This window comes from Hymenobacter sp. (genome assembly GCF_035709525.1).
Classification (GTDB): Bacteria; Bacteroidota; Bacteroidia; order Cytophagales; family Hymenobacteraceae; genus Hymenobacter.
Map to the genome: position 1 here is coordinate 1 of NZ_DASTEP010000058.1, position 46,084 is coordinate 46,084.

General features: G+C 62.0%; 40 protein-coding genes, 1 tRNA gene and 1 other RNA gene. 23 read left to right on the top strand and 19 right to left on the bottom strand.

Annotation, left to right across the window (positions count from 1 at the left end; all coding sequences use genetic code 11):
• The 4 genes from VFO93_RS05190 to VFO93_RS05205 all read left to right on the top strand — a co-directional run.
• A partial coding sequence (locus VFO93_RS05190; RefSeq protein WP_325133272.1) for a TerC family protein occupies positions 1-1,003 on the top strand: 1,003 nt, incomplete at its 5' end.
• A 132-nt stretch (positions 1,004-1,135) separates the two neighbouring features.
• Positions 1,136-2,089: an L-histidine N(alpha)-methyltransferase gene (egtD, locus tag VFO93_RS05195; protein WP_325133273.1), complete on the top strand. Its 954-nt coding sequence runs from the start codon at positions 1,136-1,138 to the stop codon at positions 2,087-2,089.
• Between the two features lie 164 nt (positions 2,090-2,253).
• Positions 2,254-3,660 carry an MATE family efflux transporter gene (locus tag VFO93_RS05200; protein ID WP_325133274.1) on the top strand — a complete coding sequence of 469 codons (1,407 nt, stop codon included), beginning with the start codon at positions 2,254-2,256 and terminating at the stop codon, positions 3,658-3,660.
• Positions 3,661-3,930: 270 nt separating this feature from the next.
• A complete protein-coding gene (locus VFO93_RS05205; RefSeq protein ID WP_325133275.1) occupies positions 3,931-4,497 on the top strand; it encodes a DUF922 domain-containing protein in 567 nt (188 codons plus the stop codon).
• A gap of 48 nt (positions 4,498-4,545) precedes the next feature.
• On the opposite strand, the gene VFO93_RS05210 is transcribed toward VFO93_RS05205, so the two are convergent.
• From VFO93_RS05210 to VFO93_RS05220, 3 genes are all read right to left on the bottom strand, one after another.
• Positions 4,546-5,151 (bottom strand): hypothetical protein, encoded by a 606-nt coding sequence (locus VFO93_RS05210; protein ID WP_325133276.1) that lies wholly within the window; start codon positions 5,149-5,151, stop codon positions 4,546-4,548.
• A gap of 114 nt (positions 5,152-5,265) precedes the next feature.
• On the bottom strand, positions 5,266-6,903 hold the full coding sequence (locus VFO93_RS05215; protein WP_325133277.1) for a glycosyltransferase family 39 protein: 1,638 nt from the start codon (positions 6,901-6,903) through the stop codon (positions 5,266-5,268).
• A gap of 4 nt (positions 6,904-6,907) precedes the next feature.
• A complete protein-coding gene (locus tag VFO93_RS05220) occupies positions 6,908-7,840 on the bottom strand; it encodes an isoaspartyl peptidase/L-asparaginase (RefSeq protein ID WP_325133278.1) in 933 nt (310 codons plus the stop codon).
• A gap of 377 nt (positions 7,841-8,217) precedes the next feature.
• On the opposite strand from VFO93_RS05220, the gene VFO93_RS05225 reads away from it, so the two are divergent.
• On the top strand, positions 8,218-8,643 hold the full coding sequence (locus VFO93_RS05225; RefSeq protein WP_325133279.1) for a DUF3127 domain-containing protein: 426 nt from the start codon (positions 8,218-8,220) through the stop codon (positions 8,641-8,643).
• A gap of 195 nt (positions 8,644-8,838) precedes the next feature.
• On the top strand, positions 8,839-9,465 hold the full coding sequence (locus tag VFO93_RS05230; protein WP_325133280.1) for an ATP-binding protein: 627 nt from the start codon (positions 8,839-8,841) through the stop codon (positions 9,463-9,465).
• 340 nt (positions 9,466-9,805) lie between these two features.
• Here VFO93_RS05230 and VFO93_RS05235 read toward each other — a convergent pair whose 3' ends face one another.
• On the bottom strand, positions 9,806-11,377 hold the full coding sequence (locus tag VFO93_RS05235; protein WP_325133281.1) for an alpha/beta hydrolase-fold protein: 1,572 nt from the start codon (positions 11,375-11,377) through the stop codon (positions 9,806-9,808).
• Positions 11,378-11,499: 122 nt separating this feature from the next.
• On the opposite strand from VFO93_RS05235, the gene VFO93_RS05240 reads away from it, so the two are divergent.
• From VFO93_RS05240 to VFO93_RS05265, 6 genes are all read left to right on the top strand, one after another.
• On the top strand, positions 11,500-12,207 hold the full coding sequence (locus VFO93_RS05240) for an esterase family protein (RefSeq protein WP_325133282.1): 708 nt from the start codon (positions 11,500-11,502) through the stop codon (positions 12,205-12,207).
• Positions 12,208-12,282: 75 nt separating this feature from the next.
• Complete coding sequence (locus tag VFO93_RS05245; RefSeq protein ID WP_325133283.1) at positions 12,283-13,479, top strand: hypothetical protein; 1,197 nt, start codon at positions 12,283-12,285, stop codon at positions 13,477-13,479.
• A 124-nt stretch (positions 13,480-13,603) separates the two neighbouring features.
• Positions 13,604-14,707 (top strand): carboxylate-amine ligase, encoded by a 1,104-nt coding sequence (locus VFO93_RS05250; RefSeq protein WP_325133284.1) that lies wholly within the window; start codon positions 13,604-13,606, stop codon positions 14,705-14,707.
• Positions 14,708-14,807: 100 nt separating this feature from the next.
• Positions 14,808-15,632: a type 1 glutamine amidotransferase gene (locus VFO93_RS05255; RefSeq protein ID WP_325133285.1), complete on the top strand. Its 825-nt coding sequence runs from the start codon at positions 14,808-14,810 to the stop codon at positions 15,630-15,632.
• A gap of 199 nt (positions 15,633-15,831) precedes the next feature.
• Positions 15,832-17,022, top strand: a complete 1,191-nt coding sequence (locus VFO93_RS05260) for a hypothetical protein (RefSeq protein ID WP_325133286.1) — start codon at positions 15,832-15,834, stop codon at positions 17,020-17,022.
• Between the two features lie 84 nt (positions 17,023-17,106).
• Positions 17,107-17,598, top strand: coding sequence for a YkvA family protein (locus VFO93_RS05265; protein ID WP_325133287.1), 492 nt, complete (start codon positions 17,107-17,109; stop codon positions 17,596-17,598).
• Positions 17,599-17,687: 89 nt separating this feature from the next.
• Here the strand turns inward: VFO93_RS05265 and VFO93_RS05270 are convergent, their stop codons facing one another.
• From VFO93_RS05270 to VFO93_RS05305, 8 genes are all read right to left on the bottom strand, one after another.
• Entirely contained in the window at positions 17,688-18,725 is a 1,038-nt protein-coding gene (locus VFO93_RS05270) for a Gfo/Idh/MocA family oxidoreductase (RefSeq protein ID WP_325133288.1), read from the bottom strand.
• A complete protein-coding gene (locus VFO93_RS05275; protein ID WP_325133289.1) occupies positions 18,725-19,867 on the bottom strand; it encodes a DegT/DnrJ/EryC1/StrS family aminotransferase in 1,143 nt (380 codons plus the stop codon). The genes VFO93_RS05270 and VFO93_RS05275 overlap by 1 nt, the downstream gene beginning before the upstream one ends.
• Positions 19,868-19,920: 53 nt before the next feature.
• Positions 19,921-20,814, bottom strand: a complete 894-nt coding sequence (locus VFO93_RS05280) for a glycosyltransferase (RefSeq protein WP_325133290.1) — start codon at positions 20,812-20,814, stop codon at positions 19,921-19,923.
• Positions 20,815-20,882: 68 nt separating this feature from the next.
• Positions 20,883-21,560, bottom strand: a complete 678-nt coding sequence (locus VFO93_RS05285; RefSeq protein WP_325133291.1) for a cell division ATP-binding protein FtsE — start codon at positions 21,558-21,560, stop codon at positions 20,883-20,885.
• Positions 21,561-21,642: 82 nt separating this feature from the next.
• Positions 21,643-21,846, bottom strand: coding sequence for a fructose-6-phosphate aldolase (locus tag VFO93_RS05290; RefSeq protein WP_325133293.1), 204 nt, complete (start codon positions 21,844-21,846; stop codon positions 21,643-21,645).
• A 92-nt stretch (positions 21,847-21,938) separates the two neighbouring features.
• Positions 21,939-22,595, bottom strand: coding sequence for a fructose-6-phosphate aldolase (gene fsa / locus VFO93_RS05295; protein WP_325133294.1), 657 nt, complete (start codon positions 22,593-22,595; stop codon positions 21,939-21,941).
• Between the two features lie 180 nt (positions 22,596-22,775).
• An RNA gene (gene ffs, locus VFO93_RS05300) (signal recognition particle sRNA small type) lies at positions 22,776-22,872 on the bottom strand.
• 165 nt (positions 22,873-23,037) lie between these two features.
• The gene (locus tag VFO93_RS05305; RefSeq protein ID WP_325133295.1) at positions 23,038-23,895 is read right to left on the bottom strand and encodes a T9SS type A sorting domain-containing protein; all 858 of its coding nucleotides are present in this window, start codon (positions 23,893-23,895) and stop codon (positions 23,038-23,040) included.
• 153 nt (positions 23,896-24,048) lie between these two features.
• Here VFO93_RS05305 and guaA point away from each other — a divergent pair, with 153 nt between their 5' ends.
• Positions 24,049-25,602 (top strand): glutamine-hydrolyzing GMP synthase, encoded by a 1,554-nt coding sequence (gene guaA, locus VFO93_RS05310; RefSeq protein WP_325133296.1) that lies wholly within the window; start codon positions 24,049-24,051, stop codon positions 25,600-25,602.
• A gap of 195 nt (positions 25,603-25,797) precedes the next feature.
• Positions 25,798-26,532 (top strand): type 1 glutamine amidotransferase, encoded by a 735-nt coding sequence (locus VFO93_RS05315; protein ID WP_325133297.1) that lies wholly within the window; start codon positions 25,798-25,800, stop codon positions 26,530-26,532.
• Positions 26,533-26,825: 293 nt separating this feature from the next.
• Here VFO93_RS05315 and dgt read toward each other — a convergent pair whose 3' ends face one another.
• The gene (gene dgt / locus VFO93_RS05320; protein ID WP_325133298.1) at positions 26,826-28,211 is read right to left on the bottom strand and encodes a dGTP triphosphohydrolase; all 1,386 of its coding nucleotides are present in this window, start codon (positions 28,209-28,211) and stop codon (positions 26,826-26,828) included.
• A 200-nt stretch (positions 28,212-28,411) separates the two neighbouring features.
• On the opposite strand from dgt, the gene VFO93_RS05325 reads away from it, so the two are divergent.
• Positions 28,412-28,630, top strand: coding sequence for a hypothetical protein (locus VFO93_RS05325; protein ID WP_325133299.1), 219 nt, complete (start codon positions 28,412-28,414; stop codon positions 28,628-28,630).
• A 6-nt stretch (positions 28,631-28,636) separates the two neighbouring features.
• Positions 28,637-29,962: a glycosyltransferase family 39 protein gene (locus VFO93_RS05330; RefSeq protein ID WP_325133312.1), complete on the top strand. Its 1,326-nt coding sequence runs from the start codon at positions 28,637-28,639 to the stop codon at positions 29,960-29,962.
• Positions 29,963-29,972: 10 nt separating this feature from the next.
• On the opposite strand, the gene VFO93_RS05335 is transcribed toward VFO93_RS05330, so the two are convergent.
• Positions 29,973-30,656, bottom strand: a complete 684-nt coding sequence (locus tag VFO93_RS05335) for a DUF1361 domain-containing protein (protein ID WP_325133300.1) — start codon at positions 30,654-30,656, stop codon at positions 29,973-29,975.
• A gap of 259 nt (positions 30,657-30,915) precedes the next feature.
• Between VFO93_RS05335 and VFO93_RS05340 the strand changes: the two genes are divergently transcribed.
• The 6 genes from VFO93_RS05340 to VFO93_RS05365 all read left to right on the top strand — a co-directional run bounded on the left by VFO93_RS05340 (position 30,916) and on the right by VFO93_RS05365 (position 39,180).
• Entirely contained in the window at positions 30,916-32,631 is a 1,716-nt protein-coding gene (locus VFO93_RS05340; RefSeq protein WP_325133301.1) for an ABC transporter substrate-binding protein, read from the top strand.
• Between the two features lie 100 nt (positions 32,632-32,731).
• The gene (hemL, locus tag VFO93_RS05345) at positions 32,732-34,027 is read left to right on the top strand and encodes a glutamate-1-semialdehyde 2,1-aminomutase (protein WP_325133302.1); all 1,296 of its coding nucleotides are present in this window, start codon (positions 32,732-32,734) and stop codon (positions 34,025-34,027) included.
• Positions 34,028-34,234: 207 nt separating this feature from the next.
• Positions 34,235-35,173, top strand: coding sequence for a hypothetical protein (locus tag VFO93_RS05350; RefSeq protein WP_325133303.1), 939 nt, complete (start codon positions 34,235-34,237; stop codon positions 35,171-35,173).
• Between the two features lie 166 nt (positions 35,174-35,339).
• Positions 35,340-35,879 carry a dCTP deaminase gene (dcd, locus tag VFO93_RS05355; RefSeq protein ID WP_325133304.1) on the top strand — a complete coding sequence of 180 codons (540 nt, stop codon included), beginning with the start codon at positions 35,340-35,342 and terminating at the stop codon, positions 35,877-35,879.
• A 181-nt stretch (positions 35,880-36,060) separates the two neighbouring features.
• Entirely contained in the window at positions 36,061-36,597 is a 537-nt protein-coding gene (locus VFO93_RS05360; RefSeq protein ID WP_325133305.1) for a hypothetical protein, read from the top strand.
• Positions 36,598-36,852: 255 nt separating this feature from the next.
• A complete protein-coding gene (locus VFO93_RS05365; protein ID WP_325133306.1) occupies positions 36,853-39,180 on the top strand; it encodes a GEVED domain-containing protein in 2,328 nt (775 codons plus the stop codon).
• 156 nt (positions 39,181-39,336) lie between these two features.
• On the opposite strand, the gene gldC is transcribed toward VFO93_RS05365, so the two are convergent.
• From gldC to VFO93_RS05380, 3 genes are all read right to left on the bottom strand, one after another.
• The gene (gene gldC / locus VFO93_RS05370; RefSeq protein WP_325133307.1) at positions 39,337-39,684 is read right to left on the bottom strand and encodes a gliding motility protein GldC; all 348 of its coding nucleotides are present in this window, start codon (positions 39,682-39,684) and stop codon (positions 39,337-39,339) included.
• A 505-nt stretch (positions 39,685-40,189) separates the two neighbouring features.
• The gene (dnaN, locus tag VFO93_RS05375) at positions 40,190-41,314 is read right to left on the bottom strand and encodes a DNA polymerase III subunit beta (RefSeq protein WP_325133308.1); all 1,125 of its coding nucleotides are present in this window, start codon (positions 41,312-41,314) and stop codon (positions 40,190-40,192) included.
• A gap of 103 nt (positions 41,315-41,417) precedes the next feature.
• The gene (locus VFO93_RS05380) at positions 41,418-42,131 is read right to left on the bottom strand and encodes a DUF92 domain-containing protein (RefSeq protein WP_325133309.1); all 714 of its coding nucleotides are present in this window, start codon (positions 42,129-42,131) and stop codon (positions 41,418-41,420) included.
• A 99-nt stretch (positions 42,132-42,230) separates the two neighbouring features.
• Between VFO93_RS05380 and VFO93_RS05385 the strand changes: the two genes are divergently transcribed.
• Complete coding sequence (locus VFO93_RS05385) at positions 42,231-44,387, top strand: hypothetical protein (protein ID WP_325133310.1); 2,157 nt, start codon at positions 42,231-42,233, stop codon at positions 44,385-44,387.
• Positions 44,388-44,600: 213 nt separating this feature from the next.
• Here VFO93_RS05385 and VFO93_RS05390 read toward each other — a convergent pair.
• Together VFO93_RS05390 and VFO93_RS05395 are read right to left on the bottom strand one after the other, a co-directional pair.
• Positions 44,601-44,688 (bottom strand) — tRNA-Ser (locus VFO93_RS05390).
• 103 nt (positions 44,689-44,791) lie between these two features.
• On the bottom strand, positions 44,792-45,874 hold the full coding sequence (locus tag VFO93_RS05395; RefSeq protein WP_325133311.1) for a type I asparaginase: 1,083 nt from the start codon (positions 45,872-45,874) through the stop codon (positions 44,792-44,794).
• Positions 45,875-46,084 lie beyond the last annotated feature (210 nt).

The following is a 46,084-nucleotide window of genomic DNA, read 5'->3' on the forward strand; positions in this document are numbered from 1 at the left end:
CATCCAAAAACCCACTCATCCATTCCTTGCGTATGCCCAGGGCCGACCCTGCCGCATGGAAACTACCCCGCTGTTCTGGATTTTATTTAACCTGTTCATCATCGGGCTCTTGCTGCTCGATTTGCTGGTTTTCAACCGCAAGGCCCACGCCGTAACGCTGCGCGAGTCGCTGCTCCAGACGGCCGGGTGGGTAACGCTGGCGCTGGGCTTCAACTACTTCGTGTACCGCAGCCTGGGCCACGAGGCCGGCCTGCAATGGCTGACCGGCTACTTGGTCGAGGAGGCGCTGAGCGTAGACAATCTGTTTGTCTTTCTACTCATCTTCAACTATTTCAAGGTTCCGGCCGAGTACCAGCATCGGGTGCTGTTCTGGGGCATCCTGGGGGCGCTGGTGTTGCGGGCCTTGTTTATCGTGGCGGGCGCGGCGCTGCTGGCCAAGTTTCACTTTTTGTTTTACATCCTGGGCGCGTTTTTGGTGTACACGGGCATCCGCATGGCCTTGAGCGGCGGCGAAGACCCCGATGTAGACCCGCAGAATAACCCTGTGGTGCGGTTTCTGCGGCGTCATTTGCCCATTACCACGCAGTTCGACAAGGGGAATTTTTTCACCTACCGCGATGGTGTGCGCTTTGCCACGCCGCTGCTGGTGGTGCTGGTGATGGTCGAAACTACCGATGTGGTGTTCGCGGCCGATTCTATCCCGGCCATCCTGGCCATCTCGCGCGATACGTTTATCGTGTACACGTCCAACGTGTTTGCCCTGCTGGGGCTGCGCTCGCTGTACTTCGCGCTGGCGCGGCTCATGGCGGCGTTTCACTTTTTGAATTATGGGCTGGCGCTGATTCTCATTTTTATCGGCGGCAAGCTGCTAGCTGAGGACTTTTTGCGCGTGCACTACCAGCTGGAAATCCCCGTGCCAGTGTCGCTGGGCGTGGTGGGCGGGCTGCTGCTGGGCTCGGTAGCGGCTTCGCTGCTGTGGCCCAAGAAGGAAAATGAAGCGTAAGTTTCCTTCCTCTCTTCAATGCTTTAGTGCTACCCAAACGCGCGCAAGCTGAAGCTTACGGTACACTTCCTAACATCTGCCCGCTTTCGAGCTTTCTTAATTCCGACGTTCCACCCTCCTGCCCTGCTCCCCTTGACCTCCCTGGCCGACCACGTAGCCCACGGCTTCGCCCAAACTCCCAAAACGCTTTCCTCCAAGTACTTCTACGACGCGGCGGGCAGCCGGCTGTTTCAGCAGATAATGGCCCTGCCCGAGTATTACCCCACCCGCACCGAGTTGGGCATTTTTCAGGCACAGGGCGCGGCCATCGTGCGGGCGCTGCAAGCGGGCACGGCCGCCGGCCAGCCGCTGGCCGTAGTAGAGCTGGGCGCGGGCGATGGCCTGAAAACCAAGATTTTGCTGCGCGAGCTACTCGCCCAGCCCACGGCGGCCTTCACCTACGTGCCGGTCGATATTTCGCCCTCGGCGCTCGATGAGCTGGTGGCCTCGCTGCACCAGGAGCTGCCCGCGCTGCCCACCGCGCCGCTGGCGGCCGAGTATTCGGAGGCTCTCGCTACCCTGGCCGCGCGGCCCGAGGCCAAGGCCGTGCTGTTCCTGGGCTCTAATATCGGCAACTTCGGGCCCGCCGACCGCGAGGCGTTTCTGCGGTCGCTGGCCGCGCCGCTCACGCCCGCCGACCGCCTGCTCGTGGGCTTCGATTTGCGCAAAGACCCGCGCCGCATCCGGGCCGCGTATGATGATGCCCAAGGAATTACGGCCGAGTTTAACCTCAATCTGCTGCGCCGCTTCAACGCCGAGCTCGACGCCGATTTTGACCCCGAACACTGGCAGCACTACCCCGACTACGACCCCAGCACCGGCGCCATGCGCTCGTGGCTGGTGAGTTGCCGCGCCCAAACCGTGTACATCGGTGCGCTCGGGCAGGCGTTCGAATTTGCCGCCTGGGAGGCCATTCACACCGAAAACTCCTTCAAATTCACGTTGCCCCAAATAGCCGAACTGGCCGATGCCGTGGGGCTGCGCGTGGTCGAGGTGTTTCAGGATGCGGCCGGCGACTTCGCCGACGTGGTGCTGGCGCGGGCGTAATTTTGTAACGGTTATTTTTTCCGTCATGCTGAGCGGAGCGCAGCGGAGTCGAAGCATCTCTTTCGCATAGTAACTTCTAACGTCTGGTTAGTAATGCGAAAGAGATGCTTCGGCTCCGCTGCGCTCCGCTCAGCATGACTCGTTTTTATTCCTTATTGACTTCTATGAAAGCGCACCTTCGGCCGACTATTCTCCTCGCCTACCCCGTCGTGCTCAGCCAGTTGGGGCACGTGCTGGTGGGCGTGTGCGACTCCGTGATGGTGGGCCAGCTGGGCAAGCTGCCACTCGATGCCGTGGGCATGGGCGTGAGCGTCACGACCCTGCTCATGGTGCTGGGGCTGGGCATCAGCATGGGCTCGGTGCCGCGCGTAGCGGCGGCCAACGGGCGCGCCGACCACGCCTTTCTGGGCCGGCTGCTGGTGGGCACGGTGTGGCTCAATACGCTGGTGGGCGTGGCGCTGCTGGGTTTCAGCCAGCTCTTGCCGCTGGTGCTGCCGCTGCTCAAGCAAGCGCCCGAGGTAGTGGCGCTGGCCGCGCCCTGGGTGCGCGTGGTAGGCTGGTCGCTGCTGCCTCTAATGGTATTTCAGGGTTTCCGCGAGTGGGCCGAGGGGCTGGGGCTGACCAAGCAGGCCATGAAGCTTTCCATCGCCGGCAATGTGGTGAACGCGCTGCTGTGCTACGCGCTCATTTTCGGGCACTTCGGCGCGCCCGCGCTGGGCCTTATGGGCGCAGCCTGGGCCACGCTGATTTCGCGCATCGGCATGGCCGCCCTGATGGCGCAGTACGTGCTGCGGGCCGACAAGCTGCGCACCCGCCGCCCCGCCGAGGCCAGCGCCTGGCTGCGCCCCGGCCTGGCCGAACTGCGCGGGCAGCTGGCGCTGGGCCTGCCCATCGGCATGCAGATGATGCTGGAAGTGGGCGCGTTCAGCGCGTCGTTTCTGATAATAGGCTGGCTGGGCGTGACGCCCCAGGCCGCCCACCAAATTGCCATCAACGTGGCTTCCGTAACCTACATGGCGGCCACCGGCATCGCAGCGGCGGCCACCATCCGGGTGGGTAGCCTGCGCGGGGCCGGCAACCTGCCCGAGGCCCGCAAGGCGGGTTTTGCGGCCTACTGGCTGACGTTCGGCTTCATGAGCGCGATGGGGCTGCTGATGCTGGCATTGCGCCACGTCATCCCGGCGTTCTACAACGACGACCCGCTGGTGCTGGCGCAGGCCGGCACGCTGCTGGCCATCGCGGCGGCCTTCCAGGTTTCGGATGGCTTGCAGGTGGTAGGCCTGGGCGCGCTGCGCGGCCTGGAGGACGTGAAAGTGCCTTCCGTGGTGGCGCTGCTGGCGTATTGGGCGCTGGCGCTGCCCATCGGCTACGGCCTGGGCTTTGGGCTGCACATGGGCGCGCCGGGCGTGTGGCTGGGTTTGCTCACGGGCTTGTCGGTAGTGGCGGTGGTGCTGCTGCTGCGCTTTCGCCGCCGCAGCCAAGCGGGCGCGCTACCGCCCGCCGCGCCTGCCGGCCCAGCCGAGCTGGCCAAGGCTGATGAGCTGCTGGTGCTGGGCCAGCCAGCCGGATAAGTAGCCCAAGCGGCGAGGTAGCCGCAGCGCGGTGGCATGTTGGTAATTGAGAATGAACAGCAAGCAAAATGAGCCGCAAAGCGGCGGCACCAAGCTTTAGGGTGCCGCCGCTTTGCGGCTCATTTTGCTATCAAACGGCTTAAACTACCAACGTGTCGCCGCGCTGCGGCTACCTCGCCGCTCAAGCTAAGCAGGCGCTCCACCAAGCCGACACTTTTTGCGTTTGGCGGGCGTTGGGGGAGCAGGCTGCTTTGGCCGCTTTCCCTACCCATGCTTCATCAACTGGTTGCCGGCGCGCTGCTCGCGCTGGCGGGTCTTTTTACCACCGCCGCCCACGCGCAGGCTAATACGGCGGGCGGCACGCTGCACTGGTCGGCCAGCCGGCCGCTGGTGCTGGCCGATTTTCAGGGGCGGCCCCGCATTGGCGAAACTCACGCGGCGCTCACTTCGGCTACCATCGTGGCCGAGGTAGCCTGCAAGGGCGGGCAGTTTACGGGCCACGTGCAGGCGGCTTTCGACCCTGCCGTGTCGTGGTGGCGCGAGCCGGCCACTGCCACGCCCCGGCTGCTGCGCCACGAGCAGCTGCACTTCGACATCACGGAGGTGTATGCCCGCCGCCTGCGCCAGAAGCTGGCCGCCGTGCGCGTGCCCTGCGCCCAGCTGGGCAGCGCCTTCGAGCGCCTCGCCCAGGGCGTGTATGCCGACTGGGAAAAGGCCGAAGCGCAGTACGACCGCGACACCAACCACGGCCTACTGCCCGCACCGCAGGCGCAGTGGGAAGCCCAGGTGCAGCAGCAGCTGGCCGACCTGGCCGCCTGGGCCGACAAGGAGGCCTAAAGCAAAGTAGCGCGGACTTTCAGTCCGCGCTACTATCTGGGCCAATTGCTACTGAATAGTCAACTGATACTCAAATACCTGCTTCAGCTTATTGTCGGTGATGATGAGCGTATACGGCCCCGGCACGGCGGGCTTCACGAAGGGCACCGCCTGGATGGCCTGGTACAAGTCGCGCCCAAAAAAGCGACCGGTGCTGGGCCGGGGCGTGGCCGTGTACACGTCGGTGCCGTCTTTGGTGCGGGCGGCGAGGGTAAGGGCGCTAGGGTCGGTATTCTGCGCGCCCCGGCGGTGGATAGTGAGCACGAGCGCCCCACCCGCCGGCAGGGCCGCCAGCCGCCGCTGATACGTGCTATCGGCCCAGCTGTGGATTTTGCGTAGTTCGTCAATCTCGGCTTGCAGCTCGATAGGTGAGCGGTAGCACACGCGGGTGTACGTGCCGGTTTTGTCGGCGTCCTCGTCGGTGTTTTTGGTTACGTTGGCTACGGCCGGGCATTCGGGGTCTTTCTGGGCAAACACGTAGCGCTTGCGCGGCGGGCCGGCTGGCGTGGGGTACTTGTCGGCGGCTTGGGCCGAGGCTTCAGCAGTAGCCAGCCCCAACACGCCCACGCCCAGCAGACCAATTTTCAACAGAAAATTAAATTGTACTTTAAGCATAACAAATAGACAAACGAGCAACTATAATTGAACGCTACAAAGAACGGCACTAGCCGCCAATTATACAGCCCAGGGCTACTCTTTTGGCCGTTTACTGCTTTCGTTCCGGCTCGCTCAGGGCTTGGCCGGCGCGGGGGCCACTAGTTGCATCGTCCCGGTTTCCCACTGCTCGTCGCGGTACACCACCGTTTTGCGGTGCTGCGCATCGGCGGGGAGGCTGTCCAGATGCGCCACGTAGTTGTAGGTGCGGCCGGCGCGCAGCTGCTGCTTATCGAGCACGTAGCGCCCAAATTTCCTGACTTGGTAGCTGCCCTTCACCACCGCTACCTGGGCTTCGCGCTGAAACCGAGCGGGCGGGTAGCGCAGGTAGTACAGGGCGTAGATGTAGGCCGGGTCCGCTCTCAGGTCGACCAGCACCTGCCCGGTGGGCGGCAACTGCGCCAGCGCCGCGAACGCCGGCTCCAGCCCAGCCCGGAAATCAACGCCGATTTCGCCGTGCCGATAGCTGCGGAAGTAGTGCCGCACGGCCGGAAAACCGCTGAGCACCACCCACAGCAGCGCCAGGTTCCAGATGAGGCGCTTGGGCGCGGTGGGCCGCAGATTGTTGATGATGGCCGCCGTGCCCCACACGGCCAGCACCAGGCAAGGCACAAAGAAATGGTTTATCCGGTTGACATTCAGCTCAAACAAGTAGAACAACGGCACGCAGGCCAGCAGCCAGGCCACCGCCAGCAGCCCCACTACCAGGGCGGGCTGCTCGGCCAGCCGGCGGCCCGCCTGCCACAGCCGCACCAGCACCAGCCCGAAGCCCAGCAGCGCCAGCCCCCACACAAAATAGCCCAGCAACGGGTACTCGGCCAGCAGGTTGTAAGACGTTTTATCGTCGAAGCCCCGCATGAGCAGGTCGGTGTTCCAGTTATAAAAGTCGCTCCAGGTGCCGTGCCGCGCCACTTCTTCGAGCCGGTTGCCGACCAGCAGCGGCGTCGAGAAAAACAGCTTATCGGTCCAGGCCAGGTTGCGGTGCAGCACGTAGTTTTCCAAGAAGAACAGCAAAAACGGCAGCGCCCCCGCCACAAACAGCCCCAGTGCCAGCAGCCACGCGCCCAGCCGCGGCACCATGCGCCGCCAGCAGCCCAGCAGCACCAGCCCCAGCAGCGTGGGCAGCACCACGATGGTAGTGCCGTAGGCGTAGAGCGCCACCGCGAAGGGCAGCAGCGCGGGCACCACCCAGCGCAGCCGCTGCGTGCCGATGGCCTGGCGCAGCAGCACGCCGCCCAGCAGCATCCAAAACACGACTAGGTTGCTTTCCAGCCCCCAGCGGCTCAGCATAAAGTGCCACGGTGCCAGGGCCAGCAGCAGCAGCCCCAGCAGCGCCGGCCGCCGCCCCAGCGGCCGCAAAAACACGAAAAACAGCGGCAGCGTGAGCAGCCCCAGCAACAGCGGCACCAGCCGCACCGATACCATGTTGAGGCCCAGCAGCTGCACCACTGGCACCGTCAGGTACGAAAGCAGCACGTTTTGCCCGCTGCCCCAGCCCGGAAAATAAGCCGGCAGGTGGTTGCCCCAGCGGTCGGCCCCGGTGGTAGCCAGCGCGTAGGCTTCGTAGGCGCTCGATGCCTCATCGGCATTGAGGCCGGGCGGCAGCGCCGGAAATTTCACCACCCGCACCACTACCCCCACTACCAGCGCAAACAGCACGGCCAGCCGGTAGCGGCGCTGCTCCCGGCTCAGGTTTTGCCACGATTTCAACATCAACCTAGCCTCCGTAAATCTCCACCAATTCTTCGCCCGCCGCGTTGCGGCTGGCCCGGTACATGCCCTCCGAGTTGAAGGGCAGCGCCAGGTTGCCGGCCGCATCCACCGCGATGAGGCCGCCCTCGCCGCCTACGGGGGCCAGCTTATCATGCACCACCACGCGGCAGGCCTCGGCCAAAGTCAGGCCTTTATATTCCATCAAACAAGCCACGTCGTAGCCCACCACGGCCCGGATGAAGTACTCGCCGTGCCCGGTGCAGCTGATGGCGCAGCGCGCATCGGCCCAGGTGCCGGCCCCGATGATAGGCGTGTCGCCGATGCGCGAGTAGCGCTTGTTGGTCATGCCGCCGGTGCTGGTGGCGGCGGCCAGGTGGCCGCGCACGTCGCGGGCCACGGCTCCTACGGTGCCTTTTTTCCAGTTGGGGTCGGCGGGGCTGGCGGCGTGGTCGAGCTGCATGCGGCCCGCCGCGATGGCCTCTTGCAGCTGGTCGTAGCGCTGCTGGGTGAAGAAGTAGTCGACCGGCTGCATGGGCAGGCCGTGCTCGCGGGCCAACTGGTCGGCCCCTGGGTAGGCTAATAATACGTGCTCGGTTTGCTCCATCACCAGGCGGGCGGCGCGGATAGGGTTTTGCACTTCGCGCACGCCGGCCACGGCCCCGGCGCGGCCGCTGGCCCCGTCCATGAGGGCGGCGTCCATTTCGTGGTGGCCGTCGTGGGTGAACACGGCCCCGCGCCCGGCATTGAAGAGCGGGCAGTCTTCGAGGGCGCGCACGGTGGCCTCCACGGCATCGAGGGCGGGCGCGCCCTGGGCCAGCAGGTCAGTACCTATTAGTAAGGAAGCGCGCAGGGCGGCGCGGTAGTCGGCTTCGAGAGCGGGCGTGAGGGTGGCGCGGGCAATGGTGCCGGCGCCGCCGTGCAAGGCGAGGGCGTACATATAAGGAGTTATCAGGAGCGGGCGCAGTAGCGCAAACTTTGTAGTTCGCGTTCGTGAGCGAGCAGCCAAACTGCCCGAACGAACGCGAACTACAAAGTTCGCGCTACTACGCTCGACCTTCGCTGCCCCTACTTTTTACTACCCAAACCTACGCTGCTCACCATTTTAGTGCCCGCCAGCCAGTTAAGCTAACTATAGAAGCAAAAGAAACGCAGCCTATTATTGTATTTATCAATAAATCAAATACATATCAAACTTTAAAATTCAGACCTTTTTACATTAAATCTTGCTCTTTCGAAACCAAAACATAGCCGTGTTCGGTTTTTATTCGTAGGTTTGACCTCCCAACCACATTTTTCTCTTAACCATACCATACGATGGCATACGACGTAACCGGCCGCCTGCACGAAATCTTTGACGAACAGCAGGTTAGCGATAAATTTCGCAAGCGCGAGTTCGTCCTGGAAGTTCAAGACGGCCAGTATCCTCAGCAAATCAAGTTTCAGCTCACGCAGGACAAAACCAGCCTCATCGACCCCTACAAAATGGGCGACGAAGTGAAGGTTACCTTCGACCTGCGCGGCCGTGGCTTCAACAAAAATGGTCAGATGCTGTACTTCACTAACCTCGAGGCTTGGCGCGTAGAGCCGGCTGCGGCGGGTGGTGCTCCGGCCGGTGGCGGTGGCTACGCGCAGCCCCAGCAGGCTGCCCGTCCGGCTCAGCAAAATCAGAACCCCAACCTGCGCGCTCAGCCTTCGGCTGCACCTATCGCCAGCGACGACGACAACGACCTGCCCTTCTAGACCGCAGATTCAAACGGATTTTTAGGATTTAACGGATACGCCCGGCTGCGCCGGGCTGACTGTCCTTGTCACCGTTATTTTTTTGGTGTGCCGCTTTCCTTTTGGGGAGCGGCACATTTGCGTTTAAGCCGATGTTGTATACGTATAAAAGGAAAGCTAATAGCTAGCAGCTATTAGCTAACAGCTTACTACCAAATGAATTTACGCGCACTTATCAGCCGGGGCGAGGGCGAGGAGCTGGAATTTAAGAAGAAGACCACCCACCCTACCCGCATTTCGCGCACGCTGGCGTCGCTGGCCAATACGCGTGGCGGGCAGGTGCTGGTGGGCGTGGACGACGACGGGCGCGTGGTAGGCGTGCGCGACGCGGAGGAAGAAATGTTTGTGCTGCGCGAAGCCGCCGCGCATTACGTAGACCCGCCGCTTACGCTGCATTTCCGCGAAATCGAAGCCGAGGACGAGCGCATCGTGCTCATCGTGGAGGTAGCCGAAAGCCCCAACAAGCCGCACCGCGCCCAGATAGCGCCCGGCGAGTGGCGCAGCTACATCCGCGTGCGCGATGAGAGCGTGCAAACCAGCTCGCTCACCGAGAAACTATTGGAGCGCCAGCAGCCCGAGGCCCGCTTTGAAAAAATCCCGCTCACCCGCGACGAGTTGCGCGTGCTGGAATACCTGCGCACCACGCCCCGCATCACGGTGGCGCAGTACACCAAACTTTTGAATATCAGCCGCCGCCGCGCCTACCGCACGCTTATCAAGCTCACGCTGCACGGCTACCTGCGCTACCACGACAAAGAGAAGGAGCCGTACTATACGCTATAAATCACTGATTAGCAACGATTTTATCGGATTGCACGGATTTTGTAGACGGCATCAGCCGTTTCCAAGCAGAGTACCCTCTAACAAAAAGACCACCTCACAGGGTGGCCTTTTTTGCGTCTACAAAATCCGTGCAATCCGATAAAATTAGTGCTAATCAGTGATTTATTCCTGTTTGCGGGCGCGGGCGGCTTTCTTCTCGTCTTTCTCCGCCTTCTTTTCTTTCATCGATTTAGTCGGCTCTTTCTTTTTTTCCTTGCGGGCGTCTTGGGCTTTTGCCATGAGTGAAAAGTGTGTGAAGTGGAACGTAAAAAAGGCTAGCAAACTAGCAAAAACAGCTTTTCTAACGCAGCGGCACGGCCGGTTGTTGTGCCGCGCCGGGGGCGCTGGCTTCGGCCGGGGGTAGCACGGGCCAGTAGCGCTCGCGCAAGATAGCGAGGTGGTGGCGCTCGTGCCCGGCCGTGATGAACACCAGCGCTCGCACGCTCGTGGCACCACCATTAGCGAGGCCCACGCGGTCGAGTTGCGCGGCGTTGAAGCTGCCGAACAGCGCCAGCGTGGCCGCCCGCACGGCGTGGTACTCGGTGAGCAAGTCGCTCATCGGACGGTCATTGGCTTCGCTGTTGGCAGCGAAATCGTTTTCATCGAAGCCGGGCAGACTCTGCGCGTCGCCGCGCGCGAAGCGCAGGGCGCGGTACGTGAAAATGCGCTCGGTGTCAATGATGTGCAGCAGCATTTCCTTGGGCGTCCACTTGCCGGGGGCGTAGCGCAGCAGGGCCTGCGCCTCGGTGAGGCGGCTGAGGTCGCGGTGCAGCTCGGCGGGCTGCTGGCGCAGCAGGGCGAGTGGGTCGGTGCCTTCGGGTATGCGGTCGAGGTAGCCCTGCGCGTAGGGCTGGTAGGTGCCGGGCGCGGGCCGGGCAAGTGTAACAGCGGCGGGCACAGCGGCAGCGATATTATACTGGTTTTTAGTCAAATACTTGAAGCCGTACCGCGCCGCGCCCTGCGGGCGGCGGCGCAGGTGGCGCGTGCCTACCAGCAGGTGCGGGCTCAGGTGGTGCCGGTGGATGTAGTCGTGCGTATCGACCCCGGCCACGCCGAAGGCCCAGCGCAGAAAATCGGGCATAATCGCGGCCCAGGTATCTTGGTGGTGGTGGCCGCCGGGCACCTCCACGTAGCGCACGGCCGCCTGGGGCAGGCCCTGGCGCTCCAGCACCGCCATTAGGTCGAGCGTATCCTCAATCGCGTCGATGATGCCGTTGTTATTACGGTCGCTGGTTTCGTCGTCGGTGCCGGTTTGCAGCCAATATTGCTGGCTGGGCTGCGGTGCTCGCGCCCGCACTAGGCTGTGCATAATGCGGTCGGCATCGGTGTAGCCATCGTTCAGCCCCCGGCCACGCCACCAAAACGAGCCGCTAAACGAGCCCGCCCGCTGAAACGCCTCGGGGTGGTGCCAGGCCAAGTCGAAGGCCGTGAGGCCACCCAACGACATGCCCGCAATTACGGCCTCGGCCGGGTTGGCAGTCGCGTGGTAATGTGCTTGCACATAGGGTAGTAGCTCGTGCAGCACAAAGCGCGTGTAGCGCCCGGCGCGGCTGCCCCGGCCCAGGTAGTCGGGCCGGGCGGCGGTGCCGTACTCCTGCAAGCGGTCGGCGGCGTGCACCGCTACCAGCACGAAGGGCCGCACGGCCCCGCGCCGGTACAGGTAGTTGAGCGTGGCGGGCAGCTGCAAGCGCTGCAAGTCCTGGCCGTCATTGAGATACAGCACGGGATAAGGCTGCGCGGCCACGGGGTTGAAGCCCGGCGGCAGCACCACATCGAGGCGCACCACGCGGCCCAGCTCGATGGAAAACAAAGATTCGTCGCGCCGCACGGCCACGGTGGCCCCGCGCGGCGACTGAAAGCGGAACACGGTCATGGGGCTGCAAAGAAACGGGTGCCGCTTTCTTTTACCGGAATATCGCAAAAGTGGTGCGTTCCGATTTTGTGCTTAGTTTGCGGCCGGTTCGGGGCGTTCACCCCACCCCCGGCCCTCTTACTTTGCACGAAGAATACCGTCGCTTCTACTCCCACAACCTGGGCCTCGACATGGAGATGCTGGTCATCGGCGACTACGGCTATCCCATCATCATTTTCCCCACCTCCAACGGCCGCTACTTCGAAGCCAAAGACTTCAAACTAGTCGAATCGGTGCGCTGGTTTATTGAGAATAAGCTCATTAAGCTCTACTGCATCGACAGCGGCGACAAGTGGAGCTGGTACGCCAAGCACCTGCACCCCGGCACTCGCCTGCACAACCACAACCTCTACGACCGCATGGTGAGCGACGAGCTGGTGCCCGCCATTCAGCGCGAGTGCCACGTCGACAAAGTGGGCGTAGCGGGCTGCTCGCTCGGTGGCTATCAGGCGCTTAACTTCGCCTTCCGCCACCCCGAGCTGGTGGGCCACCTGTTCTCGATGGGAGCGTCGTTCGACGTGCGGATGTTCCTCGGCGGCTACTACGACGAGCAGGTGTACTTCAACAACCCGCCCGACTTCATGCCCAACGCGCAGAATGATAATTTTTATAAAATGAACATCATTCTGGGCACCGCCGAGCACGACTTCTGCAAAGATTCCAACTACCAGATGTCGGGCATTCTGGCCGCCAAGGGCATTCCGCACCGCCTCGACGTGCGCCCCAACGGCACCCACGACTGGCCCGTATGGCGCGATATGTTCCCCGAATACGTCTCTTCTATCTTTTAATAAGGCTGTTTAACTACGCTGTTGCGTAAACTTGCGCGGCAACGCCTCCCAAAACTCCTAACTGCCTTCCCTTACATGAAAAAAATTGGCATTCTTTTCGGCCAGGAAAACACCTTTCCACAGGCCTTTATCGACCGCGTTAACCAGAAAGCCGTCGATGGCATCACGGCCGAGTTCGTAAATATCACCGAAGTCGAGCAGGCCGTCGCCACCGACTACGCCGTGATTATCGACCGCATTTCGCAGGATGTGCCCTTCTACCGCGCCTACCTCAAGAACGCTGCCCTCACGGGTACGGCCGTGATTAACAACCCCTTCTGGTGGAGCGCCGACGAGAAATTCTTCAACAACGCCCTGGCCGTGCAGCTCGGCGTACCGGTGCCCAAAACCCTGCTGCTACCCAGCAAGGCCCGCCCCGACGACACCAACGAGAACTCGTTCCGCAACCTGTCGATGTTCGACTGGCACAAGGCGTTCGAGAAAATCGGCTTCCCGGCCTTTATGAAGCCCCACGCCGGCGGCGGCTGGAAGAGCGTGTATAAAGTCGATAACCCCGACGAAGCATGGCGCGCCTACGACGAAACCGGCCAGCTCGTGATGCTGTACCAGGAAGCCATCGACTTCACCGATTACTTCCGCTGCTACTGCCTCGGCGGCAAAGACGTGCTCATCATGCCCTACGAGCCGCGCAACGCCCCGCACCAGCGCTACCAGACCGAGATGAAAACGCAGGGCGAAGAAGGCGAAAAGCTGCTCGCAACCATCAAGGACTACGTGCTGCGCTTGTGCCAAGGCCTTGGCTATGACTTCAATACGGTAGAATTTGCGGTGCGCGACGGTATTCCAATCGCCATCGACTTCGGCAACCCCGCTCCCGACGCCGACATCAACTCGGTAGGTGCCGAGAATTTTGAGTGGGTGGTAGAGCACGCCGCCAACCTCGCCATCGAGCGCGCCCAGGCCCAGAAAGCCGGCCAGGACAACCTCACATGGGGCACCTTCGTGCAGAAATCGGCCAGCCGCACCGCCATCTCGTCGGTCGATGGCTCGGTGGAAGTAGGCGGCTCCGTCAACGAAACCAATGACTTAGGCGCTACTGGCTTGCCGGAAGCTCCCAAGAAGCCCGCGCCCAAAAAGCCCGGCGCGCCCAAGCCCGAAGCTCCCGAAGGCGGCGTGCCCAAGCCCGCCCCCAAGGCCAAGCCCGCTCCCAAAGCCAAAGGCCCCGAGGCGGATGCGCCCGCCAAGCCTAAAAAGGCCGCGCCTAAGAAATAATCACATTTCTTAGTGATATTACCCTGCTGAAAGGGCTGCCGTCGCTACGGGTGGCAGCCCTTTTTACGGCCTTTTTGCAAACAGAACCAGCGCTTTATCGCTCACTTTTAGTCGCTTCCCCGCCATGGCCCGGCCAGTTTTTACCCTCGGAATCGAAGAAGAATTCCAAACCATCGACCCCGTTACCCGCGACTTGCGCTCGCACATGTCGAAGATTGTGGAGGACGGCCGCATCACGCTGCACGAGCAGGTAAAGGCCGAAATGCACGAGTCGGTGGTGGAAGTCGGCACCAATATTTGCCACAATATCGATGAGGCGCGCACCGAAGTGCTGCACCTGCGCCGCCAGGTAATCGAGCTGGCCGACCGCGTGGGGCTGAAAATCGCGGCGGCGGGCACGCACCCGTTTTCCCGCTGGCAAGACCAGCCCATCACGCCCGATGCCCGCTACGACAAAATCGTGGAGGAATTGCAGGAGGCCGCCCGCTCGAACCTCGTTTTTGGCATGCACGTGCACATCGGCATCGAAAACCGCGATTTGGGCGTGTATATGATGAACGCGCTGCGGTATTTCCTGCCGCACTTGTTCGCGCTCAGCACCAACTCGCCTTTTTGGGAAGGCCGCGAGACGGGCTACAAGTCGTTCAGAACCAAGGTATTCGAGCGGTTTCCGCGCACGGGTATTCCGGGCTTTTTCCACAGTGCCAGCGACTACGACGAGTTTTTGGCGCTGCTGATAAAAACTGGCTGCATCGACAATGGCAAGAAAATCTGGTGGGATATCCGCCTGCACCCCTTCTTCGATACCATCGAGTACCGCATCTGCGATATGATGATGCGCGCCGACGAAACCATCGCAGTGGCCGCCGTGATGCAGGCGCTCGTGGCCAAGATTTACAAACTCAAAGAGCAAAACCTAAATTTTCGGGTGTATCGCAGCGCCCTCATCAAGGAAAATAAGTGGCGCGCCGCCCGCTACGGCATCTGCGGCAACCTCATCGACTTTGGCTCGCAGGAAGAGAAGCCGGCCCGGCAGCTCATCCTCGAACTGCTTGACTTCGTGGATGATGTCCTCGACGACCTCGGCAGCCGCCACGAGGTAGAATACGTGCTGAAAATGCTCGAAATGGGCACCGGGGCCGACCGCCAGCTCGCGGTTTTTCACCAAACCGGCGACCTCACCAAAGTAGTCGATTATATCCTGAGCGAAACCACGCACGGGCTGTAACGGCCCAGGTTTTGGTTGGCAACGAACTAATTATTAACTTGCTATCGTTACCTAAAACCTTTTAACAATCATCTAGTTTAATAGGATTATCTTTTAGCTTATGCCTACTTTTCGAATTGCCGTCTTAGATTTGTACAACAATTTCCGTAACGAGGGGATGCGTTGTATTTACCAGCTGCTGAGCCGCGCCGAAGCCGCCAATCAGGTTACGTTTACGGTTGATACCTTTAATGTCCGGGCCGAAAACCAGGTGCCGGGCCTCGAATACGACATCTACATTTCGAGCGGCGGCCCCGGTAGCCCGCTCCCTTCGGATGAGCCCTGGGAGCCGCTTTACTTTGAGTTCATTGATTCCTTACTGACTTATAATCAGACCGCTGAGCGCAAAAAGCACTTGCTTGCCATTTGCCACTCGTTTCAGCTGCTTAGTCGGCATTTGGGCGTGGGCACGGTGGGCAAGCGCAAGTCTACGTCGTTTGGCATCCTACCCATTCACCTCACCGAGGCTGGCGAGGCCGAGCCGGTGTTTGACCGCCTGCCCGAGCCGTTTTACGCCGTCGATTCGCGTGATTATCAGCTCACTGACATCAACGAAGAGCGCATGTCCGAGCTCGGCGCAGTAGTATTATGTCTAGAAAAGGAGCGCCCGCACGTGCCCCTGGCCCGCGCCATTATGGCCATTCGCTTCACGCCGGAGGTACTGGCCACGCAGTTTCACCCCGAGGCCGATGGCGAAGGGATGCTGCGCTACATGCTCACCGATGAGCGTCGCGAACAAGTAGTTACGACCTACGGCGAGGAGAAATACCACGAAATGGTAGAGTTGCTCTCCGACCCGAATACCATCGAGTACACCGAATCGGTGATTGTGCCCAATTTTTTACAGCAGGCCATCGAGCGCATCAGCGAGTCGGTAGCTGCGTAGGGCGGCAGCATCGCTTGGCTGGCTCCTTATTCGATATCCACTTAGTAATTCGGTCATGCTGAACACAGTGAAGCATCTCGCTTGGAGCAGTAATCTTTGTGTAAGAAGATGCTGCTCTAAGCGAGATGCTTCACTGCGTTCAGCATGACGAACAGCGGTTTACGCAACATTTTTTTTCTGAGCTAACCAACGTAAAGCCATGATTCCCGCCCTTCGCCAAGCCTACAACGCGGCTTTCACGCCGGAAAAATACCAGGCCATGCTGGCCGACGTGGAGGAAAAACTGCCCGGCCAACTGGAATTTCGGTTGGCCGAAACGCCGATTTTCGTGCCGAAACAGCTGCGCGACAAACTGATACAAGCTGGCCAGGATATCATCGACGTGATTCAGCGACCCGATTTCAAGCAATTGACTAACAAGGCGATTCCGCCGCACCAGCGGGTGCCCAACGAGGACGCCCACCCGACGTTTTTGACGTTTGACTTTGCCGTGTGCCGCGATTCGCAGGGCGAGCTGGAGCCGCAGCTCATTGAGATGCAAGGCTTTCCGTCGCTCTACGCCTTCCAGACCTGGCAGCCGGGCTCCTACGAGCGGCAGTTTGAGATACCCGATTCGGTAACGCCTTATTTTGAGGTAGCTAACGATGCTGAATACCAGGCTGAACTGCGTCGCCTGCTACTGGGCGACGCTAAGCCGGAGGAAGTTATTCTGCTGGAAATTTACCCAGAAAAGCAAAAAACGCGCGTTGATTTTGCGCTTACCGAGCAATTTTGGGGCGTGAAAGCGGTGTGCCTGACCAAAATAAAGAAGCGTGGGCGCGAGCTGTTTTACGAAAAAGACGGGCGCGAAATCCGCATCAAGCGCATTTACAACCGCATTATCTTTGATGAGCTCGACCGCTACCCCGACCTGCAAACCGAGTACCATCTCACCGACGACGTGGACGTGCATTGGGTCGGGCACCCCAACTGGTTTTTCCGCATCAGCAAGTATACCTTGCCGCTGGTAAAGAGCCGGTTCTCGCCGCCGAGCTACTACCTGCACGAACTGAAAGAGTACCCCGTCGACCTCGAAAACTACGTGCTCAAGCCGCTGTTTTCGTTTGCGGGGACGGGCGTGCGGCTGCACATCACGGCCGCCGACCTTGATGCGCTGACCGACAAGCAGAACTACCTGCTGCAACGCAAGGTGACGTATGCGCCTGCCATTCAGGCACCTGATGGCATGGTGAAGTGTGAAATCCGCCTGCTCTACGTGTGGCATCCCGAAGACGCGGAGCCGCGCCTGCTCACGGGCCTGGGCCGCATGAGCCGCGGCGAGATGATAGGCGTGGCCTTCAACAAAGACAAGGATTGGGTGGGCGGCACGTCGCCAATGTTTGAGAAATAAAGCCTGATTGGCAAGATTTTGCCCAACGTCTACCGTTGGCCTTGCGTAAAGCGGGGCCAACGGTTTCTTTTTGCCCCCTTTCTTATGTCATCTCTCGCACAACGCGGCCTCGAAATTTCCAAAAACGCGCTTTTCAGCAAGTTCCTCGGGCGCGGCTCGAAGCTGCTCGCCAAACCTCTCAAAATAGCGGTTGTTCTCAACGAAGCCGCTGATAAGCTGCGCGATAAGCACAGCAAGGAAAACAAATTCACCCAGCTGTTTCACACGGCACAAACGCTGGTGCGGCTCGTGCGCAGCTATGTCAGCGGCGAGTACCGCCAAATTCACACCACCACTATCGCCTCGGGTGTGGGCGTACTGCTTTACGTGCTCTCCCCCATCGACCTAGTGCCCGATTTCATCCCGGTAGTAGGCTTTTTGGATGATTTGAGCTTGATAAGCTGGTTTGTCGGTAAGTTCAACGATGAGATTGTGCGCTTCCGCGAGTGGGAAGGCACGAGCGCGACCGCCGCGCCCATGAACCCCGCGCAGGGCGACCGCTTGCAGCCGGCCATTGCTGAGCTAGGCCATTCGTAAGTATATCAAGGTAGTAGCGCGAACCTTGTAGTTTGCGTCCGCTTGGCTGTACGCTAACGGACGCGAACTACAAAGTTCGCGCTACTGCATTATTGGCGCAGAGCGTAAATGCGCTCAATTATCTCGACCACTTTCAGGCCTTCCAGCGCATTAGTAGTGGCGAAGCTGCGATTTTGCACCGTATCTACCACGTTTTCAATTACCTGCACGTGATTGGCGGCCGAGCCTTGGTAGGGGCCGTAGTCGTTGGCGGGGTTGGTGGGCGGCAGCGTAGGCAGGGTATAATCCTGCAAATGGCAGTACTCCACTTTATCGAGGTATTGGCCGCCGATTTTGAGCGAGCCGCGCTCGGCCACTACCGTCAGCGAGCTTTCGAGGTTGCGGTCCCACACGGCGGTGCTATAGCTGAGCGTGCCGCTACCGCCGCGCACAAGGTCAAACGTAACGAGGCCGCTATCCTCAAAATCGGTGATACCGGCGTGAGTAAAATCCTGAAAGCGAGCCGAAATATTGGCAATATCGCCAAACACCCAGTATAGTAAATCCACGAAGTGGCTGAACTGCGTGAAGAGCGTGCCGCCGTCGAGGGCCTGCGTGCCCTTCCAGCTGCCGGGGCGGTAGTAGCGCGCATCGCGGTTCCAGAAGCAATTGAGCTGCACCAGAAACACCTGGCCCAGCCGGCCTTCGTCGTACACCTGCTTGAGCCAGGTGGCGGGCGGCGAATAACGGTTTTGCATCACTCCGAACACCAGCCGGCCGGTTTGCAAGGCGGTATGTACGATGAGCTCGGCGTCGGTTTTGCGGAGGGCAATGGGCTTTTCGATGACTACGTGCAGGCCGTGGCGCAAACCCGCTACTGCCTGCGGCGCGTGCAGGCCGTTGGGCGTGGCCACGGTGAGCACGTCGGCGGCGGGGCCGTGGGCGAGGTAGTCTTCTAGGGAATTGAAAAAGGGCACACCCGGAAACTCGGCGGCGAGGTCAGCCTCTAACTCGCTTCGCACATCAATGAGCGCAACTAGCTGCGCCTCAGCTTGCCGAGCCACCAGCGAGGCGTGGCGGCGGCCGATGTGCCCTACGCCACAAATAGCAAAACGGACGGGAGCAGATTTATTAATCACAGCACTCATTAAACCGCGAAAAAAGCACCCAAAAATTCAGTAACGTACTCCTGCTGCGCCACCGTGAGCCCCGGATGCACCGGCAGCGACAACACCTGCCGGCACAGTTGCTCGGCCACTGGAAACTGCCCGGCCCGGTATCCCAAGTATTCATAAGCGGGCTGCTGATGCACTGGCAATGGATAGTATATAGCGCTCGGTACGCCGTGCTGCTTCAGGTGCTGCTGCAAGGCATCGCGGCGGCCATTGCCCTCAATCCGAAGCGTGTACTGGTGAAAAACGTGCGTGCTGCGCGGGTCGCGGGCCGGGATATGCAGGCCAGGAATGCCGCTCAACGCCACGTCGTAGCGGGCGGCCACGGCCTGGCGGGCCGCCTGGGCGGCGGGCAGGTGCCGCAGCTTCACGCGCAGCAGGGCGGCTTGCAGGGTGTCAAGGCGCGAGTTGAGGCCGATACGCTGGTGGTGGTATTTCTGGCTTTGGCCGTGGTTGGCGAGTTGGTGCAGGAGTTGGGCGCGGGCCGCGTCGCGGGTGAGGAGCGCGCCGCCGTCGCCGAGGCAGCCGAGGTTTTTGCTGGGGAAGAAAGACGTGGTACCGATTTCGCCCACCGTGCCAGCGTGCATTGTACGGCCGTTGGCGAAGGTGAAGGTAGCGCCTAGCGCCTGCGCATTGTCTTCGATAATCGCCACGTCGGCAGCGTGGCAAATAGTAGTTAACTCTTCTAAATCAGCACACTGCCCGAACAAATGCACCGCCACCACCGCCCCGGTACGCGCCGTGAGCGCGGCCCGCACGGCGGCCGGGTCGATATTGAAGGTATCGGGCAGAACATCGACCAGCACCGGGCGCAGCCCCAGCAGCGCGGCGGCTTCGAGCGTGGCCACGTAGGTGAAGGCGGGCACGATGACTTCAGTACCGGCCGGCAAATTCAGGCTCATCAGCGCCAGCGTCAGCGCGTCGGTGCCATTGGCGCAGGGTACTACGTGCGCGCTGCCCAGGTGCGCACCTAGCTCAGCTGCGAACTGCTTTACTGCCGGGCCTTGAATAAAAGCGGCCTCCTGCACGGTGGCCTGCCAGGCGGCATCCAGTTCGGCTTGGTACGGGGCGTGCTCGTCGGCGAGGTCGAGCAGGGCAATGGGTTGAGAAGGAAGCAAAGCGGGAGACAAAGGAAACGGAAGCGGCCAAAGATACTGGCAGCCCCGGCTGGCTACCACTCCCGCAGCAGCCAAAGTAGCTTCAGCGCATCCAGCGCCCGCAGCGAAGGTTTGTTCCCTAACAGATTGCGCCGCAGCAGCGGCTCGGCGGCAGCGAGGACAGCTTGCGCCGCGCCCGCCAGCCCGACCCGGCGCAGGCGCTCGGCGGCTTGCACCAGGCGCGTGGCGCGGCCCAGCCCATCGATGCGCAACACCTGGGCGAGGTTGCGCACGGCCTGCTGGCTTTTGGTTAGGAAAACGGCGGCGGGCTCCAGGCCATCGTGCAGCACGGGGTTGTCGAGGTGGCGCACGGGCACGTGGGCGCGGCTTAGCTCCAGGCCAAATCTGGTGTCTTCGTGGCCGTAACCGCTCAAGCGCTCATCAAGCGGGTATTTTTGCAATAGCGTCTTGGGCAGCAGCGCATTATTAATAGTCAGCTGGCCGCCAGGGTCGCGTTGGCGCAGGGCGGCGGGGCGCATTTCGCGGCTGCGGCCGTAGTGCCAGCGCAGGCGCAAAGCGGGGTCGGCGGGCGGTATGGCCTCGTAGGTAGTGCCGCCGATTAACAGGGCAGGCGGCCCAGCGGTCTGCGCCTGGGCATAGCGGGCGAGGAATTGCTGGTCTGGCAGCAGACTGTCATTGTCGAGCAGTAGGAGCCACTCGTGTTTAGCGCTGATGGCCAGTTGGTTGCGAATAGCAGCTCGGCCTACATTCTGCGGTAGGTCTTGGTATACAACGTTGGGTAGCGCGGCCAGCGGCTGGTTTCGCAGCCGAAATTCTTCCGTCGAGCCGTCGTCCAGCAGCCGGATTTCAGCGGGGCCGGGCCAGTCGGGTAATTGCGCTAGCAGCGAATGAACCAGCGGCGCTACTTCACGATTGAAAACCGGAATCAGGATGGAAAGGCCAGCCATTTAGCGCGAGGTTTCGCGAGGTAAAAAGAGGTTTCGCCGGATGAGCAGCCTAGCTCTGCGAGGTCCGGCTATTTGCGGCCCGAATCCAGCAGCTGCCCACCTTGGCACGTGAGCACGCGGTGCGGGTAGCGCTCGATTAGCTGAAAGTTGTGCGTCGCCATAAGCACAGCCGTGCCCGCGTGGTTTATTTCCGTAAATAAATCCATGATGCCGTCGGCCACCTCGGGGTCGAGGTTGCCGGTGGGCTCGTCGGCCAGCAGTAATACCGGCTCGTTGAGCAGGGCGCGGGCGATGACGACGCGCTGCTGCTCGCCGCCCGAGAGGCGGTGCGGCATCCGGTTGCCCACGCCGCTGAGGCCCACCTGCGTCAGCACTTCCTGGATGCGCTGCTGCTTGCGGGCCTTGCCGCTCCAGCCGGTAGCGTTAAGCACAAACAGCAGGTTTTCAGCGACCGAGCGGTCGGATAGCAGCTGAAAATCCTGAAACACGATGCCCAGCTTGCGGCGTAGGTAGGGCACTTTGCCGGCGGGCAGCTTGGCCAGGTTGAAGCCCGCTACCTCGCCGGTGCCCACCAGCAGCGGCAGGTCGGCGTACAGGGTTTTAAGCAGCGACGACTTGCCCGCGCCGGTGCGGCCCACCAGGTAAGCAAACTCGCTCTTAGCCAGCGCAAACGTGACGCCCGCCAGCACGGCGCGCTCCTCCTGGGTCACGGTGGCGTCGCGTAGTTCTAGTACCGCCTCGGTCATTTTTAATGATTAATTGGTAATGACTAATGGCCAATAGTAGCGCTTCGCTAAGCATTACTCATTGACTATTAACCATTAGTCACTACAACTCCAGCTTACGCAGCTTGCCAAATTCCAGTTCGGAAATAACGGCCGCCAGGGGCACTTCCTGGCCTTCGAGGCCGTAGCGGTGCAAATCTTTGAGCGGGCGGTCGGCGCGGAAATAGGCAATCAGCACAAACTGCTCGTCGCGCAGCTGGATGTAATCCGGGATTTTGGCCTTGCCTTTTACTTTGATGATGTACACGAGTGTAGGGTAAGCTTTAGCTTGCCGTAAAAGTAACAGTACGCTTAACTAGTTAGTTAGCCAAAGGCAAGCTAAAGCTTACCCTACATTTTCTAGGCATTTACCTTTTTGTGGTCGGCCAGGAAGGTAGCCAAACCCTTGTCAGTCAGCGGGTGATTGAGCAAGCCCATAATCACGTTGAGCGGGCAGGTCACTACATCGGCCCCTAGCTCGGCGCACTGGATGAGGTGCGGCACGTGGCGCACGCTGGCAGCCAGTACTTCGGTGGCATAGCCGTAGTTGGCAAAAATCTCGATAATCTGGGCAATTAAGCCCAGGCCGTCGGCGCCGATATCATCGAGGCGGCCCACGAAGGGCGACACGTAAGTAGCGCCAGCTTTGGCAGCCAGAATGGCCTGGCCGGCCGAGAAGATGAGCGTGCAGTTAGTGCGGATACCTTTGTCGCTGAAATACTTGATGGCTTTCACGCCTTCCTTGGTCATCGGCACTTTCACCACGATGTTGGGGTGCAGGTCGGCCAGGGCCTCGCCTTCGCGGATGATGCCTTCAAGGTCAGTAGCGATTACTTCGGCCGACACGTCGCCGTCCACGATGTCGCAGATGGCCTGGTAGTGCGCCATTACGGCATCGGTGCCCCGGATGCCTTCCTTGGCCATCAGCGAGGGGTTGGTAGTCACGCCGTCGAGCACGCCGAGGTCTACGGCTTCCTGAATTTCGGCCAGGTTGGCCGTGTCGATGAAAAACTTCATTTTATTAGCTGCTGGCTGTCAGCTATTGGCTGTTAGCTTTTTGCTAACAAACCAATACATTCGCAGCTAACAGCTAACAGCCAATAGCTAACAGCCTATAAATAAAAACCGGCCCAAAGCTACGCGCCGACTGCCAAAGCGGGCAGGCAAACGCGGCTCGGGGCCGGCTCGAAAAGACAAAAAAAAGCGAGCCAAAATCGCACCGCTCAACCACCTACCCTTGCTGCCTTCCGGCCCTGGGGGAGTTCAGCAGGAGCTGGTCGTTCTGACTCGCCGGTGCAAAGATAGACCGCAGATTCGAACGGATTTGTAGGATTTAACGGATACGCCCGCTGGCGCGGGCTGACTTGTTTGGCTGTTAGGGAGTTATTTTATGAAAATATATTTTTTAGCGGAACGGGCAGGCACTAAAAAGCCGTGCTGGGCGTGCCAATGCTCCCTTTTACTCCTTTATCAGGCGGTGCACCGAGGTAGCGTCGCCCTGCGTGAGGTGTAGTAGGTACGTGCCGGCGGGCAGGTCGGCGAGCGGCAGGGTGGCGGTGCCATCGGCGGCGGGGGCCAGGCGGGTGGTGGCGCGCACGGCGCGGCCCAGCGCGTCGGTGAGGCGGTAGCTGGCGGGCTGCAAGCCGGGTAGTTGCACGCGGCAGGCGGCCGTGGTGGGGTTAGGGTACACGTCGGCCAGCAGAGTGGCGGCGGCGCGGGCGCTGGTAGTGGTGCCGAAGGTGAGGCGCAGGTTCACGAGCACGTCGCTGACCGACAACGTAGGCGTGCTGGTGTTGCTGATGGCCGTGCCCGTGGTATTGCGCCGGCTGACATTAGTGCCTACGAAATCGTAGTTCCAGAGAGTAGAGCCGGTGTTGCCGCCGCTGCGCAGCACCAGCAGCGAAAGGTTGTTGGTGTTATTATAAGCGAAGGGGGTGGCCAGCTGCACCTCCTGAAAGCCGCTGGTGCCGGTGTTGGTAAACGAGCCCGCCCACACGCGCTGGTAGCCAGTAGTATCGAGCGCGCCGGCCGTGAACACAGAGGCGGTCGTGTGCTTGAGGTACAGCACCGTGCGGGTGAGCGGGTCTTGGAAAGCGCCGCTGTTTTTCTGGAAAGCGAGCCGGGTGATGGTACCCGCTTGGTTGAGCTGGCTTTGCTTGTAAATGGCCTCATACACGGCGTTGGCCTGCGTGCTGTTGAACGGGCTCAGGGCCGAGCCGCTCGTCCCGACGTTCACGGTTACGACCTGAGCCTGGGCGGCCGAAGTACCTAACGCGAAAGTCAGTACGCTGCTGGCAAGGAGTAAGGTTTTTTTCATGGGAAGGAAAGGAAAAAGTGAGGAATTGGTGAAGAAATGCGTACCTAAAAGTAGCCACTTCTCAATAAAAATGAACAGCCGGGCTTTTTATCCTCCCAATCTGAGCGGGCCACCCATTTGAGGGCGTTGGCGCGGGCGCTACCTTTGTGCCCCATGCAGCAGATTCTGATTTTAGACTTCGGTTCGCAATACACGCAGCTCATTGCCCGGCGCATTCGCGAGCTGCACGTTTTTTGCGAGATTCACCCCTACACCCACGCCCCCCAGCTAGCCGCGCGCATTGCCGCCGGCGACGACAGCTTGCGGGGCGTTATTCTTTCGGGCTCGCCCTGCTCGGTGCGCGATGCCGACTCGCCCAACCCCGACCTTAGCGGCATTCTGGGTAAAGTGCCCGTGCTGGGTATTTGCTACGGCGCGCAGCTGCTGGCCCAGCAGGGCGGCGGCGAGGTGCTGCCGGCCACCATCCGCGAGTATGGCCGGGCGCGGCTGACATCGCTGGAAGAGGCCTCGCCCCTCCTCACCGGCCTGCACCTAGATACGCAGGTCTGGATGTCGCACGGCGACACCATCAAGACCTTACCGTCTGAGTATAACATCATTGCCAGCACGCCCGAGGTGGCGGTGGCAGCCTACCAGCTGCCCGGCCAGGACACCTACGGCATCCAGTTTCACCCCGAGGTCACACACTCGACCGAGGGCAAGCAGCTGCTGGCCAACTTCGTGGTCAACATCTGCGGCTGCGACCAAAGCTGGACGCCCGAGCACTTCGTAGACTCGATGGTGACGGCCCTGCAAAACACCGTCGGCCCCGACGACCAGGTGATTCTGGGCCTCTCGGGCGGCGTGGATAGCAGCGTGGCGGCGCTGCTGCTGCACCGCGCCATCGGGCCGCGCCTGCACGGCATTTTTGTCGATAACGGCCTGCTGCGACAAAATGAATTCGCTTCGGTATTAAAGGCTTACGAAGGCTTAGGCCTGAACGTGACTGGCGTGGATGCCTCTTCGGAATTCTACGCCGCCCTAGCCGGCCTCACCGACCCCGAGCAGAAGCGCAAGGCCATCGGCCGCACCTTCATCGAGGTGTTTGACCGCGAGGCGCAGAAGGTGGAAGGCGCGCGCTGGCTGGCCCAGGGCACCATCTACCCCGACGTTATCGAGTCGGTATCGGTGCACGGCGGCCCGGCCGTGACCATCAAGAGCCACCACAACGTGGGCGGCCTGCCCGAGAAGATGAACCTCAAAATCGTGGAGCCCCTACGGATGCTCTTCAAGGATGAGGTGCGCGAGGTGGGTGCCACGCTGGGCCTGCCCGGCGAGATTCTCAACCGCCACCCCTTCCCCGGCCCCGGCCTGGGCATCCGCATCCTCGGCGACATCACGCCCGAGAAAGTGGACTTGCTCCAGCGTGCCGATGGCGTGTTCATCAACCTGCTCAAGGAGCGCGGCCTCTACGAGCAAACCTGGCAGGCCGGCGCTATGCTGCTGCCCATCCAGAGCGTGGGCGTGATGGGCGACGAGCGCACCTACGAGCGCGTGGTAGCCCTGCGCGCCGTGACGAGCGTAGACGGCATGACCGCCGACTGGGCGCACCTGCCCTACGAGTTTCTGGCCGAGGTGAGCAACAAGATTATCAACCAGGTACGCGGCATCAACCGCGTGGTGTACGATATTTCGAGCAAGCCACCCGCTACTATCGAGTGGGAATAAGGACCACAGATTAAACTGATTTTAGCGGATAGAACGGATTTTTTGTGGTTGTCACTCTCCTTTGATGGTTGGTGGTGATTGCAGAAAATCCGTTCTTTTTTCTATTTATAGTCAGTTTAGTTCAACTCGCCAAGAAATGCTACTCGGCCAAAAACCACAAAAAATCCGTTCCATCCTCTAAAATCAGTTTAATCTGTGGTCTGGCTCTGTCTTCAACATCTACCCGACGAAGGCCCCGGCTACGCCGCCGACTGGCTGGCCGTGCACGGCCACTCACTCACGCTTGTTCGGCTCTTCGAGCCGGAGCCAGCTTTTCCAGCCCTGGCCGACTTCGACGGTCTACTCATTTTGGGTGGGGCGATGAGCGTGCGCGACGAAGCGCGTTTTCCGTGGCTGGTTGAGGAAAAAGCCTTTTTGCGCGAGACGCTGCGGGCCGGCAAAATCACGCTGGCCATTTGCCTGGGCGCACAGCTGCTGGCCGAAGCGCTGGGCGGCGAGATACGGCCCAACCCCGAGCCCGAAATCGGCTTCTGGACGGTGCGCTTTTCGGCCAAAGCGCTAACCCATCCGCTACTGCGCGGCTGGCCCGACAAAGCCGCCGTGCTGCACTGGCACTTTGACACCTTCACGGTGCCGCCGGGCGCGCTGCGCGTGGGCATGTCGGCCGGGTGCGCGGCGCAGGGCTTCGTGTGGGGCGATGGGGTTATCGGCCTCCAGTTTCACCCGGAGATGACGGAGGACATGGTAGAGGATTTGATAGCTTTTGAAGACCACGAAACAGCCGAAGAACAAGAGTTTGTGCAAACGGCGGCACAGATTCGTGGCAAGCTGAAATCGGTGTGGAAAGGGCGAAAGTTACTGGAAACGCTACTGGAAAATATGACAGCGCTACACGAGGGCGAAGCGGGCTCGACGCTGGCCGCCGTTTAGCGCGCAGCGCGCAACGGCAGGCCGACGAGTGGGGCGAGTCTCCCGACTCGCGAAACCCCTGGCACAACGACGCGCCTGGGATTTATACACTGGCTAATATTTTAGCTATTAGCATATAACAGAAACCAACATTTTGGGGAGCGCAGTATTAAGTACGCGAGTCATGAGACTCGCCCCACTCGTCGGCCTGCCGTTACGCGCTGCGCGCTAAACGGCGGCCAGCGCCATTCGCTTAGTCAGCCCGCGCAGCGGGCGTATCCGTTAAATCCTAAAAATCCGTTTGAATCTGCGGTCTAGAAACCTTTAGGCAGCTCTATCCCCTTAATCGTCTTGTACAAGCTCAGCGCGTGCTGGTCGGTCATGCCGGCCACGTAGTCGGTGAGCAGCAAAATCTGCTCGTAGGCCGACGCGCCCGCCTGCGGGCCGATGGCGCGGTACTGGCTGGGCAGCAGGTCGAGCAGCTTGCGCGAACGGTGGTTTTCCTTTTTGTCGAAAATGGCGCACAAAAAGGCATCGAGCAGGCCGCCGAGCACCTCGAAGCCCGCCGCCTCAATTTCGAGCACAGGGCGCGAGCGGTAGAGCTTGTCGATGCTGAGGCGTTGAATCTCTTGCAAATGCTCGTAGCCGCTCAGCTCTTTTACCAGCGAGGCATCGTAGGTGCCGGCCAGGATGGCGGGCGCGTGCTGGGCAAAGCAAGTGGCCGTTTCATCGACAAGCTGGCCGATGAGCGTGGCGCGCAGGTAGCCCAGCTCCTCCTGCCAGTCGCGCCAGTGCAGGCCGCTGCTGCCCGCGCCGCGGGGGCGGGCGTTGGGGGCGGCGGCGCGCAGCTCGCGCAGCAGCGCAAGGCCGCGCTCGTGGTCGATGAGGCCGAGCTTGAGGCCGTCCTCAAAGTCGATGATGCGGTAGCAAATATCATCGGCCGCCTCGACCAGGAAGGCCAGCGGGTGGCGGTGGTAGAAGCCGGCCGCCGCGTCTTTGGGGCGCAAGCCCAGCTCCTCAGCCACGAGCTTGAAGCGCGGGTTTTCGGTCTGAAAATGGCCGTATTTCTTCTCGCTCGCGCCGCCCTGCTTTTTGGCCTCGCCGACTACCGACGGGCGCGGGTACTTGGTAAACGCGCCCAGTGTGGCGTAGGTGAGGCCCAGCCCGGCCGAGCCGCTGCTGAGCGCCGCGTAGGTGTGCGTGAGAATGCGAAAGCCCGCCGCGTTGCCCTCAAAGTGCTGCAAGTCGGCCTGCTCGGCGGCACTGAGGCCGGTGGTGAAGCGCTCGGCCGCCCGACTGGCGAAGTAGGCCGAAATGGCGTCCTCGCCCGAGTGGCCGAAGGGCGGGTTGCCGATGTCGTGGGCCAGGCAGGCCGAGGCCACGATGTCGCCGCAGTCCTGGGCGAAGTCGGACAGTTCGTCGGCAATAGCCGGGTCGGCTTCGAGCACGCGGCGGGCCGAGAGGCGGCCCAGCGAGCGGCCCACGCAGGCCGTTTCGAGCGAGTGCGTGAGGCGGGTGTGCACGAAGTCGGTTTCGGGGAGCGGCATCACCTGGGTTTTGCGCTGCAAGCGCCGGAAGGCCGACGAGAACACGACCCGGTCATAATCAGCGAGGTAGGGCGAGCGGCCGGGCATGGGCACCTCGGCGGGGCGGTCGGGGTAGCGGCGGGTAGAAAGCAGGCGGGACCAGGGCGTTGACATTTAACAGTTAGCAATTATCATTTAACAAGGGGCAGGAAAACAAAGAACGGTCATGCTGAGCGGAGCGCAGCGAAGTCGAAGCATCTCTTTAGCAGAGTAACTCCTGACGCCAGCAACGAAGCGGCAGAGATGCTTCGGCTGCGCTGCGCTCCGCTCAGCATGACCGTTATTTGTTCGCCCTTTTCTATTCACCTTCTGCAATGAAACACCGCCTACCCCTATTCTTCGCCATCCTCAAAATCATCTCGGGCCTGCTGCTGGCGGGCTACGGCACTTACGAGCTGCAACGCGACGAGTACCTGTACCTCGACTACGGCCGGCATTTGGCCTGGGGCTACATCGAGGTGCCGCCCCTTACGGCCCTGCAAAGCTGGGTGACGCTGGCGCTGGGCGGCGGCTTTTTTTGGGTGAAGGCCTAGCCGCTGCTGTGGGGCGCGCTCACCATTTACGTGGTGGTGCAGCTGGCGCGACGGCTGGGCGGCGGGCCGTGGGCGCAGGCGCTGGCGGGCGTGTGCTACCTCAGCACGGCCTACGGGCGGGTCAATCTGCTATTCCAGCCCAATGCCTTCGAGATATTCAGCTTTACGCTAGCCACTTACCTGCTGGTGCGGCACGCGCAGCCTGCTGGCCGGCCCCGGCACCTCTACGCCCTGGGCATCGTACTGGGGCTGGGTGTGCTCAATAAGTACACGACGTTTTTCTTCGGCGCGGCGGTAGTGGGGGCGCTGCTACTTACCGCGCCGCGCACCTTTGGGCGGCGGCCCGTCTGGCTGGCGGCGGGGCTGGCGCTGCTGGTGGCGTCCCCTACCCTGCTGTGGCAGGTGGCGCATGGGCTGCCCTTCCGGCACCACATGGCGCTGCTGCACGACCAGCAGCTGGTAAACGTGACGCCGGGCAATTTCTGGAAAGAGCAGGTGCTGATGAACCTGCCCGCGCTGCTGGTGTGGGTGCCGGGGCTGTGGGCCGCGCTGCGCGGCCGGCCCGCACACGAGGCCCGCGCGGCGGGACTGCTGTACGTGGGCGGCATGTTGATTTTGAATGTATTGCACGGCAAAGCCTACTACGGCCTGGGCTACTACCCGGCGCTGTTTGCGGTGGGCGCGGTGTGGTGGCAGGCCCGGCTGGCGGCGCGGCCCCGGCTACGAGTGGCCCTGCGGGTGGCGCTGCTGGTACTGCCGCTGGCGCTGCTGGCCCCGTTGCTGGTTGTCATCTACCCCATCCTGCAACCTACTCAGATGGTGCAACTCAACCAGAAACCTTTCTATAAAAAGTTGGCCCTCAACCGCTGGGAAGACGGCCAACTGCACCCGCTGCCCCAGGATTTTGCCGATATGCAAGGCTGGCACGAGCTGGCCGATAAAGTGTGGCTAGCCTACCGGGCGCTCCCCGACTCGACCCGCGCCCGCACCCTCATCAAGTGCGACGACTACGGCCAGGCCGGGGCCATCAACTACTACAACCGTGGCCGCAATATGCCCGCCGCCACCAGCTTCAATGGCAGCTACTTGCACTGGTTTCCGGCACCGCCGCCGCGCCCCTGGCGGCACCTGCTGCTGGTGGGCGAGGGCCACCCTAGCGAGCTAGTGCCTTATTTTGAGCACCTGGAGAAAGTGGGCGAAATCACCAATCCCTACGCCCGCGAGCGGGGCGAAACTATCTACCTCGGCACCGGCCCGAGCCCGGCGCTGCTGGCCCGCGTGCAGGCCGAGCGACAGCAGGAGCTGGCCGCCTGGGAGGGCGGGCTGAATTAGTAATGCTTGCCTACTCCTCCCGCTCCACTACCGCCTCCGCGCGCCCCAGCAGGCGCACGGTGGCGTAGCCCAGCAGCAAAAACGCCCAAAAAACGACCGTTACGCCCCAGGTTTGCCAGTTGTGGAAGGGGTGCAGGAAGCGCTGCACGATGTCGTAGAACAATGTGAACGGATTGCTGAGAATATCCCAGGAATTGAAGCGCAGGTAGCGGCCCAAATACACCCCAAACGCGCTGAGGCCCAGCGCTACCGTGGCGAAGCCCCAGCCCGCCCAGAAGCCCAGCCGCTGCCGCACCAGCGTGTGCATGTCGATGAGCGAGGAGTAGGCCAGCATCAGGCCATTCCAGGCGCAGGACATGATGAGGGCCAGGTCGTACCAGTAGGGCACGCCGGCGCGGGGCTCGAGGTGAAAGAGGTCGGTAACGAGGTAGGGCGCATTGGGAAAGAACAGCAGCCACACCGCACCCACTGGCAGCAGCAGGCGCGCTTTGGGCCGGTAGGCGGCTAGGTGCAGCGCCGCGCTCAGCCCAAATGGAATGGCGGCCAGAAACAGGTTCCAGAGCAGAAATACAAACAAAAACTGCTTGGTAATGGCCACGCGCACGGCGATGAGCGCGAAACTGAGGGCCAGCGACAAGCCCAGCACGAGCAGCAGCGGCAGCCGGTGGCGCAGGGCGGGGCGAGAAAGGGGCATGGTCAGGTTCATAGGATTTTGTTACAGGTTAGACATGAGACGTTATGAGACGTTAGACATGAGAACTGTTTTACTAAGCATTCTCATGTCTCATGTCTAACGTCTCATGTCTTTTTACTAATCTTTCTCACGTCTAACGTCTCATGTCTTGGTAGAACGCTAAAGTAGGGATGCGCGGCGAGTAGGCTGCACCCACCCCCTCCCAGCCGGGCGTACCTTTGCGGCAGCTAACGCGGCCGCTGCGCCGTATCAGTCCCCCATGACTCTTTTTTACCGGGCCTTGCTTTTACCTAAGCGCCTCTTGCTTTTGCTGCCGCTGACTTTGCTCAGCCTGGCCGCCGCCGCCCAGGGCCAGCTGGTGCAGTACCGCACCGCCAAAAACCAGCTCGACCAGGGCCACTACGACGTGGCCATGAAGCAATTGCAGCCCCTGGCGCAGCCCGTCAACCACTTTGCGCAGGCCGCCGATGCGGGCTACCTCTACGCCGTGGCTGCCACGCGCCAGGGCCAGTGGGCCGAGGCCGAGCAGATGCTCAACCTCATCCGCCACGAATACCCCACCTACGCGGCCCTCAACGAGGTGCTGTATCTGCAAGGCCAGGTGTCGTTTGAGCAAGGCGACTACGACAATGCCCTGCGCACCCTGGGCCAGCTACCCGCCGAGCAGTACGCCGCCCTGCGCGAAAGCTTGCAGGCCAACTACTTAGGTAAGCTTAAAGACCGCGCCACCTGGCAGCGCCTGCGCCAGCGCTACCCCAACAGCAAGCTCGTGGGCCGCCTCTACGCCGACTTTCTGCGCGGCAGCGGCCCGCTCGCCGACGCCGACCGCCAGCAGCTCGATGCGCTCATCACGCAGTTTAAGCTCGACCGCAGCCAGTACGCGCCCGCGCCGGCCGCGCCCAAGGCGCTGCCCCGCAAGAGCACGTATAACATCGGCGTGCTGCTACCCTTTGAATTACAAGATAATACCTGGCAGACGCAGCGCAAAAACCAGTTCGTAACCGACCTCTACGCGGGCCTGCGCCTGGCCCAAGACTCGCTGCAACGCGCCGGGCACCCGGTGCAGCTGTTTGCCTACGACACGGGGGCCGATACACTGACGCTGAAGTCGGTGCTGGCCTTGCCCGAGCTCGCGGGCATGGATATGCTCATCGGGCCGGTGTACAAGTCGGGGGCGCGGCTGCTGGCCCGCTATGCGCAGGAGCACCAGATAGCGTGCATCAATCCGCTGTCGCAAGATGGTGATTTGGTGCTCGATAACGTGTACCACTACCTCTACATGCCCAGCGCGGCCACGCAGGGGCGGCTGGCGGCGCAGTTTGCGGCGTCGGCCTTCGGCACCGGCCGCCCGGCCGTGCTGCTGCGCGAAGATGCCAAGGACGACAACGATTTTGCCCAGGCTTACCAAGTGGCGTACCAGGAGGCGGGCGGCAAAATCCTGGAATCGCGCACCTTGCGCCCCGACGACGCGGCCAGCCTCGCGGCCGCTTTCGCGGGCCTCGACCTGGCCTCGGTCAGCCACGTAGTCGTGGCGTCCGACCACCGCAAAGCCGGCCCGGCCACCTTCGCGGCGCTGCAAGCCGTGCCCGCCGCTACCCGCCCGGCGCTACTCGCGCCCGGAGCCTGGCTCGACAACCCCAGCCTCGACCCCGGCCAGCTCGGCGGCCCTACTGTGTACTACTACCACCCCAAATACTTTGATAACCAGCGCCCTGGCTACCGCCGCTTCCGGCAGCTGTACTTGGCCAAGCAAAACCTGCCGCCCTCGGTATTCGCCAGCCAGGGCTTCGAGCTGCTGCTGTTTTTTGGTAATGCGCTCCAGCAGTTTGGCCCGGCGTTTCAGAGCGGGCTGGCCACGCTGCCGCCCCTGCCGGGCGCGGTGTTCGAGGGCCTCGCCTACCCCGGCACCGCCCACGACAACCAGGTGGTGCCGATGGTGAAGCTCAGCAACCTGGAGCTGCAATTGGTACGGTAGTTTAGTGCTTAGTTGTTAGTGCCTGGTGCCTGGATTTTGGCATTAAGCACTAACAACTACTAATACTAAGCACCAAGCACTAACAACTAAGCACTAAAATATGACTACTTCCGAAAACCTCTTTGCCCGCGCCCAGGACCTGATTCCGGGCGGAGTTAATTCGCCCGTTCGTGCCTTCCGCGCGGTGGGCGGCGCGCCCATCTTTATGCAGTCGGCCGAAGGCGCCTGGCTTACCGATGTCGATGGCAATCAATACGTTGATTTCATCAACTCGTGGGGGCCGATGATACTTGGGCACGCGCCGGCCGTGGTGCTCGATGCCGTGCGGGCGGCCCTGCCGCACTCGCTTTCCTACGGCGCGCCCACCCGGCGCGAGGTTGAGCTGGCCGAGCTGCTGATTGAGATGGTGCCGAGCGTGGAGAAAGTGCGGCTCGTGAACTCGGGCACCGAGGCCACGATGTCGGCCATTCGGGTGGCGCGGGGCTACACCGGGCGCGCCAAGATGCTCAAGTTTGAGGGCTGCTACCACGGGCACGGCGACTCGTTTTTGATTGCGGCCGGCAGCGGCGCGCTCACGCTGGGCGCGCCCGACTCGCCGGGCGTAACTGAGGGCGTGGCCCAGGACACGCTCACCGTTCCGTATAATGACGTGGCCGCCGTGAAGGCCGCCATCGCCGCCAACCCCGACCAAATCGCGGCCATCATCATCGAGCCGGTGGTGGGCAACATGGGCCTGGTGGAGCCCGCGCCGGGCTTTCTGGCCGAGCTGCGGGCGCTGTGCACCGAGCACGGCATCGTACTGATATTCGACGAAGTAATGACGGGCTTTCGCCTCGCACCCGGCGGCGCGCAAGAGCTATTCGGCATCACGCCTGACCTCACGACGATGGGCAAAATCATCGGCGGCGGCCTGCCCGTGGGTGCCTACGGCGGCCGCGCCGACATCATGAACCAGGTGGCCCCGGCCGGCAAGGTGTACCAGGCCGGCACGCTGTCGGGCAATCCGCTGGCCACGGCCGCCGGCCTGGCCCAGTTGCGCTACCTGCACGAGCATCCCGAGGTGTATCAGCAGCTCGAAGCCACCACCGCCCGCCTCGCCGACGGCACCCGCGCCATTGCCCGCGAGTTGGGCCTGAACTACACCGTGAACCGCGTGGGCTCGATGTTCAGCTTATTCTTCACCGCCGAGCCGGTGAATAACCTGGAAGACGCCAAAAAGGCCGATTTGCCGGCCTTCGGTCGCTACTTCCACGCTATGCTGAAGCGCGGTATCTACCTGGCTCCGTCGCAGTTTGAGGCGCTGTTTATCTCAACCAGCATCACCGACGAGCTGGTGGAGAAGTACCTCACGGCCTGCCGCGAGTCGCTGCAAGAGGCATACGGGCTGGCGGCGTAGCGCTGCTTTTGGGTCAGGATAAAACGTCATTTGGGGCGGGCTGCCGGCTTTTCGCCGGCTGTCCGCTCTTCGCGGAATAAGCCCACGCCTACGCTCGCCCACCTAACGACGAGCGGACAGCCGGCAAAAAGCCGGCAGCCCGCACCCGATGCCGCGCCTCCAAAACGGCGCTACCTTCACGCTATGCTATCTACTCCTCGCTTTGTTATGCGCTACTTGCTCAAGCTGCTGCTTTTTATACCATTTTTAAGCTTTGCCCAGGGCGAAACGCCCGCGCAGGCCAATAAAAAGCTGTTTGACCGCACCATCGACGAGCTGAACTTTCGCACCTTCGAAACGGTGTACGACAAGCACTTCACGCGCCAGAAGTTTCCGGCCGGCCTGCGCACGGCGGCGGCCCGGCGCGACTTCACTAGCTTTGAGGGTAATGCGGAGCTGCAAAAGCTGTTTCTGAACTATAACGGCGTGGCCGAGCGCTACAAAAACCGCTTCGGCGGCGGGCAGCTGTCGCAGGCCGAATTTGAGCGGCAGCTAAACTCGGTAGTGCGCGACCGCAATTTTGAGTTTTTCATTCGCGGCCTGCCGCGCGATGAGCGCTCGGCCCTCATTCGCAACGAGGAGCGGGTTATCAAGCAGGCTGTGGCCCGCTTCAACGCCAGCGGCGAAACCGCCGCCAACGTGCCCACCGCTGCCGAAGAGCCCGAGCCCGCCGTGGCCTCGGCCCCGCTCACCACCAACGACCCCGCCCCGGCTGCCGAGCCGGCCGACGAAAACCCCGCCCCCACCGCCGCCGAGCCCGAACTGCGCGCCCCGGCCGGCGAGGCCGCGCCCACGGGCGGCCCCGGCTGGGTGGGTTATCTCACGCTGCTCAGCAGCCTGGGCACGCTCGGGCTGCTGGGCTTTGGGCTGCTGAGCGTGCTGCCCGAGTTGCGCCGCTTGCAGCGCCGCGTGCGCGAGCTAGAGGCGCAGGCCACCAACCAATCAGCTTACAATGAGCCCGATGCCGACGACTACGCGCCCGAGCCGGCCGAGGCCAAGCCCAGCCTGTTTAGCCGCCTGCGCGGCCCGGCCACCGGCGAGCTGCCCGACGACAGCTACGGCGATGACGAAGACGACGAGCCCAACCCGCACTACCCGCAGCGCTAGCGCTGCCGGGCTTGGTAGCGCGAACTTTGTAGTTCGCGTTCGTTAGGGCCCGTTCGGGTGCTCGCTACCACACGCGAACTACAAAATTCGCGCTACTTACTCTCTTTTACCTCTTGGCGAAAGCGCTTACAAAATCCGCGCAACCCGCTATAATCCACGCTAATCCGTGATTCTGACCGACCAACAAATCCGCGCCGAAATGGAGCGCGGTACCATCGTGGTGCAGCCCTACGACCCTGCTTGCTTGGGCACCAACTCCTACGACGTGCATTTGGGCCGCTACCTGGCCACCTACGACGATGCGGTGCTCGACGCCCGCCGCCATAATAAGATTACCACCTTCGAGATGTCGGCCGAAGAAGGCTACGTGCTCCAGCCCGGCATCCTGTATTTGGGCGTGACGGAGGAGTACACCGAAACCCACGCGCACGTGCCCTTTCTGGAGGGCAAGAGCAGCGTGGGCCGCCTGGGCATCGACATCCACGCCACGGCTGGCAAAGGCGACGTGGGCTTTTGCAACCACTGGACGCTGGAAATCAGCGTGTCGATGCCGGTGCGGGTGTACCCCGGCATGCCCATCGGGCAGCTCATCTACTTCGGCTTGCAAGGTGATGTACAAACGTTTTACAACCGCAAGCAGTCGGCCAAGTACAACGACCGCACCGACCGCCCGGTGGAAAGCATGATGTGGAAAAACGCGTTTTAAAGGCTATAGGCTAAGCGTTGGCTTGCCCGCATCAGGCTAAGCTAGCCTGGCGCGGGCAAGCCAACGCTTAGCCTACAGGTTAACCTCCGCGTTCACTTCTTCGTTAAGAACTGTCGATTGCCGCGTCATTTTTGGCGCGCTAATTGGCTATTGCAAACTTTAAACTTTGCCTTTTCTGACGATGAAGCTTGCCTTTGCCCCTTTGCTGCTGGCTTTTGCCGCACCAGCTTTTGCCCAGCAGCCCGCTACCCTTTCGGCCCCTACCACCACGGCCGTGCGCGACAAAACCCAGTCCAGCCCGCGCCTCAACCCTGTGGAGGCCCGCGCCGAGCACCTCAGCAACACGATGGTGCGCGACCTGCACCTCAACAATTACCAGGCTACTAAGCTGCGCGCCATCAACGCCGACAAAACGGCTAAGCTCGACGCCTTGGAGCGCCAGTATGCCCAAAACGCGGCCCAGCTCGAGCAGCAATCGAAGGTGGTGGTGCGCGAGCGCGACCAGGAGTTGCAGGCCGTGCTCACGCCCGACCAGTACTCCGATTATTTCGACGCCCGCAAGCGCTATGCGCAGGTCGATAAAAACTACGCCAATTCGGCTTCGGCCTCTATTTTGGTGAATTCCATTCAGAACCCGGTGCCGGCCCGCGATAACAACGCCACCATCGGCCCGGCCCGGCCGGCTACCCGCACCAGCCGGCCCGCCGTGCGGCAGTAGCCCACTCTCTACTTTCTTACTATGCAAAAGCCCTGACGCAGCGTCAGGGCTTTTTTTGTGCGCCCGCGTGGTAGCTACGGCGAGCGGCCGGCCGGGCCGGACAGCAGCGGCAGTTGGGCGCTGCATCAAAAAAGTACTACCCAGCTATATTTTTTTGTTTAAAAAGGCAGTTTGGATATTACTTTTCCGGCCGCAACACGGCTTATTCCTGCTTCACAGTCATTTTATTACCAATCACCATTCCCCCTTTTTTTCATGAAAAAACCATTTACCCTTTTTTCTAAGCTGCTGCCTGTGGCGCTGGCCTGGGGCCTGGGCCTGACCGCCGCCGCGCAGGTAAACTACAGCACGGTGCCACTCACGGCCGGTAGCTTCTCACACGATGTCATTGCCAACGGCTCGGCGGCCCTGCTGCCCGCCAACTCGACCACAAACGATGTGGATGCAGCTGGGTATTACCTCATTTCGCAGGACTACTACACCGCCTCGACGCCCCACACCTCGGGACTGCCCAACAGCGGGCTCATTCCTAACTCGATAGCGGGCTACTCCAACCTCACGTACCAGCTGGCTTCGTACTCGGCCAACAACTCGCTGCGTATTTCGCCGGCGGGCAGCACGGGCACGGTCACGTTTGCCACGCCCACGGCGGCGGCCGAGCTATACGTGCTGGCCATCAGCGGCAGCGGAGCCTCCACGGTCACGATGACGGTGAACTACTCGGACGGCACGAATACGGCCTTCGCAGGCCAGACGTATCCCGACTGGTTTACGGCCTCGGCCAGCCAGAACGTATTCGGCGCTTCGGCCCGGGCCAGCGCCGCCGCGCCGGTTTCGGCCACGGCGGCGGCCAATACGGCCCCCTTCCTGAGCCAGGTGAAGCTGACCGTGCCGGCGGCGAAAACCTCTACGACCGTTACGGGTATTACCTTCACGACGGCTACCGGCTCGGGCGTGCTTAACATTCTGGCCGTGAGCGCCGGCACGCCGGCCCCCAACTGCGCGGCGGCCCCCACCACCCTGACCACCGTAGCCAGCACCACCGCCGGCGGCGGCACGGCGCTATCCGCGGCCTGTCCCTCCACCAGCATCTATTTGTCGGTGAGTGGCGTGCCCAATAACAGCGGCTACACTTACCAGTGGCAGTCGTCGACGACGAGCGCCACCACGGGCTTCAGCAATATCAGCGGGGCTACCAGCAGCACCTACACCGCTACCGGCCAGACCGTTACGACGTACTACCGCGTGCTCGTGGGCTGCCAGTATGCCGGCACCGGCAGCACGCCTACCACCGCCACGGCCGTGCAGATTACGCAGAATGCCCCGACCTCGTGCTACTGCACGCCTACCTATACCAACGGTGGCAGTACCGACAACATCTTGAATGTGCAATTGGGTACGCTTAATAACCCCACCACGGGCAATGCCTCGCCCTACTACCGCGATTATTCGGCCCAGCAGACGGGCAGCGCCGCCACGCTGCAAATTCCTGCCATAGCCCAGGGCAGCACGGCCACCGTCAGGCTCACGCTTGGCACAGATGGCACCCAGTACAGCGCCGTGTGGATTGATTTCAACCAGAACGGCACGTTTGAAACAACGGAGTTCTTCTCTTTGAATACCAGCGTTAATGGCAGCGGCACACCGGTGGCTATTCCGGTAGCCGTTCCGGCCACGGCCACGCTGGGTCAGACCAAAATGCGCGTGCGCGGCGGCGAAGACAATATCATCACCAGCGACAAGGCGTGCGGTGCCAGCACCTCGGGGGGCTACGGCGAAGCCGAAGACTACTTGGTAAACATCGTGGCGGCCGGCTCCTGCACGGCCACTGCGGCCACCTTCAGCTACCCGGCTGCCAGCTTCTGCACCAATGCTACCACGGCTCCCACCGTTACGCTGGCCAGCGGGGCCACGGCCGGCACGTTTAGCTCGACTACGGGCCTTACCATCAATGCTACTACCGGCGCTATTACGCTCAGCAGCAGCACGCCCGGCACCTACATCGTCACCAACACCGTGGCCGCTACCGCCACCACCTGCGCCTCCTCGGCCACGACTACCGTCACGGTAGCCGCCGCGCCCGCCACGCCGACCCTCACCACCAGCGGCACGGCGGCTACGGGCATCACGCTCACATCGAGCGCAGCCAGCGGCAACCAGTTTTACCTCAACGGCAACCTCATCCCCGGCGCCACGGGCACGTCGTACCTCGTCAACTCGGGTACCAAAAACGGCCAGTACATTGTTATCGTGACCAACGCCGCCGGTTGCTCGGCCATCTCGGCCCCCGTGAACATCACCGTGACGGCCGCCGCCACCGCCCAGGCCAGCACCGCGCTCACCGTGGCCCCCAACCCCACCCGCGATGGCCTGCTGACCCTGGAGCTCAGCGGCTTCCGCGAAACCGTGGCCCTGACGGTAACCAATGCCCTGGGCCAGCGCGTGGTCGAAAGCACCGTGGCCGGTACCGCCCTCGGCCAGAAGCAGACGCTGAACCTGAGCGCCCTGCCCGCCGGCGTGTACCTGCTGCAAGCCCGCACCGCCAGCGGCGCGGTAGAAACGCGCCGCATCGTGCGCGAATAAGCTAACGGGGAGCATTGCCGGTGGCGATGCTCCCCGTTAGCCTGGCAACTCATAGCCAGCGGCAGCCTTAAAAAAAGCCTCTCACTGCGCAGTGAGAGGCTTTTTTATGCTAAACAGGTAGCAAATGACTTCGCTTGGCCGCCGCTAGAAGGGCAACTACACGTTGGGCCGGTTGTCCTGGCCCTGCTCTTCGAGGTAGTCGGTAAGCTCTTGGCAGAGGGCGCGCATTTTGGCGGCCATTTTTTGGTCGCTGGTGGCGGTGATGATGGTTTCGGCCATCGAGCCGATGGTATCAACCACGAAATACTTCATGGCATCGGTGGGCATGTCCTTGGTCCAGAGGTCGATTTTCATCGTGCCGTCGGCGTTGCGGTCCCAGATAGAAATATTGATGGCCTTGGCAAAGTGAATATCCTGCCCGGCATCGGTGGCCTGCCAGCTAATGGCCTCGGGTACTTTCTGGTCGTCCAGCGCAATGCTAAAACGGATTTCTGACTTCTTCATCGCAGATTCAAACGGATTTTCAGGATTTAACGGATACGCCCGCTACGCGGGCTGACTGCTTGACGGGTAGGCAGGGCAGGCTGCTTTTCCGCTACCTAATTTAAAGTAAAAACTGGCTACGCACTTCGTAGCCAACACGCTAAATTATAGTATAGCGCGGCTATAAAAATGGATTATCCAAATAAGCTCACTAAACCAGTTAAATGCAAAATACAAAAAGCCAGCGGCTATAGCCCAAAATCCTTCCACCAACTACTCGCCTATCAATAACTTACCTACCGGGCGGACGGCTAGCCACTACTATCCCGTCACTTGCACACTTCCACCTACCCACCTCCCAACCACTCGCACTTGCACACCCAACACCACTACCCACCCAAACCCAGGCCTCACTCGGGCTAGCGGCTGGGGCACCCCACGCGCCCGGCTGCACCACGCTGGCCTAGCCAGCCCGGCGCAGCCGGGCATATCCGTTAAATCCTACAAATCCGTTTGAATCTGCGGTCTAGACGTAGTTATTGAGCATCACGGGCATCACCAGCATCAGGATGCTCTCGTTATCATCGGCCTGGGCGGGCATCAGCAGGCCGGCGCGGTTGGGCGTGCTCAGCTCCAGGGTAATCTCGTCGGAGTCGATGTTGCTCAGCATTTCGAGCAGGAAGCGGGCGTTGAAGCCGATTTCCATGTCTTCGCCGTCGTACTGGCAGGCCAGCGTTTCCTTGGCTTCGTTCGAGAAGTCGAGGTCTTCGGCCGAAATAATGAGCTCCGAGCCCGTGAGGCGCAGGCGCACCTGGTGGGTCGTCTTGTTGGAGTAGATGCTGATGCGGCGCACCGAGTTCAGCAGCTCGGCCCGGTTGATGGTCAGCTTGTTGGGGTTGCTGACGGGAATTACGTTCTCGTAGTCGGGGTAGCGCTCGTCGATGAGGCGGCACACCAGGCGCATCTGGTTGAACGAGAAGAAGGCGTTGCTTTGGTTGAACTCGACGCGCACCGGCGTAGCCTCGCTGGGCAGCGAGCTTTTGAGCAGGTTAAACGCCTTGCGCGGGATGATGAGGTTAGCGGTTTGGCCCGCGCCCACGTCCTGGCGGCGGTAGCGCAGCAGGCGGTGGCCGTCGGTGGCCACGAAGGTTACCTGGGCCTCGCCCAGCTGCACCAGGATGCCGGTCATGGCCGGGCGCAGCTCGTCGGTGCTCACCGCGAAAATGGTCTTGTTGATAGCCCGCGCCAGCGACGACGACGGAATCTCGACCGGGGCCGAGCCCTTCACCACCGGCACGCGGGGGAAGTCGGCGGCATTTTCGCCGGCTAGCTTGTAGCGGCCGTTGGCCGAGCTGATTTCGATGTTGTAGGTTTCCTCGTCCAGCGTGAAGGTTACGGGCTGGTCGGGCAGGTTCTTGAGCGTATCGAGCAGGATGCGGGCGGGCGCGGCAATGCGGCCAGCTTCTTGCGCCTCGATGGGCAGCTCGGTTATCATGCTCGTTTCGAGGTCGGAGGCCGTAATCGTGAGCTTACCGGGCTCAATCTCAAAGAGAAAGTTCTCCAGAATGGGCACCACGGGGTTGTTCGTAACCACGCCGTTGATGCTCTGGAGCTGCTTGAGCAGGGCCGAGGACGAAACGATGAATTTCATATAAAAAGTGAGCTAGAGCCGTTTTGAGAGGGGCGCAAAGATACACCGGCGGGCGGGGTTTTGGGGAAGCGTTTGGCGGGTGGGGCCAGGCGGCGCGGGCGAGCTATCCACCCAGGCCGGCCAGCGCTGCTACCATGGCCCCCACCAGCGTATTGAGCGAGTTCACCGCGTCGTTATTCAACAGGTGGCGGCGCTCCAGCGTCGCGCCCAGCACCGAGTCGGCGAGGTTGCCGGCCGTGCCCGCCAGCAGCAGCCACCCGAAGGCCAGCCCCCAGCCCACGCCCACGCAGTAGGCAGCGGCGATAATGGCGCTACCGGCCAAGCCCAGCAGCGTGCCTTCGCGGCTGATGACGCCATCAAGGCCACGCTGGTCGGGCTTGAAAGTCAGAATATTATAATAGCGCCGCCCGTACACGTTGCCCAGCTCGGAGGCCAGCGTGTCGGCGGCAGCCGAGGCAAAGCTGCCGGCCAGCATCAGGCGCAGCAGCGGCGCGTGGGCGGGCAGCCGCCAGGCCAGCAACCCTAGCAGGCCGGCCACGCCGGCATTGGCCAGCACCTGGCCGGCAGTGCGGCGGCCGCGGTTGGCTTCGGCCAGGCCGAGGCGGCGCTTGTCGGCCACGCGCCAGGCCGAGGCCGCCGTACCCAGGCCAAAAAACAGGGCCAGCGATGCCAGCCCCGACCAGCCCGCCCCGAGGTAGATGAGCAGCCCAAGCGCCCCGCCCACCCACACGGCGGGCACGGTGAGCTTGCCCGCGCGGGCGCTGTAGGCCATGCCCAGGCCCAGCAGTAGTACGACGAGGGCCAGCTGGAGCGGCATCGGGAGAAATAAAGTGGTAGCGGTGGCCAAAGGTAGAGCCACTGCGCCACAGGGCTCGGCTGCCGAAGGCAGCCTCTGGCCTACCCTACTTTTGTTCTGATGATTAGTCTAGCCCCCCCGGCCCCGGTAGTTTGGGCGCAGCCTATTTTAAAGCAGACTGTGCGGCCGGCGGGCACCACCTGCGCTACGCTCGTCGTGGCGGAGATTGGCCGGCCCGCGGGGCGCGCTGCCCAGGGGCCCGCCCGCCGCCCGCTGCCCGCGAGGCAGCCGATAGCCAAGCCGCCCGCCCCGCCAATGGTGACGCTGGACCTGGCGGCCTTCGGCGTGAAAAATGACGCGCGCCTCGGGGCCGACGACCAGTTGCTCGGCGGCACCGACAACGCGGCCCGCCTGCTGGCGCAGCGGGCGGCCATCACCGGCCGCTATGCCTTTCGGCAGCAGCCCCGGCTTTATGTGCGGCTGCCGGCCGGCGGCGTCACGGCGTACAGCAAAAACTACTGGGCCAACAGCTGGCGCTGGGTGATTTTCGACCTGAACGGCGGCACGCTCAAGCCTACCCCATCCCAAAACGACAACTATTTGCAGCGCACGCTCAACAACGGCGAGTTGCTACAGATAGACCGCGACCGCTACCACGGCACCAAGTCGTACCTCACGGCTTTGAAAATCAACACCGTGTCCAAGGGCAGCCGGGTGCTGGTGGTGAAAAATCCCCGCCAGCTCGTGCCCAGCGTGTACTACAAGGGGGCGCGCATCACGGTGTATTCGCGGGAGGTGGTGCTGGGCGAATCGGCCTACCCGCCCGGCACCACGCACAATGAGCGGCCGCTCACCATCGCGGCCATCGACTACCGCACCGGCCGCCTCACCCTCGACCGCCCCCTCGACTACGAGCACCGCGCCGACTACCCCGAAAACCCCCAGACCTCGGGCGGCGGCTCGGGGCAGGCGCGCATCCTGCCGCTCGACGACCCACGCCGGCCCTACGCCGACTACGCCGAGTTTCGCAATGGCACCATGCTTTCGGCCAGCGCCGCCGCGCCCAGCGCCGTGGCCTGGGTGGCCAATGAGGTAGTGTACCGCAACATCACGACCCACCAGGGCGGCACGGCTACCGAAGCCCTCACCAGCACCACTTTCATCGGCGGCGACCTGGGCGGCGAGTTTGAGGACGACAAGCTCAACGGCTGGGTCCGGCGCCAGAACACCCGCGTGCGCGGCCTCGTCTCGAACGGCGGCGGCTGCCGGGGCAGCGCCTGGGTGGGCGGGCGCAGCGATAAAAGCATTCAGCTGGCCGCGCCCCTCGTGGACGTGGACGGGGTGGAGTGCTGGGCCAGCCGCTACATCACGGATGTGGGGCCGAAGGCCGTGGCGCACAACGCCGACCCGGCCGTGGGCTCCTACGCCGGCTTTCACCACACCCAGCGCTACCGCCTGCGCCACCTCAAGCTCGGGGCTACCAACAACACTTCGGCCTACCTCAGCCCCGCCGAGTTTCGCACCGTCCGGGTTACGTCGGTCGATAAGGGCCGGGCGGGCTTTTATTGGGATGGCGGCCGCGACTCGCCCGCGCTGCTCGTGTGGCGCGGGGCGGGCGTCGGCACCCGCTTCTACACCCAGGATGGGGCCAAAATCGGCCGCGCCACGCAGGAAGTGGCCTTTGTGGGCAAGACGCCCGCCTGCACCAGCGGCACGTTTTACGTTGCGCTCGCCGGCTGCACGCCCCAGGTGGGCGACGTGTACGAGTTCAGCAACGTGCTGAATGTGCTCGACGAGGGCGGCCACACCATCCTCACGCCCCAGCACCCGGCGCGGCTGTATTCAGAAGAAACGCTGGCCTGGAAGGGCAACCGCGCCCCGGCCGGGGCCAAATCGCGCGGCATTACGCTGACCAAAAGTGACTTGCGCTACAACGAGCACGGCGCGGCCTACTTCCAGCTGCGGGGCTTTCCGACCAGCGTTACCTTTAAGAACCCCACCGCGGCCAGCGGCAAGGTCAAAATCTCGCTGCTCGACAAGGCCAACGCGGGCTACGACCTCTGCTGCTTCGCCCTGAATTCGACCCAGCCGCGCACCTGCTCGGCCAAAGGCAGCACGGGCGGCCTGAGCGTTATTAAAGGTGGCGAGCCAGATTTGAACCAGTACTTCGCGGGCGGCTTCAACCGCTGGGCCTACACCTGCAACGTGTTCATTGGCAACATCAGCCCGGCCCAGGCCCCGGAGTTTTCGCTCACGCTCACCTTCGACACGTACTAGAGCTATTTCTTAAGGCAGTATACGGATGCGTGTAGAGACGCATCCTTGCGTCTTGCGTCAGGCGAGCTGAATAACGCCAGACGCAAAATATTGCGTCTCTACACCCGCCGTCTGTATTCTGTCTATCGGCACCGAAACCGCTAACGGGTAGCAAGCAAAAAGCCCGCCTGAATTGACTTCAAGCGGGCTTCTTAGCTGCCAATGCGACTAGCGCAGAGAGGAAGGGATTCGAACCCTCGATGACCTTTTGAGCCATACACACTTTCCAGGCGTGCTCCTTCGACCACTCGGACACCTCTCTGAATGGGGCTGCAAAGATAGGCGAAAAAGTGAGGCAGCGAGCGGCTGCGCAAGTAAAGAAGCTTAAAAAGCGTGTTTTTAGCTGCTTTTCCGCTTTTTCCACCCTACGGCAGCGTGATTTCGCCGCGCAAATCCTGGCTGAGCAGGCGGCGGGTTTCGGCTTCGCCCAAGCCCAGGCCCAGCACAAACATGAGCTTGGTAATGGCCGCTTCGCTGGTGATATCGTCGCCGCCGATGACGCCGAGGCGGCCCAAGTGGGCGCTGGTTTCGTAGTGGCCCTGCACCACGCGGCCTTCCTGACACTGGCTCACGTTCAGGATATAAACGCCGCGCCGGCTGGCGTTTTCGAGGCATTCCAGAAACCACGGCGCGGTGGGCGCGTTGCCCGAGCCGTAGGTTTCGAGCACGCAGCCGCGCAGGCCGGGCACGCCCAGCACGGCCTCCACCACGGCCGCCGTGATGCCCGGAAACAGCCGCAGCACGGCCACATTTTCGGTTAGCTGCGCGTGCACCCGGAGGCGGGCGGCGGGCAGCGGCCGGATGTCTTTGTCGGCAAAGGTGAGCGTGATGCCGGCGCGGGCCAGCGGCGGGTAGTTTTCGCTTTTGAAGGCGGCAAACTGCTGGCTCTCGACCTTCTTGGCGCGGGTGCCGCGAATCAGAATATCGTCGAAAAACAAGCCGACCTCGGGCAGGCGCATGTGGCCGCCGGGGTGGCGCGCCCCGGCTACCTCGATGGCCGTGAGCAGGTTGCGGGTGGCGTCGGAGCGGGTGCGGCCCACCGGCAGCTGCGCCCCGGTGAAGACCACGGGCTTGCCCAGGTTTTCGAGCAAAAAGCTGAGCGCCGCCGCCGAGTAGGCCATCGTGTCGGTGCCGTGCAGCACCACGAAGCCGTCGAAACTATCGTAGTGCTGCCCGATGAGCTGGGCGAGCAAGAGCCAGTCGGCGGGCACAACGTTGCTGCTATCGATGGGCTCGGGGAAGGCCAGCAGCTCGATGTGGTAGGGCAGCTGGTGCAGCTCGGGCATGAGGCGGTCGAGCTTGTGGAAGGGCATCGGCACCAACTCACGGCGCTTGTTCACGGCCATGCCGACCGTGCCACCGGTGTAAAGCATGAGTAGGCGCGGGGCCGCCGCATCGGCCACGGTGGGCAGCGTGAGCAGCGGCAAATCGGGGAGCGAAACGGGCATGGCGCAAAGAACGGTAGCCGAACCGTAGTCCGCGCCAGCCTTCCGCTAAAATAACCTGGCCGCCCTACATTAATGCGCTACCGCTGCCAAATGCTGCAATCGAATGCAAACAAACCTACTACCACGCAAACTACTGTCGCACTGATTACTATCGAAAATGCAACATTAATGCAAATAAGAGGGCTTGAATTTAGAGTAAGAGCCGGCCAC

Bases quoted from the DNA above. Each gene is read 5' to 3' on its own strand.
- VFO93_RS05200 (WP_325133274.1), top strand. From the start codon at position 2,254: ATGAAAGCGCACCTTCGGCCGACTATTCTCCTCGCCTACCCCGTCGTG.
- VFO93_RS05205 (WP_325133275.1), top strand. From the start codon at position 3,931: ATGCTTCATCAACTGGTTGCCGGCGCGCTGCTCGCGCTGGCGGGTCTT.
- VFO93_RS05210 (WP_325133276.1), bottom strand. From the start codon at position 5,151: ATGCTTAAAGTACAATTTAATTTTCTGTTGAAAATTGGTCTGCTGGGC.
- VFO93_RS05215 (WP_325133277.1), bottom strand. From the start codon at position 6,903: ATGTTGAAATCGTGGCAAAACCTGAGCCGGGAGCAGCGCCGCTACCGG.
- VFO93_RS05220 (WP_325133278.1), bottom strand. From the start codon at position 7,840: ATGTACGCCCTCGCCTTGCACGGCGGCGCCGGCACCATTGCCCGCGCC.
- VFO93_RS05225 (WP_325133279.1), top strand. From the start codon at position 8,218: ATGGCATACGACGTAACCGGCCGCCTGCACGAAATCTTTGACGAACAG.
- VFO93_RS05230 (WP_325133280.1), top strand. From the start codon at position 8,839: ATGAATTTACGCGCACTTATCAGCCGGGGCGAGGGCGAGGAGCTGGAA.
- VFO93_RS05235 (WP_325133281.1), bottom strand. From the start codon at position 11,377: ATGACCGTGTTCCGCTTTCAGTCGCCGCGCGGGGCCACCGTGGCCGTG.
- VFO93_RS05245 (WP_325133283.1), top strand. From the start codon at position 12,283: ATGAAAAAAATTGGCATTCTTTTCGGCCAGGAAAACACCTTTCCACAG.
- VFO93_RS05250 (WP_325133284.1), top strand. From the start codon at position 13,604: ATGGCCCGGCCAGTTTTTACCCTCGGAATCGAAGAAGAATTCCAAACC.
- VFO93_RS05255 (WP_325133285.1), top strand. From the start codon at position 14,808: ATGCCTACTTTTCGAATTGCCGTCTTAGATTTGTACAACAATTTCCGT.
- VFO93_RS05260 (WP_325133286.1), top strand. From the start codon at position 15,832: ATGATTCCCGCCCTTCGCCAAGCCTACAACGCGGCTTTCACGCCGGAA.
- VFO93_RS05265 (WP_325133287.1), top strand. From the start codon at position 17,107: ATGTCATCTCTCGCACAACGCGGCCTCGAAATTTCCAAAAACGCGCTT.
- VFO93_RS05270 (WP_325133288.1), bottom strand. From the start codon at position 18,725: ATGAGTGCTGTGATTAATAAATCTGCTCCCGTCCGTTTTGCTATTTGT.
- VFO93_RS05280 (WP_325133290.1), bottom strand. From the start codon at position 20,814: ATGGCTGGCCTTTCCATCCTGATTCCGGTTTTCAATCGTGAAGTAGCG.
- VFO93_RS05285 (WP_325133291.1), bottom strand. From the start codon at position 21,560: ATGACCGAGGCGGTACTAGAACTACGCGACGCCACCGTGACCCAGGAG.
- fsa (WP_325133294.1), bottom strand. From the start codon at position 22,595: ATGAAGTTTTTCATCGACACGGCCAACCTGGCCGAAATTCAGGAAGCC.
- VFO93_RS05305 (WP_325133295.1), bottom strand. From the start codon at position 23,895: ATGAAAAAAACCTTACTCCTTGCCAGCAGCGTACTGACTTTCGCGTTA.
- guaA (WP_325133296.1), top strand. From the start codon at position 24,049: ATGCAGCAGATTCTGATTTTAGACTTCGGTTCGCAATACACGCAGCTC.
- dgt (WP_325133298.1), bottom strand. From the start codon at position 28,211: ATGTCAACGCCCTGGTCCCGCCTGCTTTCTACCCGCCGCTACCCCGAC.
- VFO93_RS05325 (WP_325133299.1), top strand. From the start codon at position 28,412: ATGAAACACCGCCTACCCCTATTCTTCGCCATCCTCAAAATCATCTCG.
- VFO93_RS05335 (WP_325133300.1), bottom strand. From the start codon at position 30,656: ATGCCCCTTTCTCGCCCCGCCCTGCGCCACCGGCTGCCGCTGCTGCTC.
- VFO93_RS05340 (WP_325133301.1), top strand. From the start codon at position 30,916: ATGACTCTTTTTTACCGGGCCTTGCTTTTACCTAAGCGCCTCTTGCTT.
- hemL (WP_325133302.1), top strand. From the start codon at position 32,732: ATGACTACTTCCGAAAACCTCTTTGCCCGCGCCCAGGACCTGATTCCG.
- VFO93_RS05350 (WP_325133303.1), top strand. From the start codon at position 34,235: ATGCGCTACTTGCTCAAGCTGCTGCTTTTTATACCATTTTTAAGCTTT.
- VFO93_RS05360 (WP_325133305.1), top strand. From the start codon at position 36,061: ATGAAGCTTGCCTTTGCCCCTTTGCTGCTGGCTTTTGCCGCACCAGCT.
- VFO93_RS05365 (WP_325133306.1), top strand. From the start codon at position 36,853: ATGAAAAAACCATTTACCCTTTTTTCTAAGCTGCTGCCTGTGGCGCTG.
- gldC (WP_325133307.1), bottom strand. From the start codon at position 39,684: ATGAAGAAGTCAGAAATCCGTTTTAGCATTGCGCTGGACGACCAGAAA.
- dnaN (WP_325133308.1), bottom strand. From the start codon at position 41,314: ATGAAATTCATCGTTTCGTCCTCGGCCCTGCTCAAGCAGCTCCAGAGC.
- VFO93_RS05380 (WP_325133309.1), bottom strand. From the start codon at position 42,131: ATGCCGCTCCAGCTGGCCCTCGTCGTACTACTGCTGGGCCTGGGCATG.
- VFO93_RS05385 (WP_325133310.1), top strand. From the start codon at position 42,231: ATGATTAGTCTAGCCCCCCCGGCCCCGGTAGTTTGGGCGCAGCCTATT.
- VFO93_RS05395 (WP_325133311.1), bottom strand. From the start codon at position 45,874: ATGCCCGTTTCGCTCCCCGATTTGCCGCTGCTCACGCTGCCCACCGTG.